35 protein-coding genes and 2 tRNA genes are annotated in these 40534 nt (G+C 68.1%); 21 read left to right on the plus strand and 16 right to left on the minus strand.

Features of this window, described 5'->3' with window-relative positions; all coding sequences use genetic code 11:
* From ACTWQD_RS18010 to ACTWQD_RS18025, 4 genes are all read left to right on the plus strand, one after another.
* Positions 1–189 (plus strand): sunset domain-containing protein (locus tag ACTWQD_RS18010; protein WP_443197490.1); only part of this gene is annotated, 189 nt, incomplete at its 5' end.
* Between the two features lie 84 nt (positions 190–273).
* Positions 274–1404, plus strand: a complete 1131-nt coding sequence (locus ACTWQD_RS18015) for a PQQ-dependent sugar dehydrogenase (RefSeq protein WP_443197491.1) — start codon at positions 274–276, stop codon at positions 1402–1404.
* A gap of 117 nt (positions 1405–1521) precedes the next feature.
* A tRNA-Lys gene (locus tag ACTWQD_RS18020) sits at positions 1522–1597 on the plus strand.
* Positions 1598–1826: 229 nt separating this feature from the next.
* The gene (locus ACTWQD_RS18025) at positions 1827–2288 is read left to right on the plus strand and encodes a hypothetical protein (RefSeq protein WP_443197492.1); all 462 of its coding nucleotides are present in this window, start codon (positions 1827–1829) and stop codon (positions 2286–2288) included.
* Here ACTWQD_RS18025 and ACTWQD_RS18030 read toward each other — a convergent pair.
* Both ACTWQD_RS18030 and ACTWQD_RS18035 read right to left on the minus strand, forming a co-directional pair.
* Entirely contained in the window at positions 2285–2425 is a 141-nt protein-coding gene (locus ACTWQD_RS18030) for a hypothetical protein (protein ID WP_443197493.1), read from the minus strand. The genes ACTWQD_RS18025 and ACTWQD_RS18030 overlap by 4 nt on opposite strands.
* A 131-nt stretch (positions 2426–2556) precedes the next feature.
* Positions 2557–3030, minus strand: coding sequence for a MarR family winged helix-turn-helix transcriptional regulator (locus ACTWQD_RS18035; RefSeq protein WP_443197523.1), 474 nt, complete (start codon positions 3028–3030; stop codon positions 2557–2559).
* Positions 3031–3135: 105 nt separating this feature from the next.
* Here ACTWQD_RS18035 and bcp point away from each other — a divergent pair, with 105 nt between their 5' ends.
* From bcp to ACTWQD_RS18070, 7 genes are all read left to right on the plus strand, one after another.
* Positions 3136–3609: a thioredoxin-dependent thiol peroxidase gene (gene bcp, locus ACTWQD_RS18040; RefSeq protein WP_443197494.1), complete on the plus strand. Its 474-nt coding sequence runs from the start codon at positions 3136–3138 to the stop codon at positions 3607–3609.
* 168 nt (positions 3610–3777) lie between these two features.
* A complete protein-coding gene (locus tag ACTWQD_RS18045) occupies positions 3778–4443 on the plus strand; it encodes a GAP family protein (RefSeq protein WP_443197495.1) in 666 nt (221 codons plus the stop codon).
* Positions 4444–4534: 91 nt separating this feature from the next.
* Positions 4535–4616: transfer RNA gene (locus ACTWQD_RS18050), tRNA-Leu, on the plus strand.
* 249 nt (positions 4617–4865) lie between these two features.
* Complete coding sequence (locus ACTWQD_RS18055) at positions 4866–5540, plus strand: fasciclin domain-containing protein (RefSeq protein ID WP_443197496.1); 675 nt, start codon at positions 4866–4868, stop codon at positions 5538–5540.
* A 281-nt stretch (positions 5541–5821) separates the two neighbouring features.
* The gene (locus ACTWQD_RS18060; protein WP_443197524.1) at positions 5822–7477 is read left to right on the plus strand and encodes an ABC transporter substrate-binding protein; all 1656 of its coding nucleotides are present in this window, start codon (positions 5822–5824) and stop codon (positions 7475–7477) included.
* A 78-nt stretch (positions 7478–7555) separates the two neighbouring features.
* Complete coding sequence (locus ACTWQD_RS18065; protein ID WP_443197497.1) at positions 7556–9061, plus strand: malate:quinone oxidoreductase; 1506 nt, start codon at positions 7556–7558, stop codon at positions 9059–9061.
* Between the two features lie 88 nt (positions 9062–9149).
* On the plus strand, positions 9150–12410 hold the full coding sequence (locus ACTWQD_RS18070; RefSeq protein WP_443197498.1) for an efflux RND transporter permease subunit: 3261 nt from the start codon (positions 9150–9152) through the stop codon (positions 12408–12410).
* A 19-nt stretch (positions 12411–12429) separates the two neighbouring features.
* Here ACTWQD_RS18070 and ACTWQD_RS18075 read toward each other — a convergent pair whose 3' ends face one another.
* The 4 genes from ACTWQD_RS18075 to ACTWQD_RS18090 form a co-directional block, all read right to left on the minus strand.
* Entirely contained in the window at positions 12430–16683 is a 4254-nt protein-coding gene (locus ACTWQD_RS18075) for a Pls/PosA family non-ribosomal peptide synthetase (RefSeq protein WP_443197499.1), read from the minus strand.
* Between the two features lie 103 nt (positions 16684–16786).
* Entirely contained in the window at positions 16787–18184 is a 1398-nt protein-coding gene (locus tag ACTWQD_RS18080) for an aspartate kinase (RefSeq protein WP_443197500.1), read from the minus strand.
* A 107-nt stretch (positions 18185–18291) separates the two neighbouring features.
* On the minus strand, positions 18292–19563 hold the full coding sequence (gene ectB, locus ACTWQD_RS18085) for a diaminobutyrate--2-oxoglutarate transaminase (RefSeq protein WP_443197501.1): 1272 nt from the start codon (positions 19561–19563) through the stop codon (positions 18292–18294).
* 283 nt (positions 19564–19846) lie between these two features.
* Positions 19847–20860: a M20/M25/M40 family metallo-hydrolase gene (locus tag ACTWQD_RS18090; RefSeq protein WP_443197502.1), complete on the minus strand. Its 1014-nt coding sequence runs from the start codon at positions 20858–20860 to the stop codon at positions 19847–19849.
* Positions 20861–21077: 217 nt separating this feature from the next.
* Here ACTWQD_RS18090 and ACTWQD_RS18095 point away from each other — a divergent pair, with 217 nt between their 5' ends.
* Positions 21078–22208 (plus strand): LLM class flavin-dependent oxidoreductase, encoded by a 1131-nt coding sequence (locus tag ACTWQD_RS18095; protein WP_443197503.1) that lies wholly within the window; start codon positions 21078–21080, stop codon positions 22206–22208.
* Positions 22208–22666 carry a MarR family winged helix-turn-helix transcriptional regulator gene (locus ACTWQD_RS18100; RefSeq protein WP_443197504.1) on the plus strand — a complete coding sequence of 153 codons (459 nt, stop codon included), beginning with the start codon at positions 22208–22210 and terminating at the stop codon, positions 22664–22666. The genes ACTWQD_RS18095 and ACTWQD_RS18100 overlap by 1 nt, the downstream gene beginning before the upstream one ends.
* 34 nt (positions 22667–22700) lie before the next feature.
* Here the strand turns inward: ACTWQD_RS18100 and ACTWQD_RS18105 are convergent, their stop codons facing one another.
* Positions 22701–23477: an SDR family NAD(P)-dependent oxidoreductase gene (locus ACTWQD_RS18105; protein WP_443197505.1), complete on the minus strand. Its 777-nt coding sequence runs from the start codon at positions 23475–23477 to the stop codon at positions 22701–22703.
* Positions 23474–24202 (minus strand): FadR/GntR family transcriptional regulator, encoded by a 729-nt coding sequence (locus ACTWQD_RS18110; protein WP_443197506.1) that lies wholly within the window; start codon positions 24200–24202, stop codon positions 23474–23476. Before ACTWQD_RS18110 ends, ACTWQD_RS18105 begins: the two co-directional genes overlap by 4 nt.
* A gap of 151 nt (positions 24203–24353) precedes the next feature.
* Between ACTWQD_RS18110 and ACTWQD_RS18115 the strand changes: the two genes are divergently transcribed.
* Positions 24354–25847: a GntP family permease gene (locus tag ACTWQD_RS18115; protein WP_443197507.1), complete on the plus strand. Its 1494-nt coding sequence runs from the start codon at positions 24354–24356 to the stop codon at positions 25845–25847.
* Between the two features lie 95 nt (positions 25848–25942).
* On the opposite strand, the gene ACTWQD_RS18120 is transcribed toward ACTWQD_RS18115, so the two are convergent.
* Entirely contained in the window at positions 25943–26749 is an 807-nt protein-coding gene (locus tag ACTWQD_RS18120; RefSeq protein WP_443197508.1) for a transglutaminase-like domain-containing protein, read from the minus strand.
* 70 nt (positions 26750–26819) lie between these two features.
* Positions 26820–27659, minus strand: coding sequence for a hypothetical protein (locus ACTWQD_RS18125; protein WP_443197509.1), 840 nt, complete (start codon positions 27657–27659; stop codon positions 26820–26822).
* Between the two features lie 51 nt (positions 27660–27710).
* On the opposite strand from ACTWQD_RS18125, the gene ACTWQD_RS18130 reads away from it, so the two are divergent.
* A complete protein-coding gene (locus ACTWQD_RS18130) occupies positions 27711–28379 on the plus strand; it encodes a DUF1684 domain-containing protein (RefSeq protein WP_443197510.1) in 669 nt (222 codons plus the stop codon).
* Positions 28380–28383: 4 nt separating this feature from the next.
* Entirely contained in the window at positions 28384–28863 is a 480-nt protein-coding gene (locus ACTWQD_RS18135) for a GtrA family protein (RefSeq protein ID WP_443197511.1), read from the plus strand.
* A gap of 73 nt (positions 28864–28936) precedes the next feature.
* Here ACTWQD_RS18135 and ACTWQD_RS18140 read toward each other — a convergent pair whose 3' ends face one another.
* The 6 genes from ACTWQD_RS18140 to ACTWQD_RS18165 all read right to left on the minus strand — a co-directional run bounded on the left by ACTWQD_RS18140 (position 28937) and on the right by ACTWQD_RS18165 (position 35387).
* Positions 28937–30094: a cysteine desulfurase family protein gene (locus ACTWQD_RS18140; RefSeq protein WP_443197512.1), complete on the minus strand. Its 1158-nt coding sequence runs from the start codon at positions 30092–30094 to the stop codon at positions 28937–28939.
* A complete protein-coding gene (gene nadC / locus ACTWQD_RS18145) occupies positions 30091–31068 on the minus strand; it encodes a carboxylating nicotinate-nucleotide diphosphorylase (RefSeq protein WP_443197513.1) in 978 nt (325 codons plus the stop codon). Before nadC ends, ACTWQD_RS18140 begins: the two co-directional genes overlap by 4 nt.
* Entirely contained in the window at positions 31065–32789 is a 1725-nt protein-coding gene (gene nadB, locus ACTWQD_RS18150; protein ID WP_443197514.1) for an L-aspartate oxidase, read from the minus strand. Before nadB ends, nadC begins: the two co-directional genes overlap by 4 nt.
* Positions 32786–34099 (minus strand): quinolinate synthase NadA, encoded by a 1314-nt coding sequence (gene nadA / locus ACTWQD_RS18155; protein ID WP_443197515.1) that lies wholly within the window; start codon positions 34097–34099, stop codon positions 32786–32788. The genes nadB and nadA overlap by 4 nt, the downstream gene beginning before the upstream one ends.
* The gene (locus ACTWQD_RS18160) at positions 34096–34806 is read right to left on the minus strand and encodes an NUDIX hydrolase (protein WP_443197516.1); all 711 of its coding nucleotides are present in this window, start codon (positions 34804–34806) and stop codon (positions 34096–34098) included. Before ACTWQD_RS18160 ends, nadA begins: the two co-directional genes overlap by 4 nt.
* A gap of 110 nt (positions 34807–34916) precedes the next feature.
* On the minus strand, positions 34917–35387 hold the full coding sequence (locus ACTWQD_RS18165; RefSeq protein ID WP_443197517.1) for an Lrp/AsnC family transcriptional regulator: 471 nt from the start codon (positions 35385–35387) through the stop codon (positions 34917–34919).
* Between the two features lie 176 nt (positions 35388–35563).
* Here ACTWQD_RS18165 and ACTWQD_RS18170 point away from each other — a divergent pair, with 176 nt between their 5' ends.
* The 5 genes from ACTWQD_RS18170 to ACTWQD_RS18190 all read left to right on the plus strand — a co-directional run bounded on the left by ACTWQD_RS18170 (position 35564) and on the right by ACTWQD_RS18190 (position 40419).
* Positions 35564–36949, plus strand: coding sequence for an amino acid permease (locus ACTWQD_RS18170; RefSeq protein ID WP_443197518.1), 1386 nt, complete (start codon positions 35564–35566; stop codon positions 36947–36949).
* Between the two features lie 209 nt (positions 36950–37158).
* On the plus strand, positions 37159–38217 hold the full coding sequence (locus tag ACTWQD_RS18175) for a thiamine pyrophosphate-dependent enzyme (RefSeq protein ID WP_443197519.1): 1059 nt from the start codon (positions 37159–37161) through the stop codon (positions 38215–38217).
* The gene (locus tag ACTWQD_RS18180) at positions 38210–39265 is read left to right on the plus strand and encodes an alpha-ketoacid dehydrogenase subunit beta (RefSeq protein ID WP_443197520.1); all 1056 of its coding nucleotides are present in this window, start codon (positions 38210–38212) and stop codon (positions 39263–39265) included. The genes ACTWQD_RS18175 and ACTWQD_RS18180 overlap by 8 nt, the downstream gene beginning before the upstream one ends.
* Positions 39258–39587: a biotin/lipoyl-containing protein gene (locus tag ACTWQD_RS18185; protein WP_443197521.1), complete on the plus strand. Its 330-nt coding sequence runs from the start codon at positions 39258–39260 to the stop codon at positions 39585–39587. Before ACTWQD_RS18180 ends, ACTWQD_RS18185 begins: the two co-directional genes overlap by 8 nt.
* Before the next feature lie 4 nt (positions 39588–39591).
* Positions 39592–40419, plus strand: a complete 828-nt coding sequence (locus ACTWQD_RS18190) for an alpha/beta fold hydrolase (RefSeq protein ID WP_443197522.1) — start codon at positions 39592–39594, stop codon at positions 40417–40419.
* Positions 40420–40534: the final 115 nt, after the last annotated feature.

The raw sequence follows: 40534 nt of genomic DNA on the forward strand, positions 1-40534 counted from the left end.
GCAGATTCGGCGCCCGGCCCCGACGGCAGCGGCCCGGAGGGCTTCACGGTCAAGGGCAACGCGTCATCGATGGTCTACCACGACGAATCCAGCCCTGCGTACGAGGAGACCCGCGCCGAGGTCTGGTTCCTCTCCGAAGCCCACGCCGAAGCAGCCGGCTTCCGGCCGCCGCGGCGGACGCGGCAGTAATCCGTGGTGCGGCCCGCCCCTCCGGGCGCCCCTGACGCCGTCGTCCGCTGCCCAGCCGGCCGGTCCGTCAGCAAGCGGCGCGGCATGGCGTGGGCAGCCGCCGTCGGGATCCTGCTGAGCGGCTGCACGTCCACCGGGCCCGACGCACCCGGCGGCACCGCTCCCCCGGCCGGCACGAGTCCCGCGGTACCCGCCCCGGGGGAACCGGGTACCGGGGAGTCCGGTGCCGCGTCCAGGCCGGCCCCGGCAGCACCCACGGTGGCCGGGACCATCGACGCCGAACTGCAGGTGCCGTGGGCCACGGTTTTCCTGCCGGACGGCACGGCCGTGGTCTCCGAGCGCGACCGCGGCCGGCTCCGCACCATCGCACCGGGTTCGGGCGGGCGGGCCGGCACCCTCGGGACGGTTCCCGACGTCGTCCACGGCGGCGAAGGCGGTCTGCTGGGGCTGGCGCTCTCGCCGGACTTCGCCACCGACCGCTACCTTTACGCCTATTTCACCGCAGCCAGCGACAACCGGATTGCGCGGCTGCGCCTTGAGGAGCGGGGCGGGGAGCTCCAGCTCGGGCCCGCCGAGGTCATCTTCACCGGGATCCCCAAGGCCCGCACGCACAACGGCGGGCGGATCCGGTTCGGGCCGGACGGTTATCTCTATGTCGGCACCGGTGACGCCCAGCGCCGGGAGCAGCCGCAGGACCGCGACGCCCTGGGCGGCAAGATCCTGCGCCTCACCGCAGAGGGCCGCCCCGCGCCAGGCAATCCCTTCGGCGACAACCCCGTGTACAGCTTGGGCCACCGCAACGTGCAGGGACTCGCCTGGGACAGCGCGGGACGGCTGTGGGCCAGCGAATTCGGTCCCGACGTCAACGACGAGCTCAACCTGATTGTGCCGGGCGGCAATTACGGCTGGCCGGAAGTAACGGGGGCGCCGCAGCGGGACGGTTTCCTGGACGCCAAGGTGACGTGGCCGTCGACGGCGGATTCCTCCCCCAGCGGACTCGAGATCACCGGGGACACGGCCTACCTGGGTGCCCTCCGCGGCCAGCGCCTGTGGGTTGTTCCCCTCAACGGGGAATTTGCCGGCGATCCTGTGGGCTATTTCACACGCCAGTACGGGCGGATCAGGGACGTCGCACTGGCCCCGGACGGCCGTTTATGGATGCTGAACAACAACAAAAACCCTGATTCTGTGCTGGTTTTGGAGCTGCCCGGGTAGCCCCGGCCCCAGCCGGGGGACCCGATTTCACACTCCGCTCAAACTCGTGTAGAGTTTCATGTCGTTGCGGAGAACAACGCGGGAACAAAAACCCCGCGGAGAACGAAAACAACAGATGCACCTCTAGCTCAACTGGCAGAGCAATTGACTCTTAATCAATGGGTTCCGGGTTCGAGTCCCGGGGGGTGCACCACCAAAGAAAACCCCGTTCTACCGGCCACAAGCCGGCAGGACGGGGTTTTTGGTTTGCCGGCAGACCATGCCGGCGCCCTCCCTTGCCGGAGTGTCAGTGCCTCCCAATAACCGCGCCTGCCCGGCGGACTCGCATAGGATGCTGGTCTACGACCGAGACACCGGCCTCAGGGGGACACATTGACTGCTTCACACACCACGGGCATGCCTCTGGGGGCGGACGGCCGGCCATGACCAGGTCGAAAATCGCCGTGCGACGCACCCAGGGGACCAAACGGCGGCGGCCAAAGAAGCTTCCGGTCTCAGTCGCGGGCCTTCGCTGGGCGCTGGTGCGCAGGCTGCTGGTGGCTGTTCCTGTCGGGCTGTTCCTGGGCGGCATGGTGGCGACGGCGTTCGGTCTGGAGTCGGCCGATCCCGCCACCGAAGCGGCCCTGCTCTACGGCATGGCCTTCTCCACCGCCTCCTTCCTGGCAGTGACCTGGCTGCTGGGGCGCAGCCGGCGGGCGGCCTTTGCCGCGGACGGAGGCGATCCGCGGGCCGCGGGCGTGCTCCTCTTTGGCGTGCTGACCCCCCGCAGGAGGGATTCAGGGCGGCGCAACAACGGTTACGGCGGCGACGGCGGCTACAGCGGCGGCGGAGACAGCTCCGGAGACTGCGGTGGCGGGGACGGCGGAGGCGGCGGCTGCGACTAGGCTCGGCGCCGGACAGCGACCGCCAGCTGGAAATGGATGGGCAGCGCCAGCTGGACCGGGGAGGCGCCGACGGGCTCGTCAAGCAGCTCGTTAATTGAGGTCTGCCCTTCCAGCTCAGCAGTCAGGTCCGTATCCATCCCCTGAGCCTATGCGCAGCCGGTGCCCCGGCCGGTGAAAGACACGGGACGGCACGGATCACGCTCAGGCTGCCCTTCACCGGCCGGCCCAGACGGGCGGATGTGGCGCACAGACCCGCCGCCTTCCTGCCCTAATTGGCCTCGACGGCCAGGCCCGGTTCGTTGGCGGTGACGATTGCCTTCGCTTCCGGGGAGGCGATCTTGTTGGCCAGTTCAAGGACTACTGCCTGCAGCTCCTGCCGGAGCACATCGGGGTCAATCGAGGCGGCGGCCAGCACCGACCGTTCCATGTCCGCGGCCTCAGCAACGGCCTGGCGGCCCTGGTCCGTAAGGGACACCACATGGCTGCGCCGGTCCGAGGCGCTGCGGTGCCGGGAAATATGCCCGTGGGCTTCCAGCCGGCTCAGCGTCTTCCCCATGGTCTGCGCTTGGACACGCACCAGTTGGGCCAGTTGGGCCTGTGTCATAGGGCCGTTGGCGGAGAGCACTTCCATCGCGATGACCCCAGCGTGCGTGAGGCCGATAGCTCCCAATTTCTCGTTCCAGGAGTGTTCAACAAGGCGTGCTGCCGTAGACAAGAGGCGCCCCGTGGGCCAGCGTTCCATATCAGGCATACCAACGAGTATAGCGATGGTCCGATTCGGCGGGCCGCCCGACCCTCACTAGTCTTGAATTCCGCCCCCTGAAACAGCCCTGAGAAGGAGCACACCATGCCCGAACGACTCATCCCCGGCGACCCGGCACCCGCCTTCACCCTGCAGAATTCGGACGGGCGGGAGGTCTCCCTCTCGGATTTCCGCGGCCGCAGCACCGTGGTCTACTTCTACCCGGCGGCCTCCACCCCGGGCTGCACGAAGCAGGCCTGCGATTTCCGGGATTCCCTGGAATCGCTGGAGGGGGCAGGCTACGCGGTGGTGGGCATCTCCCCCGACCCGGTTGAGAAGCTCGCCAAGTTCGCAGCTGCGGAAGGCCTGGCCTTCCCCCTGTTGTCCGATCCGGACCACGCTGTGGCCGAGGCCTACGCGGCCTGGGGCGAGAAGAAGAACTACGGCAAAACCTACGAAGGACTCATCCGGTCCACCGTGGTGGTCGACCCCGAGGGGAAGGTGGCCGTTGCCCAGTACAACGTCCGGGCCACCGGGCATGTCGCCAAGCTCCGCCGGGACCTGAAAATCGACGCTTAGGCACAAAACCCCGGCGGGATGGCCCGTAGACCGTGTTCATCCACTGCGGGTGATGCGGCGGGGCCTCCCGCCGGCTTACAGTCACCAAAGGTCCTGGCCGGGCCGCGCGGGAAGGGATCATCTTGAAACCCTGTCGGTCCGCATGTTGAGGCGCCCGATGGGGGCTGCATGTTTGAACTGATCGCGGAACTTGTGCCGCTGGCGATGGGTATGGCGGCAAGTCCGCTCCCGCTGATCGCCGTGCTGCTGGTGATCCTCTCCCCCGATGGACGGGGCAGGAGCGTCGCCTTTGCTGTGGGCCGCGTCGCAGCGGTCCTGCTGACGGTGGCTGCGGTGGCGGCCCTGTCCGATACTGCGACGCAGGGCGCGGGCGGCAGCCGCGTGGGCGCAGCCATCCGGCTGGTGCTGGGCGTGTTACTGGTGGTCTTGGCGCTCACCAAGCTCCGCTCGCGGCGCCGAAACGCCGCCGAGCCAAAGTCCCCCGCATGGATGCAGGCGCTGGACGGCATGAAGCCGGCAAAGGCCCTGCGCACGGGATTCCTGGTGAGCGCGGTCAATCCGAAAGAGTTGGTCCTGGGTATCGCTGCCGGGGTGGTGATTGGCAGCGCGCACCTCCCCGCGGGCAGGGCTACGGCAGCCCTGCTTGGCTACACCGCGATAGCGACGGTCACCGTTGTGGCGCCGGTGGCGGCGTACCTCCTCTTTGGCGCCCCGGTGCGCCAGGCGCTGGAGCCGGTCCGGGCTTGGCTTGTCCGCTACTACGACATCATCATCGCGGCGGTGCTCGCCATCATTGGCGCCGTCATGATCGGCAAGGGCCTGGCCGGTCTCTAAGCCCGCTTCGACCGGCACGGGCGACGCGAAATGTACAATGGACCCTGGCATGCTCCCGTCACAGCCCAAAGGTCTGCTGGGCGGGCACCGCGCGCGAGTGGTGAAATTGGCAGACACGCAGGATTTAGGTTCCTGTGCCTTCGGGCGTGGGGGTTCAAGTCCCCCCTTGCGCACACAAACAATAGAGTCCCGGTCCTCGGACCGGGGCTCTTTGGTTTAACCGCTGGCACCTTCACAGGAGGTTGCCGGCCGGCCCGAAACCCAGGGCAAAAAAGAATTTCCATCCCTACCCATCCGTTTCCCCTGAGCCGCCGAATACCCAGTGAGACACCAACCAAGGTTGGTGGCCAACAAGTCGGAGAAGAGCCACTGCGGAAATAGTCCGCCGCTGGCAATGATCGGCACAACAAAGGAGAACCGAAATGCAGACCATCAAGCGCACGACTCTTTCCGTTGCAGGAATCGCCGCTGCAGCCATGCTCAGCCTCACTGCCTGCGGAGGATCCACCACCGCGGCACCCGCCTCCTCGGCTCCGGCCGCCACGCCGATGGAATCGAGCATGGCACCGTCGCCGTCCACCAGCTCCGCCGCAGCCATGGATCCGGCCGCCAACCTCGTCGGTGAAGGCTGCGCAGCCTACGCCGCCCAGGTCCCCAGCGGTGCCGGCTCCGTCTCCGGCATGGCACTCGACCCGGTAGCGGTCGCGGCCTCCAACAACCCGATCCTCACCACCCTGACCGCCGCGGTGTCCGGCAAGCTCAACCCGAAGGTGGACCTCGTGGACACCCTCAACGGCAGCGAATTCACGGTGTTCGCACCGACGGATGACGCGTTCGCCAAGATTGACCCCGCCACGATCGAAACGCTGAAGACGGACGATGCCCTGCTCAGCAAGATCCTCACCTACCACGTAGTGCCCGGCAAGATCAGCCCCGATGAGATCGTGGGCACCCACGCCACCGTCCAGGGCGGTTCCGTAACGGTCACCGGTACCAAGGATGCGCTCAAGGTCGACGACGCCAACGTCGTCTGCGGCGGCGTCATGACCGCCAACGCCACTGTCTACATGGTCGATTCCGTTCTGATGCCGAAGTAGGCACCACCGGCCCTCCTGTTGCGGCTCCAGCCTGACTCACTGGACCATGAGGGAGAAGCGAAGGCCCCCACCGCCGGTGGGGGCCTTCGTTTTGCCCTGATACCCCTGGTACCCCATGGACGCAGGCCGCGCACGGCTCACAGCCTGCGCCCGGGACGGTCATCTAGAATGGGGCTGTTCCGCAGCCGGCGGTCCATCCATTCCCCCGAGGTGATTACCGAGTGCCCAGAAGTACAGTGCCCCACCGCGCCGTGAGCCCCCGCCCCCAGCGGGCCGGCGCAGTGCGCCGCATTGCGGCCGGCCTGGCCGTGCTCCTGACGATTCCCCTTGCCGCCTGCACCGGCACCCCCGGCCCCGGCCCGGCCTCCGCAACCGCCTCGGCCAGCCCCACCGACGCCGCCCCCAGCGCCGTCTTCACCTTCGGCACCGCCTCCCAGCCGCTCGGGCTGGACCCGGCCGTGGTGTCCGACATCGAGTCGTACCGGATCACGCGCCAGGTCCTGGAGGGCCTGGTCGGCGTCGACCAGACCACTGGACAGCCCACGCCGCTGCTGGCCACCGAGTGGACCACCAGCGAGGACGGCCGCACGTACACGTTCAAACTCCGGGACGACGTGACGTTCCAGGACGGAACGGCGTTCGACGCCGCAGCCGTCTGCGCCAACTTTGACCGCTGGTTCAACTTCTCGGAGGCGCTGCGGCAGCAGGCTCCGGGAACCACCTTCAAGGGCGTTTTCAAGGCCCACGCCGATCAGGCCTCCCTTTCCATCTACAAAGGATGCGCCGCCGCCGCCCCGGACAACGTCACCATCGAGCTGACCCAGCCCTTCACCGGCTTCCTGCAGGCCCTGACGCTGCCCGCGTTCGCCATCTCCTCGCCGCAGGCCCTTGCGGCCCGCAACGCCGACGAGCTGAACCAGACCCGTGACGGCCAGGCCGTCTCCGCCTACGGGCTCCATCCGGTGGGAACCGGGCCCTACACGTTCAGTTCCTGGGACCCGGGCACCATCACCCTCTCCAGCAACAAGGACTACTGGGGGGACAAAGGCCAGATCGGCACCATCAACTTCGTCACCTATGACCACACCCAGACCCGGATGCAGGCCCTGCTGGACGGCAAGATCGACGCCTACGACGCCGTTACTGTCGGCAACTTCGACCAGCTCGTGAAGCGCGGGAAGCAGATTGTCCAGCGCGACCCGTTCTCCGTCATGTACCTGGGCATGAACCAGGAAGTGCCCGTCCTGCAGAACCTCAAGGTCCGCCAGGCGATCGAGATGGCCCTCGACAAGGACACCCTGATCCGCAGGTTCTTCATTGACAACACGGCCCAGGCCACGCAATTCGTCCCGGCCAAACTCAGCGGCTTCAACAACAACGCCCCCGCCCTGGGGCACAACCCGGACAAGGCCAAGGAACTCCTGGCCGAGGCCGGCTACCAGGGCGAGGAGCTGAAGTTCTATTACCCGCTGAACGTCACCAGGCCGTACCTCCCGACGCCGGAGAAGGTCTACGCTGAAATCAGCAAGCAGCTCACCGCCGTCGGGCTCAACATCAAGCCCGTGCCCGTCGATTGGTCCGAGGGCTACCTGCAGAAAGTCACTTCCCCCGGCGACCACGCCCTCCACCTGCTGGGCTGGAACGGCTCCTACGCCGACCCGGACAACTTCGTGGGCCCGCTCTTCGGCGAGAACACCGGCGAGTTCGGCTATCAGGACCCCCAGGTCTTTTCTAAGATCGCCCGGGCCCGCGGCCTGCCGGACGGCAAGGAGCGGACCGAGGAATACCAGACCATCAACGCCCAGATCGCCGCCACGGTCCCGGCCGTGCCCATCGCCTTTCCGATCTCGGCGCTGGCACTTTCGGACCGCGTGCTGAAGTATCCGGCGTCTCCGGTCCTGAATGAAGTTTTCACAAAGGTCGAGCTAAAGCCTTGACGGGCGGGGCCAATTTCAGTAAGAGGCCCGCGAGGGATATTCTGTGACAGCCAGACCCGCTGCTATCGGAGACTGATTGTGACTTTCATTTCCAAGACCCAACATGCCGACGTCGTCCTGATTGGCGGCGGCATCATGAGCGCCACTCTCGGAGCCTTCCTGAAGCAGCTCGAGCCGAACTGGACCATCTCCCTGTTCGAGAAGCTGGATGAGCCCGGCCTGGAAAGCTCCGGCCCCTGGAACAACGCCGGCACCGGACATGCCGCGCTGTGCGAGCTCAACTACTCCCCCGCAGCCAAAGACGGCTCCGTGGACCCGTCCAAGGCGCTCCTCATCAACGAGCAGTTCCAGCTGTCCCGCCAGTTCTGGTCCCACCTGGTCACGAACGGCATGATCGGCTCCCCCAAGGGCTTCATCAACACCGTGCCGCACATGAGCTTTGTGATCGGCGAGGAAAACACTAAGTTCCTGCGCACCCGCTACGAGGCGCTCAAGCCGAACCCGCTGTTCCGCTCGATGGAATACTCCGAGGACCACGCGCAGATCGCAAAGTGGGCCCCGCTGATCGTCAAGGGACGCGACCCGAAGCAGCGCGTCGCCGCCACCCGCGCCGCGGAAGGGACCGACGTCGACTTCGGTGCCCTGACCCGGGAGCTCACCACGTACCTCGGGAACAACGGCGTGGAGGTCAACTACGGCCACGACGTCACCGGTATCAAGCGTGCCCCCGGCGGCGGCTGGGACCTGGCCATCAAGCACCCCACGTCCGGCGAGCACGGCTCGATCCGTGCGAAGTTCGTCTTCGTCGGCGCCGGCGGCGGCGCACTGCACCTCCTGCAGGCCTCCGGCATCCCGGAAAGCAAGGGCTACGGCGGCTTCCCCGTTTCCGGCCAGTTCTTCCGCTGCACGGACGAGACACTCGCCGCCCAGCACAGCGCCAAAGTCTACGGCCAGGCCTCGGTGGGCGCACCGCCCATGTCGGTTCCGCACCTGGACACGCGGTACGTCAACGGCAAGCGCTCCCTGCTGTTCGGCCCGTACGCCGGCTTCTCCACCAACTTCCTGAAGAACGGCTCCTACCTGGACCTGCCCCTGTCCATCCGGCCCTCCAACATCATTCCGATGCTGGCCGTGGCCAAGGACAACATGGACCTCACCGCCTACCTGGTCAAGGAAGTCGCCAAGCGGCACGGCGCCAAGGTTGAGGCCCTGCGCGAGTACTACCCCGCCGCCCAGGACGGCGACTGGGAACTCATCACCGCCGGCCAGCGTGTACAGATCATCAAGAAGGACCCCAGGAAGGGCGGCGTGCTGCAGTTCGGCACCGAAGTCATCGCCGGCCGCGACGGCTCGATCGGCGCCCTGCTGGGGGCGTCCCCGGGCGCGTCCACGGCGGTACCGATCATGATCGAGCTGCTGCAGAAGTCCTTCCCGAAGCAGTTCAAGGGCTGGCAGTCCAAGTTCAAGGAGATGATGCCCGGTTATGGCGTCAAGCTCAACGAGAACCCGGACCTTGCCGCACAGCTTGAGGCCGACACCGCCAAGGCGCTCCAGCTGGAAACGGTCGACGCCAACCGCCGCTGACGCCGGTCCCGGGGCCGCGGAAGCCTTGATCCCTGCGCTGGTTAGACCCCGTTGAACTTCGTCCGCCGACCCGTCAGGAGACCATAGGATGTTCCGGCTTGCAAAGCTGTCGCTGGCCAACCGGGCCCTGATCGCCCTGGTCACCGTTTTCGCGTCGGTCTTCGGCGTGATCACGATGTCCTCGCTCAAGCAGGAGCTCATCCCGTCCATCGAGTTCCCGCAGATCACAGTCATCACGTCCATGCCCGGGGCCTCCCCGGAAGTGGTGGACAAGCAGGTCAGCGGGCCGCTGGAAACGGCGCTCAACGGCGTAGAGGGCCTGGAGTCGACGTCGTCCACGTCGCGCAACGGCGTCTCCCAGATCAGCATGGTCTTCACCTACGGCTCAAACCTGGACCGTGCCCGGAACCAGATCGACCGGGCCATCTCCAACGCCAAGCGGTCGCTGCCGGACGACGTCCAGCCCCAGGCCATCGCCGGCAGCATCAGCGATTTCCCCATCGTGTTCCTGGCGGTCTCCTCCGACAAGCCGCTGAGCGAACTGAACGCCGACCTGGCCCGGCTCACCGTCCCGCGGCTGCAGAAGCTCGACGGCGTCCGCGGCGCCGAGGTGACGGGCGGGGCCACACAGCACATCAAGATCCTGCCCCGCCCCGAGGCCATGGCGGCCTCCGGCGCGGGCATCCAGTCCATCAGCGAGGCACTGCGGAACAACGGGGCCCTCGTTCCCGCCGGCACCATCGAAGAGCAGGGCAAAACGCTCTCGCTGCAGATCGGCAGCCCGGTGGACTCCCTCGACGCCATCCGGGCACTTCCGCTGGGCGGCACCCGGAACGCTGCAACCATCGGCAGCGTCGCCGACGTCAGCATCGCCGAGGACGCCCGCACCTCCATCACACGGACCAACGGCAAGGAAACCCTGGCCCTGTCCGTCACCAAAAAGCCCGAGGGCGACACCGTGGGCATCTCCCACGCCGTGAAGGACCTCCTGCCGGAACTTGAGGCCGAACTCGGCTCCAACGCGAAGTTCACCCCGATCTTCGACCAGGCGCCGTTCATCGAAAAGTCCATCAAGGACCTCACCACCGAGGGCCTGCTGGGCCTGGGCTTCGCCGTCGGAGTGATCCTGGTGTTCCTGATGTCCGTCCGGGCCACCCTTGTCACGGCAGTCTCCATCCCGCTGTCCCTGCTGATCACCTTCATCGGACTGTCGGCCACGGGCTACTCGCTGAACATCCTGACCCTCGGCGCGCTCACCATCGCGATCGGCCGCGTCGTGGACGACTCGATCGTGGTGATCGAGAACATCAAGCGCCACCTCAGCTACGGCGAGCCGAAGATCACCGCCATCCAGACCTCCATCCGGGAAGTCGCCGGCGCCATCACGGCTTCGACCCTGACCACCGTGGCCGTCTTCCTGCCGATTGCCTTTGTGGCCGGACTGGCCGGCGAACTCTTCCGGCCGTTCGCCCTGACGGTCACCATCGCACTGCTGTCGTCCCTGCTTGTCTCGCTCACCATCGTGCCGGTCCTGGCGTACTGGTTCCTGCGGAACCCGGGCGCCAAGACGGGCGGAGCCCGGGAAGACACAGATGCCGCAGGCCGCGCAGCAACGGCCCGGGAGATTGCCGCGCAGGCCCACGAGGCCGAGCAGCGCACCGTCCTGCAGCGCGGCTACCTGCCGGTGCTGACCAAGACCCAGAAGCACCCGGTAGTGACCCTCATCGCCGCCCTGCTGGTCCTCGGCGGCACCGCCGCCATGACACCGCTGCTGGCTACCGACCTCCTGGGCAACTCCGGTGAGAACAGCATGACCGTCCGGCAGACCCTCCCGTCCGGCACCAGCCTGGCCGACTCCGGCGCCGCTGCGGTCAAGGTAGAGGAAGTCCTGCGGGAAATCGACGGCGTCAAGGACGTCCAGGTCACCACCGGCAACGCCCAGTCCGGATTCTCCGCGCTGCTGTCGGCCGGAGCATCAAGCTCCAGCTTCACTGTGGTGACCGAGGAGAAAGCCGACCAGAGCCAGCTCAAGGACACCGTGCGCAGCGAACTGGCCAGGATCCCCGATTCCGGAAAGATCACCGTGGGCTCCCAGCAGGGCGGCTTCGGCACCTCGTCCACCGTGGACATCACCCTGAAAGCTGCCACCACCGCTGACCTCCGGACGGCCAGCGACACCATGGTCAAGGCCATGGAGGGGGTCCCCGGCGCGTCCGAGGTGGCCACCAACCTGGCCGCCAGCCAGCCCGTGGTCCAGGTCAAAGTGGACCGCGCGAAAGCCGTCGCAGCAGGCCTCAGTGAGGAACAGGTGGCCGGTGTGCTCGCCGCCACCATCAGCCCGGTTCCGGCAGGAACGGTGCGCATCGACACCAACGACTACCCCGTGCGGATCGGCGAAGGCACCCGTTTCAGCAGCATCGACGCCGTCCGGCAGACCAAGCTGCCGACGGCGGCCGGTCCCGTGCCGCTGGTCAGCATCGCCGCCGTCGAACAGGTGGACGTCCCGGTCTCCATCACCGCCAGCAACGGCCAGCGGACCGCCCGAGTGTCCGTGACGCCGTCGGGCTCCAACCTGGGTGCGGTGAGCACCGAAGTGCAGGCCCGGCTCAAGACCGTCCAGCTGCCGGCGGGCGTCACTGCCGAGATCGGCGGCGCCACCACGCAGCAGGCAGAATCCTTCGGGCAGCTGGGCCTCGCCCTGCTGGCAGCCATCGCGATCGTCTACGTGATTATGGTGGCCACCTTCAAATCGCTTATCCAGCCGCTGATCCTGCTGGTCTCGGTGCCGTTCGCGGCGACCGGCGCGATCGGGCTGCTGCTGATCACCGGTGTGCCGCTGGGCCTGCCGGCCCTGATCGGCATGCTGATGCTGGTGGGCATCGTGGTGACCAATGCCATCGTCCTGATCGACCTCATCAACCAGTACCGCCAGCCGCGCAACGGCGAGCCCGGCATGAGTGTGGCCGATGCCATCACACACGGCGCCCGCCAGCGGCTCCGGCCGATCCTCATGACCGCGCTGGCCACCGTGTTCGCGCTGACGCCGATGGCCCTGGGCCTGACCGGCGGCGGCGGGTTCATCTCCCAGCCGCTCGCCATCGTGGTAATCGGCGGCCTGATTTCCTCTACGGCGCTGACCCTGGTGCTGGTTCCGGTGCTGTACCGGCTGGTGGAGGGCCGGCGCGAGCGGAAGGCACTCTCACGTGCGGACGCCGGTCAGGGTCCGGACGCCGGGCAGGCCACCCGCCCCGCGCGGCCGCGCGGCCGCCGGGCAGCTCCGGGGGCCGTCCCAGACAGCTTCCCGGACGACCTCCCCGAGGACGCCGGCGTCCCGACAGGATCCCGATAGCCCGCGGAGCCCTTATCGCCTAACGTCCGGACAGGGCCGACTTGCGCTGGCGGTGCATGGCCCGCTGCTTGCGGTGCCCGCCGTCGGCCTGCTTCCGGTCGGCGGCGGCAGCTTCGAGGCTGCGGTGGCGGGGACCGCCGGGGATGGCGGGGACGCCCTGCCCCCGGGGTGCCGGGACGGTCATCTCACGGGCCGGGTTGCCCGTGAACGTTGCCCCCTCGGGGACGTCCTCGCCCTTCATCAGCATGGCGTCGGCTCCGACGGACGAACCGTCGTGCAGCACCGCCCCGTAGTTGAGCCAGGAATCCACGGCAAGGGTGCAGCCGTTGCCGATCACAACGTAGTCCGACTTGAAGGCGCCGTCCTCCATGGAGTGGCCCTGCACATGCACTCCCTCGTTGAACGTGCAGTCATCGCCGATGGTCACCAGGGTCTTCTCCGGCATGTTCAGGCCGCCGTCGTAGACCCGTTTGCCCATTCGGACGCCGAAGAGCCGCCAAAGCACGGGCTTGAACGGGGTGCCGTTGAAGGCGGGCCCGCCCAGGAGCTTCCAGAGACGTTCGTGCCGCCAGAAGTACGGATCGTAGATGGAGCAGAACTGGGGCTTGAGGCGCCGGAATCCCATGACCGAGCGCTCCACCAGCGCCATGAACAGGATGCGGAACACCATCAGGCCCAGCATGGCGCCGGAGATGGCCAGGACGCCAATGAGATCGTGGCCGGTGACGGCGACGGCGCCCGCCAGGGCTGCGACGAACAGCAGGAACCAGCGCACGGCCAGGTAGAGGAACATGCTGATGATGTTGTGCCGGTTCTTGGACGGCAGGAGCCGCTGCATGGCTTCGGCCTGCTTGAGCTCGTCGAACTGGGCGTCGCGCTGGACGGACCGCGGAATTTCGAAGGCCGGTGAGCCCAGCAGGCCCACGTCCCGCCGGACCGGCCCGTCGATGGGGATCATGACCTTGGTGGCCAGCAGGCAGTTCTCTCCGGCCTGCGCCCCGATCGGAAACGTGATGTTGTTGCCGAGGAAGTTGTGCCCCGCGATCTGGACCTTGGAGAGGCGGAACGAGGTGTTGGTGTAGTCGGCATTCATCATGTTCAGGCCGTCGGACACCATGGTCCCGGTTCCCACGGCGCTGAGGAACGGCGACTCATGGGACAACGTGGGGCCGAAGTTCGAGCCGGTCTGCTGCACCTTGCCCAGGTCCCAGCCGAGGGCCTTCAGGTAGTGCACAATGTACGAGCTGTCGCCGAAGAGATTCTTGTACACCCCGAGGCTCGAGAACCGCATGATGGTCCGGTGCACCGAGAAGTGCCAGCCGTAGAGCGGATACACCACATCGGGTTTGATGAAGCGGTTCAGCACCCGTGGAACGCACAGGGTGAAGAAGAGGCCGGTGAACAGCCCGATGACAAACAGTACAAAGGTCACGGCCATCAGGTCCAGGATGAACGCGGCGGCGCCCAGCTGCAGGTGCCCGGTGTCCAGGTAGGACGGCAGCAGCGCCGCGAGGCCGAGGATGCCGACCGGGAGGACCAGAACCAGGCGGCTGAAGAGCTGGAGCAGGCTGAAGATGACGCGCCGGCGTGTGCTGCAGTTCGCCGCCGGCACACGGAGGTAGTTCGTGGCGGTCCGGACTGCCGGGGAGCCGTGCCAGACTTCACCGGCGGGCACGGCCTGCCAGGACTGGAGCGAGGAGGCGTGCCCGAGCTGGCTGTTGTCCCCCATTGATGCCCCAATGTCGAGGGTGGTCCGCTCCGAGACAAGCACGTTGCTGCCCAGCGTCACGGGACCTTTTTGGATGATGCCGGAGTGGGCCCGGTAGCACATGATCGAGGCATTCTTGTGGATGACGGTGTTGTCACCAATGGTCAGCAGGTCCGGGCAGCCCGGAACCTTCCCGGAGAAATCCACCACTCCCTTGCCGATATGCGCACCGAGCATCTTCAGGTACAGGACATACAGCGGGGAGCCTGCGAACAGCACCAGGGGGTTGGCCCGTGTGAGCGTCTTGACCGCCCAGAACCGGAGGTAGTCAAAGCTCCAGATCCGGATTTCGCCGGGCTTCCAGCGCCCCACCACCACCCATTTGAAGATGATCGGGGTCACGGACAGGATCAGGAACATGGCCGCCCCGAAGCCGACCGCCCGCAGCCACATCTCAAAGAGGTTGGAGCCGCCGGACGCCCATTCATAGCCGAACACCAGCAGCCAGGCGGCGTACATCGTATAGCCCAGGAAGAACAGCAGCTGGACCGCGCCGCAGAGGGCGTACCGGAGGGAGCTGACGCGGTACGGCTCGGCGGGGGGTGCCACGCCGCCCGCCGGAACGGCCGGTTCCAGCACGGTGTCCCGTTGAACGGCGTCGAGGCACTCGGCCAGCTGCCGGACCGTGGGGTGTTTGTAGATGTCCTGCATTGCCGCCGGCGGCAGGTCGGTTTGCTTCCGGATCCGGGCACAGTAGTGCGCCATCAGCAGGGAATCCGCGCCCAGGTCATTGAAGAAGTGCGCGTCCGTGGAGACCTTGTCCAGGCCCAGCACGGCGCCCAGCTGCTCGGCCAGCGCCACTTCGGTGGCAGTGGCCGGGGCGGTGAAGGCCCCGTTGCCGGCAATGCCCAGCCGGTGGGTGGGCCGCGGCAGCCGCTTCCGGTCCACCTTGCCGCTGGCCATCATGGGCATGGACTCCAGTTGTTCGAAATACGCCGGAACCATATACCCGGGGAGCCTGGTGCGGAGCATCTCCCGGATGTCGCGGGCGTCGACGTTCTCCGCGTCCTGCCGGAGGGTGTAATACGCGGCCAGCTCCACGGATCCGCTCTCCGGCGAGAACTTTTCCACCACGCCCTGGGCGATGCCGGGCAGCTGCAGAAGGAAGGATTCGATTTCGGTCAGTTCGATGCGGTAGCCGCGGATCTTGACCTGGGTGTCGATGCGGCCGAAGTATTCGATCTCGCCGTCGGCATTGAACCTGCCCAGGTCGCCGGTGCGGTAGATACGGCCGGACGGGTTGTTGCCGATACCGAGAAAATCCGGGATAAAGGCCTGCTCCGTCAGATCGGGGCGGTTGACGTAGCCGCGGGCCAGCCCCACCCCGGCCAGGCCGATCTCCCCCGACTCTCCGGGGGGCAGGGCGCGGCTTCCGTCGGGGTCCAGGATGACGGCCGTGTAGGTGGGCAGGGGCACGCCGAGCGAGACGGGCCTGTCGGGGTCCAGGAGAGCCCAGGTCGCGGTGACTGTGGCCTCGGTGGGCCCGTAGACATTCAGGAAGCGCCGGCCGGGGCGATGCCACCGCATCACAAGGTCCCTGGGGCACGCCTCGCCGGACACCAGCAGGAACCGCAGGCCCGGAAGGTCCTCATCGATGGTCGCCAGCAGCGTCGGAACACAGCACAGAGCGGAGATGTTCTTTTCCTGCAGGTACTCCGCGAGGTCGGCCCCGAGCAGGCTGGGGCCGCCCGGCTTGGGCACCAGGGTGGCACCGGCCATCCAGGAGACCCAGATTTCCTCGACGGAGAAGTCGAAGGCGATGGTCATGCCCTGATAGACGCGGTCCGTCTGCTCGATGCCGTAGATATCGGAGGCCACCCGGACGAAGTTGCAGATGCTGGCATGCTCCACTGCCACGCCTTTGGGCCGGCCGGTGGAACCGGAGGTATAGATGATGTAGGCCAGCTCATCGGCGGTCCCGCCCATGTCCGCACCGTCCATGCGTCCGGGGTCCTGGGCGTCCACGTGCGGCTGCTCCACGTCAAGGCAGACCGTCTGGGCCGCAACCTCGGGCAGAAGGTCCGTCAGGCGCGACAGTGACAGCACCATCGCCACGTCAGCGTCCTCGACGATGTACTTCAGGCGGTCCGGGGGGAACGCCGGGTCCAGCGGCACATAGGCGGCGTGGATCTTCAGCACCGCGAGCATCGCCACGTAGGCGCGCCACGGCTCGTCGAACAGGAGGGCGATGCGGTCCCCGGGCCGGGCGCCGCGTTCAAGGAGGCGGCGCGCCAGCTGGTTGGCCCGGGCATCCAGCTCCAGGTAGCTCAGGGCTATGTCCCCCGCATCCACGGCGAGCTGGCCGCCCAGGCCTTGTTCCCGCAACAGGTCGCACCGGTCCTCAAAGAGCTGGTCCAGCCGTTCGCCTTCCTGCCAGCGTGCGGCCTGGTCCGGAGCCTCCGACGTCAGGATTGTCCCCTCGGCAGCGCCGCCGTCCGAGGACATCCTGCCGCGCAGCTCCGCCGGGGCGGTGGCGCCGGTGCGCACCCTCACCTTCTTGCTCATACTGTCTCCTTCGGGTGACGCGGGGTGCCGCAGGCAGGCTGCTGGTTTTCGTGGCGGACCGGGCGCTGCGGCTGTTGCAGGGGAATCGGGGTAGGCACGGCGCTCAGCCGCCGCGGGAGGCGTGGCTCGTTGCCAGGCCGGGGAGCTTGTGGCCCCAGCGGGGGCCGCCGTCCAGGTCCCGCTCGTGGTGCGACGCCGGGCGCTGCTGAGCTTCGTCGACGGCGGCAGGCGCCATGCCGAACGCCTGCCTGACCGCGCGCTCGGCATCGGCCAGCCGGTCGTCGCTGGTGATGGCAGCAACGCAGGTCTCCGAAATTTCCACCAGGTCCAGGCCGATCCCGGCCTCGTACAGCGTCCTCAGGAACGTGCAGAAAACTTCCGGCGAGGACCGCATGCCGACGCCGGTGACGGACACCTTGCCCACCTGGCCGCCGTGCCGCAGGCTCTGGAACCCGATGGTCCGCTGTGCGTCGCCCAGCACGGCGAGCGCCGGAGGGGCCTGCGTTGCCGGGACAATGAGGGCGACGTCGTACCGGGACGATCCTGTGGCGGCCGCGTTTTGGACGATGGTCTGGACGCTCACCCCCGAATGGGACAGCACCTGGAACATGCGGGCGATGCTGTCCGGCCGGTCGGGAACACCGATCACAGTGACTTTTGCGGCCGAGTTGACGCCCGCCACGCCGGTGACCACGGGCTGCTCCCGCACCGGCTTCCGGAACGGGTGTCGGTCAAGGCCGGGCAGGATCAGCGTCCCCAGGTCCGGCACGAACGAGGACCGTACGTGGATCGGGATGCCGAAACGCCGGGCGTATTCCACGCAACGCAGGTGCAGGACCTTGCAGCCGGACGCCGCGAATTCCAGCATGATCTCGCTGGAGAGCACCCCCAGTTTGCGTGCCTTCGGAACAATCCGGGGGTCCGCGGTATAGACACCGTCCACGTCAGTGTAGATCTCGCAGATGCCCGCACCGAGTGCCGCCGCCAGCGCCACCGCGGTGAGGTCGGAGCCGCCCCGCCCGAGGGTGGTCACCTTCTTCCCCTTTTTCGTCCTCCCCTGGAACCCGGCAACGATGGGGACTTCGCCGCGGGCCAGCGCGGCGCGGATGCGGTCCGGCCGGACGTCGGTAATCTGCGCCTTGCCGTGGACGTCGTCGGTGATCAGGCCCGCCATGCTGCCCGTAAAGGTGACCGGCGCCTGGTCCCGGTCCGCGAGGGCGATGGCCAGCAGCGCCGAGGACACCAGTTCGCCGGTGCTCAGGAGGGCATCGAGGTCGCCGGGGCGCGGCCGGGACGAAACGGCCGCGGCCAGGTCGCAGAGCTCGTCGGTGGTGTCCCCCATGGCGGATACCACCGCAACCACCTGGAACCCGTTTTCGCGGGTGGTGGCGATCCGTTCGGCCGCACGCAGGATGCCGGAGGGGTCCGCGAGGGACGATCCTCCGAACTTCTGCACGATGACGCTCCCCTGGGCCATCGCCTTGCCCCACTCGTCTAGCACGACGGGTATCCATCCTGATTGGCCGCTGTTGCCTGTTGGGTGCTCATTTGCCGTTCCTCATACCTGATCGGTCACGTGTCGCCGGATGTCTCCCTTTGTGCCGGCCCCTAGGCGATGGACTTCTCCGCGATTTTCCCGCCGGTCACGGATTCGGCGGCGTCAGCCAGGATGTCGAGGCCCCTCTGCAGTTCCCCGGCCTCGATGGTCAGCGCAGGCATGGTCTTGATGACCTCGCCGTCAGGCCCGGATGTCTCCACCAGCAGGCCGCGTTCGAACGATTCAGCGGCGATCCTCCCTGCCACCTCGTGGTCCGGGTAGTAGATACCCGTCAGCAAGCCCCGGCCCCGGACGCGGGCACCCTCGGTCCGGGCTGCGATCTGCGCCAGGCCGTCGTGCAGCTGGGATGCAAGCCCCGCGACCTGCAATTCAAAGCTGCGGTCCTGCCAGTAGCGCTCCAGGGCGGCAGTACCCGTTACGAACGCCGGATTGTGGCCGCGGAACGTCCCGTTGTGCTCGCCGGGCTTCCAGATGTCCAGTTCCGGCTTGAAGAGTGTCAGGGACAACGGCAGGCCGAATCCCGAAATGGACTTGGACAGGCAGACGATGTCGGGGGTGATCCCGGCTTCCTCGAAACTGAAGAACGTACCGGTGCGTCCGCAGCCGGCCTGGACATCATCCACAATCAGCAGGATCCCGTGCTGGCGGCACAGTTCGGCCAGGCCCTGGAGCCAGGAAGCGCGGGCGGCCCTGAGCCCGCCCTCCCCCTGGACCGTTTCGACAATGACCGCGGCGGGCCGGTCCACGCCCGAACCGCTGTCCTCCAGCGCGTGGCGGAGCCAGAGGAAATCCGGTGTCTGTCCGTCGAAGAAGCCGTCGTAGGGCATGCTGGAGGTGTTGGTCAGCGGAACTCCGGCGCCCTGCCGCTTCATGGAGTTGCCCGTCACGGCCAGCGAGCCGAGGGTCATGCCGTGGAAGGCATTCGTAAAGCTAAGGACATGGGTCCTGCCGGTGACTTTCCGGGCCAGCTTCAGGGCGGCTTCCACCGAGTTGGTCCCCGTGGGGCCCGGGAACATGACTTTATAGTCAAACCTGCGGGGTTTCAGGATCAGCTCATGGAAGGTTTCCAGGAAACGCCGTTTGGCGGTTGTTTTCATATCCAGTGAATGGACGATCGCGCCGGAGAGAAGGTATTCCACGAGCGGCCGCAGCAGATCCGGATTGTTGTGTCCGTAGTTCAGCGCCCCCGCCCCGGAGAAAAAATCCAGATAGTCCTTGCCGTCTTCGCTGTACAGCGTGCTGCCCGCCGCGCGGTCAAAAACGGTGTCCCAGCTTCGGCAGTAGGTGCGGACCTCTGATTCCAGGGTTTCAAATATATCCATCGGTAGCTTTCCTTCGTTCTATTCCCCGGCCCAGTTACGGCTCAGACATCCGGAAAACGGCCACTGCGGAGCGAATTACCTCGTCGTAAAGCGCAATCAAAAGAGTGACCGGTGATAACTCCAAACTATGGAAGGCCGGTATCCAATGGATCCGTAGGCCGTACTCGAAATCTCGACCCGTATCCGGCAGGCTCTACTTAGCTGTACTTATAAAAGTGCTTGTCAGGGTCAAGTAGTCCATGGACCGGGACCTGCAGAACGCAGTCCGGCCGGGCAGCGCCGTTCAGTTTCCGGGCGCAAGGGCGTACGAGGCGGTGGCGTAGGCCAGGGCGGCGGACATCTCCTTGAGCAGGTCGGTGTTGGTGTTGCCGATGGTGTCGCACGCCTTGTGGTAGCAGGGATCCAGGACCTTGCCGCTGGTCCCGCCGAAGGACTGCACCTGGGCCTTGGTCTTCTTCTCGACGTCGCCGCTGAACAGCCCTCCGACAGGAATTCCGGCCTGCAGGAACGGCTCGTAGTCAGAGCCGCCGTCAAAGACCGTGGCCTCTGCAGCCAGCGAGTTCTCCTCGAAAAACCGGAAGAACAGTTGCTCTATGGCCTTCGAACCCGACGGGCCGGCGTCGCCGAAGTCGGAGCCGTCGCCGTCGTGGATGGACCGCACGCCGTTCGGGGAGGCGAGCATGTCGACATTCAGGTTCGCTGCAGTCCGGTTCTTTTCAGCTTTGCTCAGCTCGTCGACGTAGTGCTGGGAGCCGTAAAGCCCGTCCTCCTCGCCGCCCCAGAACGCAAAGACCACCCGGTTGGCCGGGGTGATCCCGCTTTCCTTCAGCCATTTGGCGGTCTCCAGGATGGCCGCGACGCCGCTGGCGTTGTCGTTGATGCCCGGGCCCTTGCGGACGGAATCCAGGTGGCCGCCCACCACCACCGTGCGGGCGGCGGTGCCTCCGGTCTCGGCGAGGATGTTGAAGCTTTCCACCTTTTTCCGGTTCTTACCCTCGGCCCGGAATGAAAACGTCTGCCGGACCGGCGTGTACCCGGCCGCGCGCAGCTGCTCCTCGACGTAGCGGCCGGACTCCTCGTACCCCGGGGTCCCGGAGGCACGATTGCCGTCATTGTCGTCCGCGATCTTCTGCAGTGCCTCCAGATGGCCCACCAGATCGCGGCTCTTGAAGGCCTCCAGCACCGCCCGCGCGTCCACGCCGGAGGCCGGCTCGAGGCGGGAGGCAGTGCACCCCGACACCAGGAAACACAGCACCAGCAAAAGTGCTGCGGCGATCCGTCCGTGCCTTTTCATCATGCGGGCATCCTCCAGGGTTCGAAGATAACGTCCGCGCCGGGGAAGGGAAAGAGCCGTCACCCCGCCGATGGCCCCCGGCAGATGCTTCGCGGCAGGTGCATCCGGGCGGGAATATCCGGACCCGGCGCACGTTATACAGGGCGATAGATGCAAATGCATGTAAATCGGCTATAGTAGAAACAGCACCCGGAAGTCTCCGGCCACGGAAAGGCACACCATGCAGATCGGCGTATTCAGCGTCAGCGACATCACCACCGACCCCACCACGGGCCGCACCCCCACGGAACACGAGCGGATCAAGGCGTCCGTGGCGATCGCCAAAAAAGTCGAAGAGATCGGCATGGACGTCTACGCCCTCGGCGAGCACCACAACCGGCCGTTCTTCTCCTCCTCCCCCACCACCACCCTGGCGTACATCGCGGCCCAGACCGAGCGCATCATCCTCTCCACGGCCACCACGCTGATCACCACCAACGATCCCGTGAAGATCGCCGAGGACTTCGCAATGCTCCAGCACCTGGCCGACGGCCGCGTGGACCTGGTCCTGGGCCGCGGCAACACCGCCCCTGTCTACCCCTGGTTCGGCAAGAACATCCAGGACGGGATCGAGCTCGCGATCGAGAACTACTCCCTGCTGCGCCGCCTCTGGGACGAGGACACCGTCAACTGGTCCGGCAAGCACCGCACCCCGCTGCAGAACTTCACGTCCACCCCGCGCCCGCTCGACGGCGTCGCCCCCTTTGTATGGCACGGTTCCATCCGCACCCCGCAGATCGCGGAAGTGGCCGCCTACTACGGTGACGGGTTCTTCGCGAACAACATCTTCTGGCCCAAGGAGCACTACCAGCAGTTGATCGGGCTGTACCGCGAACGCTACGAGCACTACGGCCACGGCGCAGCGGATCAGGCCATCGTGGGCCTCGGCGGCCAGTTCTTCATGCGGAAGAACTCGCAGGACGCGGTCAAGGAGTTCCGCCCCTATTTCGACAACGCCCCGGTGTACGGCCACGGCCCGTCACTGGAGGATTTCACCGCGCAGACCCCGCTGACCGTCGGCAGCCCGCAGGAAGTCATCGAGAAGACGCTCACGTTCCGGGAGTACTTCGGCGACTACCAGCGCCAGCTGTTCCTGATCGACCACGCAGGACTACCGCTGAAGACCGTCCTGGAGCAGCTGGACCTGTTCGGCGAGGAGGTCCTTCCCGTCCTGCGCAAGGAATACGCCGAGAAGACTCCCGCCCACATCCCCGAACCGCCCACCCACGCCGGCCGCGTCGCGGCGTCGGTCGCCGCAGCAGGGCAGTCCGCCAGCCAGCCCGCCGGCGCCGCCGGTCTTAAGAGGGCGTGATGTCCGCCCGGACCGAATCGCCGGTGCGCCTGGCCGCGGAGACCTGGGAGTCCCTGTTCCGCGCCCAGGTGGCGGTGATGCGCCGCCTGGGCGCAGGGCCGGCGTTCAAGAACCTCGCGGTCAACGAATACGACGTGCTGTTCACGCTTTCCCGCTGCCCGTCCGGCTGGCTCCGCCAGAACGAACTGAACGACCATGTGCTGCTGAGCCAGTCCAGCCTGAGCCGGCTCGTGGAGCGGCTCGAAAAGCGCGGCCTCGTGGAGCGGATGCCGGCACCTGACGACGGCCGCGGCGTCCTGGTCCGGCTCACCGAAGCCGGCCGGGAGCTGCAGAAGGACATCGGCCGGGAGCATGTCCGCGACATCGCGGCCTTGGTGGGCCCGGCACTGACTGCGGCCGAGCAGCAGGAGCTCCTGCGCCTGACGGAAAAGCTGCGCGCCTCGGTGGCGTCCCGCTGAGGCGCGCAGCTTCCCGGAGTCGGCGGACGGCCCCCTAGGAGACCTGTAGCCCGCCGTTGATGTCATAGGTGGCCGCGGTGATGAAGCCGGCATCCTCCCCCAGCAGGAACGCCATGAGAGCGGCCATCTCTGTGACCGTGCCCACTCGGCCCACCAGGATGTCCTTGGACATTTCCTGCTTCCGTTCTTCGGTGAGGGTGCCGCCCATGATGTCAGTGTCCACAGGCCCGGGCGCGATGCAGTTCACAGTGATTCCATGCTCACCCATCTCACGCGCCAGGGCGCGGGTGAAGCCAATGATGCCGGCCTTGGCCGCGCTGTACGCAACCTTCGAATAGGTGCCGCCGCCGCGCTGGGCGGAGATGGACGAAATGCTGACCACCCGGCCGATCTTCCGGTCAATCATGCCGCCCAGCACACGCTGGGTGACCAGGAACGTCCCGGTCATGTTGATCGCGAAAACCCGCTCCCAGCCCTGCTTGGTTTCTTCCATAAAGGTGCGTGGCGAGCTGATGCCGGCAATGTTTGCCAGGCCCACAATGGGCGGCAGTTCCGCCTCGACACGGCTGATGGCGGCGTCGATGGAGTCCTCGTCGGAGACGTCTGCCTGCAGGCCCAGAGCCCGCACCCCGTGCTTCGCCTCAATCTCCTTGGCCGCCAGCGAGGCTGCTTCGCCGTCGATGTCCAGGATGGCGATATGCCATCCGTCGCGGGCCAGCCGGTCCGCCGTGGCGCGCCCGATCCCGCGCTCGGAGGCGGCTCCGGTGAGGACCGCGGTGCGTTCGGCGGGAAATACTTGGGTCTCGGTCATGCTGGCTCAACTCCTGTGTTGGTTTCCTGGTTGCTGATAAAGCGTTCGTAGTCGTCGTAGGTCTGGTTGATGTGTGCTTCCATCGCCTTGCGGGCCTTTTCCGGGTCCTTCGTGGCAATCGCCGCCAGGACCAGCCGGTGGTGCACCAGGGCATGGCGCTGCACTTCGGGGAACGCCGAAGTCTCCCGGCGGGCGGTATAGAGCAGCTGGCCGAGCTGGCCAAGGAGCGCCGGAAGGAACGGGTTGCCTGAGGCCCGGAAGACGGCGTTGTGGAAGGCAAGGTCGGCGAGGGTCACGGCGTCGAGATCCCGGGCCTCATGCGCCTTTTCCAGGTCCGAGATCGACGCTTCCATGACCGCCAGATGCTCGGTCGTGGCGTGCCGGGCGGCCAGTTCGGCGGCGCCGGTTTCCACCATGCGCCGTACCTCGAGAAGCCTCAAGGCCACCTCCCCGATGCCGGCGCCGCGGGCCGCGGCGCGGAAAATGGCCTCGAGCCCGGTCCACTCCTCCGGGGGATTCACCACCGTGCCCAGTCCGCGCCGCACTGTCACGATGTTTTGGGCCTGAAGCATTTTTAGCGCCTCGCGAACCGTCAGCCGGCTGACGTCAGAGGTTCTGGCGATCTCCGATTCCGCCGGCAGCGACGTATGCGGGGGGATGGCTCCGGAGAGAATGCGTTCCAGGATATCCGCGAACACTGCATCCGCGAGAGTCTGGCGGGCCATCGGTTTCCCCTCACAGCTTGTCAGATGTCTTACGTCCCGTTAGTGTGGCACCCGTCACTCGATGGAGTCAATTCCGCAAGCCACCTGGCGCCTGTCGAGGAACGGCCGGGCACAGAGCCCGTGCCCCTGCACCCCCAAGGAGTAAATCAACGTGGATCTACAACTACTACTGGCGCTGGTCCTGGGCATCGCGACAATCGTCGTGCTGGTCCTTCGCACCCGGCTTGACGCGTTCGTGGCGCTGCTCATCGCCGCTCTCGTGACCGGCCTCGTTGCGGGCCAGTCCCCCCTCGACATCGTCAAAGCAATCACGACCGGTTTCGGCAACACCCTCTCCTCGATCGGCATCGTGATCGGTCTTGGCGTGGCCATCGGAAAGATCCTCGAAGTCTCCGGCGCCGCCAACGCACTGGCGCTGTCTTTCCTCCGGCTCTTCGGCAAGGGCCGGGAGCCGTGGGCGATGGGCACCGTCGGCGCGCTGGTTTCCATCCCCGTCTTCTGCGACTCGGGCTATGTCATCATGAACCCGCTGGCCCGTTCGATCGCACGGGTCAAGCGCGCCGGCTACGTGACGCTGGCCCTGGCATTGGGCGCAGGCATGACCCTGACGCACCACCTGGTGCCGCCGACGCCGGGCCCGCTCGCCGTCAGTGGCCTGCTGGGTGCGGACCTCGGCGCCGTCATCGTCACCGGCCTGGTATTCACCGTCCTCCTGCTCCCGGTTGTGGTGGCGTATGCGAAGTGGATGGGGCCCAAGCTGGAGAGTTCCGTCTCCGCGGAGGTCCGCGAGGCTGTTTACGGCCGGGCCGCGCTGGTCGGTGCAACCGAAGGAGCGCGCCACGGCGCCGCGGGGACGATCACCGCTGACCATGATGACGCCCCCGCGGCCGGAGACCTTCCCGACGGCCCTGAAGCTGAACTCGGCACCCCGCCGGCAGGCGCCAAACCGCACCGCGTCGGAGCGTTTGTTGCCTCCCTGCCCCTGCTGGTCCCGCTGTTCCTCATCGTCCTCAACACGGTCACGGGCGCCATCGACCAGAACGCGCAGGGCGTGGTCGGTGGAAAGTACGAGCCGTCCGGCTGGGTTGTGCCCTTCGCGTTCATTGGCAACCCGGTGATCGCCCTGATCATTGGCGTCCTGCTGGCCGTCTACGTCCTGCTGCCGCGGTGGACGCCGCGTACCAAGGTCCAGGGCTGGTTTGCCGATGCGGCCGCCTCTGCCGGCCTCATCCTGCTGATCACCGGCGCGGGCGGTGCGCTGGGCCAGGTGCTGCGCAGCTCCGGCGTCGGTGATGCGCTGGCGGAGGCCATCGCCGCCACGCCGCTGCCGGCTTTCCTGGTTCCCTTCCTGGTCGCCACTCTCGTACGGCTTGCCCAGGGGTCGGGTACCGTGGCAATGATCACGGCTGCCTCCGTCACGGCACCGCTGGTGGGCACGCTTGGCATCGATCCGCTGGTGGCTGCCATGGCCTGCACCGCCGGGTCCATGATCCTTAGCTACTTCAACGACTCCTACTTCTGGGTGGTCACCCGGTTCACGGGGCTCGAAGGCACCGCGGCCCTCCGGGGCTGGTCGGGCATCACCACTGCGGTCTGGGCGGGATCCATTCCGCTGCTGTTCATCCTCAGCCTCGTCATGGGCTAAAACCGCGCAAGCAGCAGAACGCCCGGCCCGGGATGTCCCGGGCCGGGCGTTCTGCGTGGCCGTCTGACCCGTGCGAGCAACGGGCACCGCGCCGGCTAGCGCAGGGCGACGAGCTTCGCCGGATCCTCGTCCGGCAGGTCGCCGTCGACGACGGCGGTCACCTGCAGCTGCGTCAGGGACAGGCTGCCGCCCACCGTCGACAGGAACGCGGTATCCGAGGAGTCCCGGCCCGCCGTGATCCGCAGCATGGCCTCCCGCGGCGCCAGGCCGGTGGGGTCAATGACGTGCCAGGCTCCGTTGATGTGTGCCTCCGCCACGGCGTGGAAGTCCATCGGGTTCAGTCCCGGGGCGTACACGGCGGCCAGCCGCGCCGGGACGTTCTTGGCGCGCAGCAGGGAGATGGCCAGGTGGGCAAAGTCGCGGCAGACCCCGCGCCGGTGCAGCAGCGTCTCGACGGCGCCGTCGGTCCCGCGTGAGGATCCGCTGATGTAGCGGAGTTCGCTGGAAACCCAGCCGCGCACGGCGTTCACCAGCTCTTCGCCCTGCAGCCCGCCGAACTCCGCGTAGGCGGTGGGCAGCAGCCGGTCCGACTCGGCGTAGCGGCTGGGCCGGACGTAACGGATGAGCTCCATCAGCCCGGGTTCCTCCGGGACCGCGAACCCGGAGACCTCGGCCGAATACTCCACCAGCACTTCGGTGGGCTCGGCGAATTCCATGTAGTGGAAGCGTCCGCCGTGGTGGTCCGAGAGCTCGGTCAGCGGCACGTCCTCGCCGCCGGCCGTCACCGACAGGGACTCCACAAAGCTGCTGTAGCCGGGATTCCGCGCCACGGACACCGCCAGGGCGACCTTGGTGTCGGCCACTGTCTTGAAGGCCAGGCGGGCGGCTACAGAGCGGTGCATGTATCTCCGGGGGTGTGGGTTTACGGCGGATGGTGCCGGCACCGCCGTCCCGGGATGGTGGGGCGGCGCGTTACTGGTCTTTGATCTCCAGAGACATTAGCATCCGCTGGACGTTGGCAAATTCGGGGCTTTCGTTGACATAGGCGGCCGCCTCCGCAAGGGTGTCAAAGGCCTTGGCCGGCGCGACTTTCTGGTCCGTGGCGAACGCCCTCAGCTCCGTCAGGTCACCGAAGGCGTAGTCCCCTTTGCCGTCGGGGCCCCGCACCAGGTTCTGCAGCGCGCAGGACTTGCCGTCCGTGCCGCCCACCACGTTGGTGATGCCGTAGGAGCCGAAGAACTTGTACCCCTGGATGACCCGGAAAACTACTCGCGGATCGATGGTGCCCTCGCCGCCGCGATGCGGCAGTTCCACGGGGACGCTGCTGACCACCACGTAGGGTTTCGCGGCGTCGTCCGCGCAGTCCGCCGCCGGCCGGGGCTGCAGCCCGGTCTGCAGGGTAGCGAGGTAGCCGCCGTCGGCGTCCTTCACCTCGATCTTGAGCGCGCCGGGCAGGGTCCCCTCCCCCGGGGCCACCGACTGTGCAATCCATTCCTGCGGGAGCTCGAAGCTGACGGTCTTCGCCGGGTCCGTGAAAACTTTCCAGGCCGACGCCGTCGGGCCGGGTTCCGCGGTGCCGGAGCCGGAGGGCCCCGGTGTGCTGGAACCGGCGGTGCCGGTGGGTCCCGTTGTGGGGGTGCCCGCCGATGATTCCGCCGCCCCAGGGCTGCCACCCGCCGTCCACGCCGGGGTGCCCGTGCCGCCGCTGCTGCAGCCGGCCAGCGCGCCGGCCAGCGCGGCGGCGAGCGCCAGGGCTGCGGCGGCGCGGAGGCCGCGGGCCGAAGCCTGCCGGAAGGAGTCCGTCCCTGTCATGGTGCCAGCGTAGCGAAATCCGCCGCGGGGAAAGCGGGATACGCTGGGGACATGGCGGATCAGGATTACGGTTCCACGGATTTCGGGGCCCAGGACAGCGTGGCGGACATCTCCGCCGTCGACATCGCGGACTGGCGGCTCCGGACCTTTGCGCTCTACGCCAACGTGCGGAAGATCGCGGCGGACGATCCGGCCGAGGCGCACGCCTACTGGCGCCAGGAGCGCGACCGCATGTTCGGCACACACCCCGCGTCGCCGCTGACGGCGGAGGCCAAGTCCGGCTTCGGCGGGCTGAAGACGGCGGACTACGATCCCATCTACCGCTTCCATATCCCGCTGACGGGCGAAGGCGCGGGGCGTGAGATGAACGTCGAGACCGGGACCGACGGGCTGGTCCGGTTTGTCCGGCTGGGCACCTTCGATTTGCCGGAGATGGGCCAGCTGGCCGTGTGGAAGATCCACGGCTACGGCGGCGGGATCTTCGTGCCGTTCCGGGATGCCACGGCCGGGCAGCCGGGCGGCAGCTATGGGGCCGGCCGCTACCTGCTGGACACGATCAAGGGCGCCTATCACGGGGTCACCGGCACCAGGGACGAGTTCGTGGTGGACTTCAACTTCGCCTACAACCCGTCCTGCGCCTACAACGAAGCGTGGGCCTGCCCCCTCGCGGGCCCGTCCAACCGCCTCGCCGTGGAGATCCCTGCCGGCGAGCTGTACTGAACGGATGGATGCCCAGCTTGAGCAGACCTCCGCTGCGCCTGTGCGGGCTCCGGCCCGCCGCCGGCACCGCGGCGTCCTGCGCTATCCGCTGGTCCGGCAGCTGCTGAGGTTCACCGCCGTCGGCGTCGTCTGCACGGCAACGTCGCTGGCGCTGTACGCGTTCCTCCGCCCATACGTCGGCGCGCAGCCGGCCAACGCCACCGCCCTGGTTCTGACCTCGCTGATGAATACCGCCCTGAACCGGCGACTGACCTTCAAAATCACCGAACGCCACCGGATGAAGCGCGACCATCTCAACGGGCTGATCGTGATCTTGGTGGCGCTCCTGATTACCGGCGGCAGCCTCGGCATCCTGCACTGGATCAACCCCGCCGCCACCGTGGCCGACGAGCTGTGGACCACCACGCTCGCCGGCTTCGCGGCCACGGCCGTCCGCTTTACCCTGCTGCGGCACTGGATCTTCCGGCGGGCCCGGCACCGCTGACTCGCGTTTGCCCTATCAGATAACGTCCCTCTGAGCGCCTGGGAACAGCTATAAGTGATGGGGCATCCCGGGCTTAGGGGGCGCCGAGGGCCTGGACGCTGCCGACGGCGGCGCGGACCGCGGCTGACGCCTCGTGCAGCTCGGCGGCGGTAATGGCCGGGTCGAAGCTGAAGCGGACCGCTGTCTGGGCGACGTCGGCGCTGAGGCCCAGGGCGAGCAGCACGGGGGACGGCTCGTCCGACCCCGCGGCGCAGGCCGACCCGCTGGAGCAGATGATTCCCCGGCGCTCGAGTTCCAGGAGGACGGATTCGCCGCTGGTCCCCGGGAAGCAGAAGGAGGCGATGGAGGGCAGCCGGTCGTGCGGATCCCCGGTGACCACCGCCCCGGGAACGCCTGCCAGGACCTCGCGGATGAATCCATCCCGCAGGGCGGCGACGTCCGCCGCCCTGTCCCGCTGCGATGACTGCGCAAGCGTCAGCGCCGTCGCGAGGGCCACGGCACCGGCCACGTTCCCGGTTCCCGACCTGCGCCCGCGCTCCTGCCCGCCGCCGTGGAGCAGGGGTTCCAGCGGCGTCCGGCTCCGCACATACAGCGCCCCGCAGCCTTTCGGCGCGCCGAGTTTGTGGCCGGAGATGCTGAGGGCATCCACGCCCAGAGCTGCCGTGTCGAGCGGCAGCCAGCCGGCGGCCTGGACCGCGTCGGTGTGGAAGGGGATGCCCTGTGCCCGGGCCAGCGCCGCCAGCCGGGCCACCGGCTGCACCGTGCCCACCTCGTTGTTGGCGTACATGATGCTGACCAGGGCGGTCTCCGGCCGGAGGGCGGCGGCGAGGGCCTCTGCAGTGACCCGGCCGCAGGAATCGACGGGCACCACGTCGACGGCGAAGCCGTGCATGCGCTCCAGGTACCGGGCTGATTCCTCCACGGCGGGATGTTCGACGGCGCTGATCACCACCCGGTTGAGCCGCGGGTCCCCGGCCTGCCGGGCCAGCGCGATGCCCTTGACGGCCAGGTTGTCCGCCTCAGTGCCCCCGGAGGTGAAGACCACCTCGGCCGGGCGGCAGCCCAAAGCCGTGGCGGTAGCGGCCCGCGCCGCAGCGAGCGCCCGGGCGGCCGAGTCACCGAGCGAATGGTGGCTGGACGGGTTGCCGAAGTCCCCGCTGAGGTAAGGCCACATGGCTTCGAGGACCTCGCGGCGGACCGGGGTGGTGGCCGCGGCGTCGAGGAAAATCATGTCCCGGCCCGTCCGGCGTCGACGTCGAGCTCCAGGTCGAGCCCCAGGTCCAGGGCGGCGACGCTGTGGGTGAGCCCGCCGATCGAGATGACATCCACGCCGGTCGCGGCGATTCCCGCCACGGTGGCCAGGTTCACGTTGCCGCTGGCCTCCACCCTGGCCCGCCCTCCGACCAGCGCCACACCGGCGGCCAGATCCGCCAGCGTGAAGTTGTCCAACATGATGGTGTCCACCCCGGCGGCCAGGACCGGTCCGATCTGGTCCATGCTGTCCACCTCCACCTCGAAGTGCGTGGTGTGCCCCAGCCGCGCCTTCGCCGCCCGCAGCACCGCAGTGAGCTTCGACGGGTCTCCCCCGGTCAGCACAGCCAGGTGGTTGTCCTTGGCCAGCACGGCATCGGACAGGCCGAAGCGGTGGTTCGCTCCGCCGCCGCAGCGGACGGCGTACCGTTCGAGCACCCGCAGCCCCGGGGTGGTCTTGCGGGTGTCGGTGATGCGCGCCCCCGTACCGTCCACCAGGGCGACGAATTCCGCGGTCTTGGTGGCGATGGCGCTCATCCGCTGGACCAGGTTCAGGGCCACGCGTTCGGCGAGCAGCACGGCCCGGGCATTGCCGGTCACCCGGGCCAGGGCGGTCCCGGCGTCGAACGCGACGCCGTCCGCCACGAGGAGTTCGACGGCGGCCTCCGGGTCCGTGAGCTTCATCGCGGCGGCGAACACCTCGCCGCCGCTGAACACGCCGGGGACGCGGGCGGCGAGGACCGCCGTCGCGCGGGCGTCCGCCGGAATGAGGACCTGCGAGGTGATGTCCCCGGACGGGGCGTCCTCCAGCAGGGCCGCGCGCAGCACGGCGTCCACGGCCGCCGCGGGCAGGGTTCCGGCGAGCGCGGCGGTAGGGTGCGACGGCGGTACGGACGGGGGCGTGGCGGAGGGCACGGCGGGCGTGGACGCCTGGGTTGCGGCGGGTGCTGTCATGACGAAATCCTTTGTTTCGGACGGGACGCGGCTGGATGCCGGCGGCTGTGCGCGGCGGAGCCGGGGGCGGGAGCGGCGAGCACGGCGGGGACGGGAGCGGCGTCCGCCCGGTAGTGGGCGCCGACGGAACCGGTGCGCTGCCGCGCCGCGGCCACGAGCAGCTGCGCGGCGAGCAGCAGGTTCCGGTCCTCGTGCTCCCTCGGGTCCGCTGCGTCCGGCACGTCCTCGGGACGGACAACGGCGGCCCAGGTTGCCAGCACGTCCTCCGCCTGGCGCAGTAGTTCCCCGCTGCGCAGGACCCCGGCATGGGAAGTCATCAGCCGCCGCAGGGCGTCGCGGCTGAACGGGAGGCTGCGCTGCCCTGCCCCGGCGGCGGGCAACTGGACCCCGGCCCCGGCGTCGGGTGCCACAGGCCAGCGGCCCGCGCCCGCGCCGCCGAGGAAGGCCTCCACGGCCCGGCGGCCGAAGACCAGGCCCTCGAGGAGTGAGTTGCTGGCGAGGCGGTTGGCGCCCTGCGCACCCGTGCACGCCACTTCCCCGGCCGCGTACAGCCCCGGCACGGAGGTGCGCCCCCACAGGTCGGTGGCCACCCCTCCCATCCAGTAGTGCGCTGCCGGAGAGACGGGCAGCGTCTCCGTGGTCCAGTCGTAGCCGGCTGCGCGGGTGGCCGCGCTGATGGTGGGGAACCGCCGGGCCAGGAAGTTAGGCCCGCGGGCCGCCTCGATCCCCCGGGCGTCCAGGAACACGGGGCTGTCCGCCGGCGCGCCCGTCGCGGCGAGGTGCAGGGCGATGCTCCGGGAGACGACGTCGCGCGGGGCCAGCTCCGCGTCCGGGTGGTAGTCCGGCATAAAGCGGCAGCCGGCGGCGTCGCGCAGGACGGCGCCTTCCCCGCGGACTGCCTCGGAAATGAGCAGCGCCGGCGGCCCGCCGGGGGTTTCCGCCGCGGCCAGGGTGGTGGGGTGGAACTGGAAGAACTCCAGGTCCCGGACAGCCGCGCCGGCGCGCCAGGCCAGGGCCAGACCATCGGCCGTGGCGACGGCGGGATTGCTGGTGCGGGCAAACAGCCGGCCCGCGCCTCCCGTGGCCAGGAGCACCGCGTCGGCGTCCAGCCGCCGCGGCTGCCCGTTGGCCAGGTAGGCGACGCCCGTCACCCGGGCCGCGTCCGCCGTCGGGCCAATGCCGGAACTGCCGGTGAGCAGCTCCGTGACGAAGGCTCCCGTCTCCACCCGCAGACGGCCTTCCACCGTCCGCTGCAGGACGGCGGCAACAAGGGCGCGGGTGATGCAGGCGCCGGTCGCGTCCCCGCCGGCATGCAGGATGCGCGCCGCGGAGTGCGCCGCTTCGAGGCCCAGCGCCGGGCTGCCGCCGGAACCGGCGTCGAAGGCCACGCCGAACCGCTGCAGGCCCCTGATGTCCTGGACCGCTTCGGTGCACAGCACCCGCACGGCGTCGGGATCGTTGAACCCGGCACCGGCGGCGAGGGTGTCGGCGATGTGGGCGGCCACGGAATCGCCCGCCACGGCCTCCCCCGGCGCCAGCACCGCGGACACCCCGCCCTGGGCATAGAAGGTGTTGCTCTGCTCCAGGGTGCCCTTGGTCAGGAGCACCACCTCGGTAGCCGGACGGCTGCCTTCTGCGTGGCCGCAGGCGGCGTCAGAGGCCAGCAGCGCCGCGTAGAGACCCGCGATGCCGCTGCCCACCACCACCAGGCGCCTGGTCATGGCCGCGCCGCCAGCATCCGTTCAAGGGCCACCTTGGCCGGGCCGGCGACGTCGTCCCCTACCGTGATGCGGTTGACCACCTCGCCCCGGACCAGGGACTCCAGGACCCAGGCGAGGTAGCCGGGGTGGATGCGGTACATGGTGGAGCACGGGCAAATCACCGGGTCGAGGCAGAAAATCGTGTGCTGCGGGTACTCCGCGGCGAGGCGGTTGACCATGTTGATCTCGGTGCCGACCGCAAACGTGGTGGGTTCCGTGGCAGCCGCGATGGCCTTTTTGATGAAGTCCGTGGATCCGGCTGAATCAGCGGCATCCACCACCTCCATGGGGCATTCAGGGTGCACAATCACCTGCACGCCGGGGAACTCGGCGCGGGCCTTTTCGATCTGGCCGACGTTGAAGCGCTTGTGGACCGAGCAGAAACCGTGCCACAGGATGACGCGGGAATCGATGAGGGTCTGTTCGTCGTTGCCGCCGAGGTCCTTGCGCGGGTTCCACAGGGGCATCTGCTCCAGCGGCACGCCCATCGCTTTGGCGGTGTTGCGGCCCAGGTGCTGGTCCGGGAAGAACAGCACGCGCTGGCCGCGCTCGAACGCCCACTCCAGCACGGTCGAGGCGTTGGACGAGGTGCAGACGATGCCGCCGTTTTCGCCGCAGAAGCCCTTGAGCGCGGCGGAGGAGTTCATGTAGGTGACCGGGATGACCGGTACCCTGCCGCCGGCGTCGGGCTCCGTGCCGAACAGCTCGCCGAGCTGTTCCCAGCACTCGGTCACTGAGTCGATGTCCGCCATGTCCGCCATGGAGCAGCCGGCGGCGAGGTTGGGCAGGATCACGGCCTGGTCCGGCCGGGACAGGATGTCCGCGGTTTCGGCCATGAAGTGCACGCCGCAGAAGACGATGGCCTCGGCGTCCGGGCGGGTGAGCGCGGCATTGGCCAGCTGGAAGGAATCGCCCACGAAGTCGGCGTACTGGATCACCTCGTCGCGCTGGTAGAAGTGGCCCAGGACGACGGCGCGGTCCCCCAGCGTTGCCTTGGCCGCCCGGATCCGGGCGTCGAGTTCGGCGTCGCTGGCACGCTTGTATTCCTCCGGGAGCTGGCCCTGCCGCGGGGTGGACGCCGGGGCGGCGTCGGCCGCGGAGGCGCCGGGGCCGTAGGCGGGCCTGCCGGCGAGGGCCTCGGCCAGGTCGTAGTCCCAGGGCCCGCGGGCGAGCGCCGGGCTGCAGGTGGACGCTGCTGCACGTCCCGTGGCGCTGCCGCCGGTGGCCTGTTCGCGCGTAATCAGCTGGATGGCCGTGTTGACGCTGCTCATGGTGTGCTCCTGTTGTCTGGGTCAAGGCCTGGGCGGCCGGTGAAGCGGTAAAGGCGGGGCGGGCGGTGTTTGCCGCCCTGCAGGTACTGGTCGGTTTCTTCGATCTCCGGCGTGGCTTTGACCTGCCGGCGGAAGTTGGCCGGGTCCAGTTCGCGGTCCAGGACGGCCTCATAGACTTCCCGGACCTGGGCCAGCGTGAAGTACTCGCCCAGCAGGTGGTAGGCAATGGAGCCGTAGGCCATCTTGTTGCGCAGGCGCCAGAGCGCGTAGTCGATGATGGCGTTGTGGTCGAAGGCCAGCTCCCCCAGCCGGTCGGCGCGGAACCACTTGACGTTTTCGGATTCGTCGGCGAGCGCCGCCTCGGTGGGCTGCACCAGCGCCCAGTAGACAATCGAGACAACGCGCTGGGTGGGTGAGCGGTGCAGCCCGCCGAACGCGTAGAGCTGTTCGAGGTAGCTGGGCGCCAGGCCGGTGGTTTCCCGCAGGTTCCGCGAGGCGGCGTCCTGCAGGGATTCCGAGTGGGTCAGCGGGCCGCCGGGCAGCGCCCACAGCCCCTTGAACGGTTCGCGGATGCGGCGCACCAACGGGATCCAGAGGGTGGGGCGTCCGGAACGCTCACTGGGGCGGAGGGCGAAGATCACCGTGGAGATCGCCAGCGACGGCGGTGCGAGCTGGCGCTCGGAGACGTTGGCTGCTGCTGTGTACACGGTGGGTCACCCCGCCTTCTGTGGCTCCGGAGCGACTGCCGGTTCAGTTATAGTCATTTTGACTAGAACTAATTCTAGGACGTTGTCCGCCGGGCACAAAATGTTTCAGCTCACAGTTTCGCGGCGGCTTCCAGCAGGGGCAGGGTGCGGCCCTGGAAGTGGGTGTTGAGCACGATCACGGAGGACGAGCGGAGCACCGTCCGGGTAGCGATCATGGCATCGAGCACCCGCTGCAGGTCCGGGTTGGAGCGGGCAGCGATGCGGGCCATGAGGTCCGAACTGCCGGAGACAGTGTGGATTTCAATGAGTTCGGGGATCGCCGCGAGGGCCTCGACCACCGCGTCATGGCCCAGGTCCTGGTTGATGGTGAGGGAACAGAATGCCACCACGGGAAAGCCGAACCGGGCAGGGTCCGGCTGCGGCACCCAGGAGCCGATGACGCCGCTGTCCTGCATGCGGTCCAGCCGCGCCTGCACGGTGGCACGGGCCACCTTGAGGACGCGGGAGGCCTCCAGCACCGAGGACCGGGGGAAATCGGTGAAGAATCGGACAATCTTCGCATCCAGTACATCAACATCCATCAAACATTCCTCCAGCAGTGGTCTCCACGGGGCAAACAGCCGGGGATACCTGGTGGTTGCCTTACAAACTGCCACCATGCTCTCACGGCATCCCGCTGGGAGACCCCGCCCGGTGGCGGTAAATTCAATAGGTCCCATAAGGACTCGAAGACCACTCCACAAGAAGGTTCGCCAGCATGACAATGAAGTCCACCGCGGAGCGCCCCGGCCTGAAACTGGGCCACAGCATGAAGCCGCGCCAACTGACCATGATGGGATTGGGCAGCGCGATCGGCGCCGGCCTGTTCCTGGGCTCGGGGGCCGGAGTCCAGGCGGCCGGACCCGCCGTCCTGATTTCCTACCTGGTCGCGGGCACCCTGATCATCCTCGTGATGTGGGCCCTGGGCGAGATGGCTGCCGCCAACCCCAACAGCGGCGCGTTCTCCGTTTACGCCGAGAAGGCCATGGGCAGGACCGCGGGGGCCACCGTGGGCTGGCTCTGGTGGCTGCAGCTGGTGGTGGTCATCGCCGCCGAGGCCCTCGGCGCCGCCGCCCTGCTCTTCACCGTGTGGCCGGTCATCCCGGTCTGGGCTCTGTCACTGATCTTCATGGCCGTGTTTACGGCCATCAACCTCGCCGGGGTGAAGAATTTCGGCGAGTTTGAATTCTGGTTCGCCATCCTCAAGGTGGCCGCGATCCTGGTGTTCCTGGGCATCGGCACGGCACTGCTGCTGGGCTGGCTGCCGGACGTCGAGTCCCCCGGCCTCAGCAACTTCACGGCCGACTTCGCCCCTGCGGGCCTGGGCGGCATCGCCACAGCGCTCTTCGTGGTGATCTTCGCCTTCGGCGGCACCGAAATTGTCAGCGTGGCCGCGGCCGAAACCGAGAACCCGCAGCGCAGCGTGGGCCACGCGATCCGCACCGTCGTCTGGCGGATCCTGGTGTTCTACATCGGCTCGGTCTTTGTCATCGCCGCCGTCCTGCCGTACACCTCCGAGGCCCTCGCGTCCCCCTTCGCCGGGGTCCTGGACGTCGCGGGCATCCCCGGCGCCGGTGCCGCCATCACCCTGGTGGCCGTCGTCGCACTCCTTTCGGCCCTGAACGCGAACCTCTACGGAGCCTCCCGGATGGTGTTCTCGCTCTCCGAACGCGGCGAGGCCCCCGGATTCCTGGCGAAGATCAGCAAGTCGCGGGTGCCGGTGCTCGCCGTCGGCGTCTCCGTGGCCTTCGGGTTCCTCGCCGCCGTGCTGGAGCTGCTGTTTCCGGAGCAGATCCTGCCGGCCCTGTTCCAGCTGGTGGGCTCCACCTGCCTCCTGGTCTGGGGCTCGGCACTGGTGTCCCAGTTGATCCTCCGCCGCCGCGCGGACCGCGCGGGCACCGAGCTCCCGCTGCGGATGAAGGGCTTCCCGGGACTGACCATTTTCGGGCTGGTCCTCCTGGGCCTGATCTTCGCCGTCGGCTTCAGCAGCCCGGACAGCAGCAAACAGCTCTTCAGCACCATGGCCTTGGTGGCCGGCATCGCTGCTGCCTGCTGGATCGGTGCCCGGATGACCCGCAACCGCACCGCCACCCCGGCCGAGTAACCCGCCTGAAAAGCCCGCGGCAGGGCCGTTCCGGACATCCGGGACGGCCCTGCCGCGGGCCGGGCACAACCGGCAGCCTGCGCCCATATGCCCACCTTGATGTACAACTTGTCAGGAGCCGGGCGCTCACGGCCCCCGCATTTGTGCAGTCTGGTCAGTGATCCGCGGGCTGATTGCCCGCCCGAGCCCGTGTGACTAGGGTCACAGCCATGGATACACTTCCCGCGGCGTCCGGCGAAGCCGCCGAACCGCTGACCCCTGCCCAGCTCCGCGAGCTCTATGCGCTGATGGTGGCGGTCCGCCACCTCGACACCTCGGCCATCGCCTGGCAGCGGCAGGGCATCATTCCGGGCTATGCCCCCGAGCTCGGCCAGGAGGCGGCGCAGGTAGGCAGCGGCTACGCGGTCGACACCACCCGGGACTTCGTTTTTCCGACCTACCGCGAGATGGGCGTCGCCCGCACCATGGGCGTGGACATGGTGGCCTACATGTCCACCCACAAAGCCACCTGGCACGGCGGCCTCTACGACCCCATGGAGTCCCGGCTTGCCCCGATCCAGGCCGTGGTGGCCGGCTCCGTGCTGCACGCGGTCGGCTGGGCCCACGGCCAGACCCTGTCCGCGGCTGCCGGCACAGAGACCGATGGCCGGCTCGGTGTCGCGTTGACGTACTTCGGCGACGGCGCCTCCTCGCAGGGCGATGTCCACGAAGCCCTGAACTTTGCCGCCGTCATGAAGGCCCCCGTGGTGTTCTTCGTGCAGAACAACGGCTGGGCCATTTCGGTCCCCACCGAGCGCCAGGTGGCCGGCGGCTCCGTCGCCGCCCGCGCCGCAGGCTACGGCATGCCGGCGCTGCAGATCGACGGCGACGACGTCGTCGCCGTCGTCGGGGCCACCCGCCGCGCCTTCGCCCACGCCCGGGCAGGGAACGGCCCTGTGCTGATCGAGGCCATGACATACCGCCGCGGCCCGCACTCGACCTCCGACGATCCGGGACGCTACCGCTCCCTCGACGAGGAGCGCGACGGCGCCGGCGCCGACCCGCTGGAGCGCTTCCGGCAGCGGCTGCTCGCCGACGGCACCGCCGACGAGGCGTTCTTCGCCGAGGCCCTCGCCGCGGCGAAGGCCGAAGAGGAACAGATCCGCGCCGGCATCCAGGCCCTCGGATCCCGCCCAGGCACAGAAATGTTTGACCTGGTCTTCCAGGAAACCACCCCTGCCCTGCAGGCCCAGGCCGCCCACTGGCGCGAGGAGTCCGAACATGTCTAACTCGACCCTGGAAGGCGGCGCGGCTGCAAGCACGAGCGCAGCCACCCCCGCTTCCACCACCGTGATGTCCATGCAGCAGGCCCTCAACCGGGCCCTCGACGAGGTGCTCACCGAGAACCCCAAAACCCTGATCTTCGGCGAGGACTGCGGGCGGCTCGGCGGCGTCTTCCGCATCACCGACGGACTGCAGGCCAAGCACGGGGCCCAGCGCGTCTTCGACACCCCGCTGGCGGAATCCGGGATCCTCGGCATGTCCGTGGGCCTGGCGATGGCCGGATTCCACCCCATCCCCGAGGTCCAGTTCGACGGTTTCGCCTACCCTGCCATCAACCAGATCGTCTGCCAGATCGCCCGGATGAACTACCGCAGCCGCGGCACCCTGCCGATGCCCATCACCCTGCGCGTTCCCAGCTTCGGCGGCATCCGCGCCCCCGAACACCACGGCGAAAGCCTCGAGGCGCTTTTCGCGCACGTGCCCGGGCTCAAGGTGGTCTCGCCGTCGAATCCGCACGAGGCCTACCACCTGCTCAAGTACGCCGCCACGCGGCAGGACCCGGTGATCTTTCTGGAACCGAAGTCCCGGTACTGGCAAAAAGGCGACGTCGACCTTGCCCGGCACGATGCCGGCGGCGGCTCCCCCGCCGGGGCAAAGGTTCAGCGCGAGGGCCGGCACCTCACCCTGGTCGCCTGGGGTGCCATGGTGGCACGGTGCCTCCAGGTGGCCGGGCTCGCGGCCGAGGACGGAATCGACATTGAGGTCCTGGACCTGCGCTGGCTCAAGCCGATCGACACCGAAGCCCTGGCCGCCTCCGTGCGCAAGACGCGCCGCGCCGTCGTCGTCCACGAAGCGCCGCTGACCTCAGGGCTGGGCGCCGAGGTGGCACAGCTGATCACGCAGTCCTGCTTCGACACGCTCAAGGCCCCGGTGGAGCGCGTGACCGGGTTCGATGTCCCGTACCCGTCGGGCGACCTCGAAGACGAATACATCCCGAACATTGACCGGATCCTCTTCGGTATCCAGCGAGTATTGGAGTACAAACGTGGCTGAAATTTCCTTTCCCCTGCCCGACCTCGGTGAGGGCCTGATCGAGGCCACCGTGCTGGAATGGCTCGTGGCCCCGGGTGACCAGGTGGAGCGGAACCAGCCGCTGGTGGAGGTGGAGACCACCAAATCCGCGGTTGAATTGCCCAGCCCGCAGGCAGGTAAGGTGGTGCGTATCCACGGCGGGCCCGGTGACAAGATCAATGTCGGCGAGACCCTGATTGTGTTTGAGGTGCCGGAGCTCACCGCCGGCATCGTGGGCACCGTCCCGAAGGAAGAGGCACCGAAGCGCCGGGTCCGCCTGAGCGCCGTACTTGATGAGGACTGACACCATGAGCGGCAGACACACCGGCGAACAGCACACGCACACCGTCGAGGGGACCGATCCGCAGTTGTATGTCGGTGTGCATGAACCGGAGACCGACTCCGGGCTGCGCCCGGTGCTGCTCCTGCACGGCTTTTCCTCCTCCGCGAAACTCAACTGGGAGGACACCGGTTGGATCACCGCCCTGCTGGAAGCCGGCCGCCGTGTGGTCACGGTGGACCTGCCCGGCCACGGGCGCAGCGGCGCCCCGGAGGACATGGATTCCTACTCCCCCAGCAGGATCCGCGCGGATCTGCTCCAGATCGCCTTCGACGCCGGCGTCCGCCCGCTGCGCGACGGCGACCCGTCCAGCGGGCTTGACCTGATTGGTTACTCGCTGGGTTCGCGGCTCGCTTGGGAGTTCGGCGCCACGCAGCATGAACTGGTGCACCGGATGGTGCTGGGCGGGCCCAACGTGGCCGACCCGCTGGCCGACTTCGATCTCGTGGCCGCCCAGCGCTACCTAGCCGACGGCACCCCCATCGCCGATGCGTCCACCGCCGGGCTGCTGAAGCTGGCCCAGATGCTGCCCAGCAACAACATCTTCTCGCTGCTCTCCCTCGTGGAGGCCATCAAAGGCGAGCCGTTCGATCCGGCCGAAGCCGTGCCGCACGTGCCGATGCTCCTGGTGGCCGGCGAGAAGGACGAGCGGGCCGCCTCCATGCCGGACCTCGCCGCACTGGGGGCCAAGTCCGGGGCGATGGTGGAGCAGCTGGTCCTGCCGGGCCGGAACCACACCAACGCCATCACCAGCCGGGCCTTCAAGCAGGCGGCCGTCAGCTTCCTGGGCGTCTGATCCGGGCCGGCCCACTCCGACCCGGGTCACTCAGCGCCCATGAATCCCTGCCGGATGGGCGCTGAAGGATCCCCACGTTGCTGTAACGAAAGAGAGGGGCGCGGGCCGTGTGGCC

This window comes from Pseudarthrobacter sp. 1C304, assembly GCF_052245515.1.
Taxonomy (GTDB): domain Bacteria; phylum Actinomycetota; class Actinomycetes; order Actinomycetales; family Micrococcaceae; genus Arthrobacter.

What these genes read in the sequence shown, in the direction of transcription:
- nadA (WP_443197515.1), bottom strand. Translation starts at nt 34,099, where the DNA reads ATGAGCAGCGTCAACACGGCCATCCAGCTGATTACGCGCGAACAGGCC.
- ACTWQD_RS18025 (WP_443197492.1), top strand. Translation starts at nt 1,827, where the DNA reads ATGACCAGGTCGAAAATCGCCGTGCGACGCACCCAGGGGACCAAACGG.
- ACTWQD_RS18105 (WP_443197505.1), bottom strand. Translation starts at nt 23,477, where the DNA reads ATGACCGAGACCCAAGTATTTCCCGCCGAACGCACCGCGGTCCTCACC.
- ectB (WP_443197501.1), bottom strand. Translation starts at nt 19,563, where the DNA reads ATGGATATATTTGAAACCCTGGAATCAGAGGTCCGCACCTACTGCCGA.
- ACTWQD_RS18055 (WP_443197496.1), top strand. Translation starts at nt 4,866, where the DNA reads ATGCAGACCATCAAGCGCACGACTCTTTCCGTTGCAGGAATCGCCGCT.
- ACTWQD_RS18090 (WP_443197502.1), bottom strand. Translation starts at nt 20,860, where the DNA reads ATGATGAAAAGGCACGGACGGATCGCCGCAGCACTTTTGCTGGTGCTG.
- ACTWQD_RS18125 (WP_443197509.1), bottom strand. Translation starts at nt 27,659, where the DNA reads ATGACAGGGACGGACTCCTTCCGGCAGGCTTCGGCCCGCGGCCTCCGC.
- nadC (WP_443197513.1), bottom strand. Translation starts at nt 31,068, where the DNA reads ATGACAGCACCCGCCGCAACCCAGGCGTCCACGCCCGCCGTGCCCTCC.
- ACTWQD_RS18030 (WP_443197493.1), bottom strand. Translation starts at nt 2,425, where the DNA reads ATGGATACGGACCTGACTGCTGAGCTGGAAGGGCAGACCTCAATTAAC.
- ACTWQD_RS18110 (WP_443197506.1), bottom strand. Translation starts at nt 24,202, where the DNA reads ATGGCCCGCCAGACTCTCGCGGATGCAGTGTTCGCGGATATCCTGGAA.
- ACTWQD_RS18165 (WP_443197517.1), bottom strand. Translation starts at nt 35,387, where the DNA reads ATGGATGTTGATGTACTGGATGCGAAGATTGTCCGATTCTTCACCGAT.
- ACTWQD_RS18015 (WP_443197491.1), top strand. Translation starts at nt 274, where the DNA reads ATGGCGTGGGCAGCCGCCGTCGGGATCCTGCTGAGCGGCTGCACGTCC.
- ACTWQD_RS18140 (WP_443197512.1), bottom strand. Translation starts at nt 30,094, where the DNA reads ATGATTTTCCTCGACGCCGCGGCCACCACCCCGGTCCGCCGCGAGGTC.
- ACTWQD_RS18175 (WP_443197519.1), top strand. Translation starts at nt 37,159, where the DNA reads ATGGATACACTTCCCGCGGCGTCCGGCGAAGCCGCCGAACCGCTGACC.
- ACTWQD_RS18095 (WP_443197503.1), top strand. Translation starts at nt 21,078, where the DNA reads ATGCAGATCGGCGTATTCAGCGTCAGCGACATCACCACCGACCCCACC.
- ACTWQD_RS18180 (WP_443197520.1), top strand. Translation starts at nt 38,210, where the DNA reads ATGTCTAACTCGACCCTGGAAGGCGGCGCGGCTGCAAGCACGAGCGCA.
- ACTWQD_RS18035 (WP_443197523.1), bottom strand. Translation starts at nt 3,030, where the DNA reads ATGGAACGCTGGCCCACGGGGCGCCTCTTGTCTACGGCAGCACGCCTT.
- ACTWQD_RS18075 (WP_443197499.1), bottom strand. Translation starts at nt 16,683, where the DNA reads ATGAGCAAGAAGGTGAGGGTGCGCACCGGCGCCACCGCCCCGGCGGAG.
- nadB (WP_443197514.1), bottom strand. Translation starts at nt 32,789, where the DNA reads ATGACCAGGCGCCTGGTGGTGGTGGGCAGCGGCATCGCGGGTCTCTAC.
- ACTWQD_RS18135 (WP_443197511.1), top strand. Translation starts at nt 28,384, where the DNA reads ATGGATGCCCAGCTTGAGCAGACCTCCGCTGCGCCTGTGCGGGCTCCG.
- ACTWQD_RS18070 (WP_443197498.1), top strand. Translation starts at nt 9,150, where the DNA reads ATGTTCCGGCTTGCAAAGCTGTCGCTGGCCAACCGGGCCCTGATCGCC.
- ACTWQD_RS18100 (WP_443197504.1), top strand. Translation starts at nt 22,208, where the DNA reads ATGTCCGCCCGGACCGAATCGCCGGTGCGCCTGGCCGCGGAGACCTGG.
- bcp (WP_443197494.1), top strand. Translation starts at nt 3,136, where the DNA reads ATGCCCGAACGACTCATCCCCGGCGACCCGGCACCCGCCTTCACCCTG.
- ACTWQD_RS18045 (WP_443197495.1), top strand. Translation starts at nt 3,778, where the DNA reads ATGTTTGAACTGATCGCGGAACTTGTGCCGCTGGCGATGGGTATGGCG.
- ACTWQD_RS18170 (WP_443197518.1), top strand. Translation starts at nt 35,564, where the DNA reads ATGACAATGAAGTCCACCGCGGAGCGCCCCGGCCTGAAACTGGGCCAC.
- ACTWQD_RS18120 (WP_443197508.1), bottom strand. Translation starts at nt 26,749, where the DNA reads ATGCACCGCTCTGTAGCCGCCCGCCTGGCCTTCAAGACAGTGGCCGAC.
- ACTWQD_RS18130 (WP_443197510.1), top strand. Translation starts at nt 27,711, where the DNA reads ATGGCGGATCAGGATTACGGTTCCACGGATTTCGGGGCCCAGGACAGC.
- ACTWQD_RS18190 (WP_443197522.1), top strand. Translation starts at nt 39,592, where the DNA reads ATGAGCGGCAGACACACCGGCGAACAGCACACGCACACCGTCGAGGGG.